We start from the raw sequence: 42,170 nt of genomic DNA, 5'->3' as shown, positions 1-42,170 counted from the left end.
CCCGCCGACGGAACGTTCCGTCGGCGGGCGCCGTCGATCCACCGATACCCTTGACAGGTGACCGACGCCCACGAAACCGCAGCAGACCGTCCACTGCGAACCACCGGAGGCGCCCCTCCGGACGACGCCGGATCTTCTGCGAGCCAGGCGCCGATCCCCTTGCTCGAACCACGCGAGGGCATTCCGCGGGTGATCGCCGACGCGGACGCCCTCGCCGAGGTGACCGCCGCCTTCGCGGCCGGCCGCGGCCCCGTCGCCGTCGACGCCGAACGCGCCTCCGGTTACCGGTACGGCCAGCGCGCGTACCTGGTGCAGCTGCGCCGCGAGGGCGCGGGCAGCGCCCTGATCGACCCGGTGGCCTGTCCCGACCTGTCCGGGCTGGGCGCGGCGATCTCGGACGTGGAATGGGTGCTGCACGCGGCCACCCAGGACCTGCCGTGCCTGCGCGAAATAGGGATGGTGCCCACCCGCATCTTCGACACCGAGCTGGCCGGGCGGCTCGCCGGGTTCCCGCGGGTCGGCCTCGGCGCGATGGTGGAGAACGTCCTGGGCTTCGTCCTGGAGAAGGGCCACTCGGCCGTCGACTGGTCGACGCGTCCGCTGCCCGAACCATGGCTGCGCTACGCCGCGCTCGACGTCGAGCTCCTCGTCGACCTGCGCGACGCGCTGGAGAAGGAGCTGGACCGGCAGGGCAAGCTGGAGTGGGCCCGGCAGGAGTTCGACGCGATCGCCTCCGCTCCGCCGCCCGAGCCCCGCAAGGACCCGTGGCGCCGCACGTCCGGCATGCACAAGGTGCGCCGGCGCCGTCAGCTCGCCGTCGTACGGGAGCTGTGGCAGACCCGGGACCGCATCGCGCAGCGCCGGGACGTCTCCCCCGGCAAGGTGCTCGGGGACGCTGCCATCGTCGAAGCGGCGCTCGCCCTGCCGGTCAACGCGCACGCGCTGGCCGCGCTGAACGGGTTCGGACGCGTGAACCGCCGGCAGGTGGAGCAGTGGCAGGTGGCGGTGGACCGGGCCAGGGGCCTGTCCGAGTCGCAGCTGCCCCAGCCCGGTCAGCCGGTGACCGGTCCCCCGCCGCCCCGGGCCTGGGCCGACAAGGACCCGGCCGCCGCGGCCCGGCTCACCGCCGCGCGGGCGGCGGTCACGGCGCTGGCCGAACGGCTGAACATGCCGCAGGAGAACCTGATCACCCCGGACACGGTGCGCAGGGTCTGCTGGGAGCCGCCGGCGCCGGTCGACGCGGAGTCCGTGGCCGCGGCCCTCGCCGGACACGGGGCCCGGCCCTGGCAGGTGGAGCAGGTGACGCCGGTACTGGTGACGGCGCTGACGCAGAGCGTGTCGTAGGAGGAGCGGCGGCGAGTTCCGGCCAAGATCCAGGGTGGGCGGCGATCCGACGGTGTGACGTTCGCCGCTTGGGCCGGGGGGACTGGGCAGCTACGTTACTCATAAGTAGCATGGGCCTGAGCGCGCGCTCAGCATCTGCGCGCCGCAGCAGTGCCATCCCGCACCCTGGAGGAGAGCCATCGTGCCTCGTACCGTCAGGGACGTCGTCTTCGTAGACGGCGTCCGCACCCCGTTCGGCAAGGCGGGCCCGAAGGGCATCTACCACGAGACCCGCGCCGACGACCTGGTCGTGAAGGCGATCCGGGAACTGCTGCGCCGCAATCCCGGTCTCGACCCCAAGAAGATCGACGAGGTCGCCGTCGCCGCGACCACGCAGATCGGGGACCAGGGCCTGACCATCGGCCGCACCGCCGGCATCCTGGCGGGGCTGCCCACCTCGGTCCCGGGCTACTCGATCGACCGCATGTGCGCGGGCGCCCTGACCGCCGTCACCTCGGTGGCCGGCTCCGTCGCCTTCGGCGCGTACGACGTCGCCGTCGCCGGCGGTGTCGAGCACATGGGCCGCCACCCGATGGGCGAGGGCGTGGACCCGAACCCGCGGTTCGTCAGCGAGAAGCTGGTCGACGAGTCCGCCCTGTTCATGGGCATGACCGCGGAGAACCTGCACGACCGCTACCCGAGCATCACCAAGCAGCGTGCCGACGAGTACGCGGTGCGCTCGCAGGAGAAGGCCGCCAAGGCGTACGCCGACGGCAAGATCCAGGCCGACCTGGTGCCGGTCTCGGTGCGCCGTACGAACGAGGAGGCCGGTGAGACCGGCTGGGGTCTGGTCACCGCCGACGAGCCGATGCGTCCGGGCACCACGCTGGAGAACCTGGCGGGTCTGAAGACGCCGTTCCGCGTGCACGGCCGGGTCACCGCGGGCAACGCGGCCGGTCTGAACGACGGCGCGACCGCCTCCCTGATCGCGAGCGAGGACTTCGCCCGCGAGAACGGCCTGCCGGTCAAGATGCGCCTCGTCTCGTACTCCTTCGCGGGTGTCGAGCCGGAGGTCATGGGCTACGGCCCGATCCCGGCGACGGAGAAGGCCCTGGCCCAGGCCGGCCTGTCCATCGACGACATCGGCCTGTTCGAGATCAACGAGGCCTTCGCCGTCCAGGTCCTCGCCTTCCTGGAGCACTACGGCATCGCCGACGACGACGCGCGCGTCAACCAGTACGGCGGCGCCATCGCCTTCGGCCACCCGCTGGCCTCGTCGGGCGTCCGCCTGATGACGCAGCTGGCCCGCCAGTTCGAGGAGCAGCCGCACGTCCGCTACGGCCTGACCACCATGTGCGTCGGCTTCGGCATGGGCGCGACGGTCGTCTGGGAGAACCCGCACTTCGAGGGGGACAAGTGAGCACCACCACCGCAGAGCTTCTGAAGGGTGCGGCCGAGCTGTTCCCGGGCGAGGTCGTCACGCAGGCGCACGTACGCCACTTCGACCTGCCGCTGGGCGCGGGGCGCTTCGCCCTGATCACCCTGGACAACGGCCTGGACCACACCAAGCCGACCACGCTGGGCCCGCAGTCGCTGGCGAACATCGACGCCGCCATCGACCGGGTCGAGAAGGAGGCCGCGGACGGCGACATCGTCGGCGTCGGCGTCACCGGCAAGCCGTTCATCTTCGCGGTCGGCGCCGACCTCAAGGGCGTCGAGCTGCTGAAGCGGCACGAGGACGCGCTCGCCATCGGCAAGGGCGGCCACGACGTCTTCAAGCGGCTGTCGAAGCTGGCCGTGCCGACCTTCGCGTACTACAACGGTGCCGCGATGGGCGGCGGCGTGGAAATCGGCCTGCACTGCGCGTACCGCACGGTGTCGGCCGCGCTCCCGGCGTTCTCGCTCCCCGAGGTCTTCCTCGGCCTCGTCCCCGGCTGGGGCGGCTGCACGCTGCTGCCGAACCTGATCGGCGCCGACAAGGCCGTCTCGGTGATCATCGAGAACAGCCTGAACCAGAACAGGCAGCTCAAGGGCAAGCAGGTCTACGAGCTCGGCATCGCGGACGCGATCTTCGAGGGCGCGGACTTCCTGGAGCAGTCGCTGATCTGGACGGCGTCCGTCCTCAAGGGCGAGATCGCCGTCGAGCGTCCGGCGATCGACCGCGGCGAGGCCTGGGACCAGGCCGTCGCCAAGGGCCGCTTCATCGCCGACTCCAAGGTGCACGGCGCCGCCCCCGCCGCCTACCGCGCCCTGGACATCATCGCCGCCGCCAAGAACGGCGACCTCCAGCAGGGCTACGACGCCGAGGACCAGGCCCTCGCCGACCTGATCATGGGCGGCGAGCTGCGCTCCGGCATCTACGCCTTCAACCTGGTGCAGAAGCGCGCCAAGCGCCCCGCCGGCGCCCCGGACAAGGCGCTGGCCCGCCCGGTCACCAAGGTGGGCGTCGTCGGCGCCGGCCTGATGGCGTCGCAGCTGGCCCTGCTCTTCCTGCGCCGCCTGGAGGTGCCGGTCGTCCTGACCGACATCGACCAGGAGCGCGTCGACAAGGGCGTGGGCTACGTCCACGCCGAGATCGACAAGCTGCTCGGCAAGGGCCGGATCAACCAGGACAAGGCGAACCGGCTGAAGGGCCTGGTCTCCGGTGTCCTGGACAAGGCCGAGGGCTTCGCGGACGCCGACTTCATCATCGAAGCGGTGTTCGAGGAGATGGGCGTCAAGCAGAAGGTGTTCGCGGAGGTCGAGGCGGTGGCGCCCGCGCACGCGATCCTCGCCACCAACACCTCCTCGCTCTCCGTCTCGGAGATGGCGTCGAAGCTGAAGCACCCCGAGCGGGTCGTCGGCTTCCACTTCTTCAACCCGGTCGCGATCCTCCCGCTGCTGGAGATCGTCCGCGGCGAGCAGACCGACGAGGCCTCGCTGGCCACGGCGTTCGGCGTCGCCAAGAAGCTGAAGAAGACCGCGGTCCTCGTGAAGGACGCCCCGGCGTTCGTCGTGAACCGCATCCTGACCCGCTTCATGGGCGAGATCCAGAACGTCATCGACGAGGGCACCCCGGTCGAGGTCGCGGAGAAGGCGGTGGAGCCGCTCGGCCTGCCGATGTCGCCGCTGGTCCTGCTGGAGCTGGTCGGCCCGGCCATCGGCCTGCACGTCTCGGAGACCCTCAACCGGGCCTTCCCCGAGCGCTTCACGGTCTCCCCGAACCTCAAGGCGGTCGTCGAGGCGGGCAAGCGCGGCTTCTACGTCTACGACAGCGGCAAGCCGGAGCTGGACCCGGAGGTCGCCGCGCTGCTGAAGCAGGGCGACTCCGTCCTGACCGAGGAGCAGGTCCGCGACCGCGTCCTGGACGCGGTGGCCCAGGAGATCGGCCTGATGCTCGACGAGGGCGTCGTCGCCGAGGCCCAGGACATCGACCTCTGCCTGATCACCGGCGCCGGCTGGCCCTTCCACCTGGGCGGCATCACGCCGTACCTGGACCGTGAGGGCGTCGCCGAGCGGGTGAACGGGAAGCGGTTCCTGGAGCCCGGGGTGGCGAGCGTTCCGGCGTAACCGGGTATCCCCGGCGAAGGGGGTGGGCCGCACGGTAACGATCCGTGCGGCCCACCCCCTTCCGCCGCACGCGCACCTATAGGATCTCCACACGATCTGACTACTTGTGTACGCGGCTCTCCCGCCTGGACACCACCCTCGGCTCCGAGAGCGTGCGGTCGGCCTGTTGAGGAGATCCCCGTGGCGTCCACCCGCCGCCGCCCGCCCCGACGCCGGGTGTGGCCCAAGATCCGGCTGCTGCTGTTCGCCGTCGTCCTCGCCGCGGGTGCCACGGCCCTCTATCCCGTCTGGAACAAGGCGGACCCGGAACCGCCCGAACTGCTCGTGCGCTACCGGACCGGCACGCCGGCCACCTCCGCGGTGGCCAAGCCGTCGCTGGAGGTCTTCAACAAGACCGAGAAACCACTGCCGTTGAGCGACGTCACCCTCCGGTACTACTTCACCGCCGACGACGGCGCCTCCTACGCGTTCAACTGCGTCAACGCCGCCTTCGGCTGCTCCCACCTCGCCGGGCGGATCGTCGAGCCGGCCGAGCCGACCGACACCGCCGACCGCTACCTGGAGGTCCGGTTCTCGCCCGGGGCCGGCGAACTGGAGCCGGGCGCCAACAGCAAGGGCATCGACCTCCAGCTCTTCCGCACCGACCACAAGGAGTTGGAGCAGTCCGACGACCGCTCCTTCGACGCGGAGACGACCAGCTACAAGGAGGCGAAGCGGGTCACCGCGTACAAGCGGGGCGTGCTCGCCTGGGGCGAGGAGCCGGACGGCACGAAGCCGGACGACGACGGGAAGAAGGCGGGGACGGCCGCCGCCGATCCGTTGCCGGCCGCCCCCGACGGCGTCCTGTTCGACACCTTCGACTACCTCGGCCCCAAGGACCCGGCGCTGTTCAAGCACGGCTGGCTGGTCCGCACCAGTGAGGGCGGCCCCGGCATCGAGGACACGTGGTCGGCCGAGAACGTCGCCTTCCCCGCCGACGAGGAGGCCCTCGAGAACGGGCAGGTGCTGCGACTGCGCGCCAGCACCGACGGCACCGAGGCGGGCACCAAGCAGTCCAGCCTGGGCACGGCCGCGAGCAAGTTCCGCGAGGGGACCTACGCGGCCCGTATCCGCTTCAGTGACGAGCCGACCACCGGCGACAGGGGCGACCACGTCAACCAGACCTTCTACACCATCGGCGGCGAGGGCTCGAAGTACAGCGAGCTGGACAACGAGTACATGCCCAACGGCGCTTGGGGACGGGCCGGCCCCAAACTCGACACCGTGACCTGGTACGACCACAAGAGCAACGACCGCGTCTACACCACCACGAACAAGAGCCTCGCCGCCTGGCACACCGTGATGATCAGGGTGAAGGACGGCGTCGTCGCCTACTGGCTCGACGGCGAGAAGCTCTTCGTCAGCGACGGCAAGTACGCCCCGCGCGCGGACATGTCGGTCAACTTCAACCACTGGTTCGTCGACCTGCCGTTCAAGGGCGACCGCGCCTGGGACATGAAGGTGGACTGGCTCTACTACAACGCGAACGAAACCCTGACGGCGAAGGAGGTCCAAGCCCAGGTCGAGGGCTTCACCGACGACGGCAGGAACTACTTCGACACGGTCCGGGGGTGAGCCGGCGCGCCGCGCCGCTCATACGTTCATTCCGCCGTGCCGACTACCAGCCGCCGTTGCCGTAGCCCTGACCATGCCCCTGCCCGTAGCCGTGCCCCTGGCCCTGCTGCCAGGAGGGGTCGGGGCAGCCGCCCTGGCCCTGACCGGGCTGCGGCTGCTGCCGGTACGGCTCCTGGTACCCGCCCTGCCACTGGTGCTGACCGGCCGGAGCGGGCGCGGGCGTCCCCCAGCTGACCTGCTGTTGCGGGACCGCCTGGTGCTGCTGCTCGTCGTAGCCGGGCAGCGGCTGCGGCTGGGTGGGGACGCGGGGGGCCCTGGGCGCCGTGCGGGCCAGGGCCGCGCCCTCCAGACGCATCAGCTGAAGCGTCTCGGTGACCTTCTTGTCGGAGTACGGATCCTCTTCCTCGAAGATCTCCGTCACGTCGGCCTCGTGGTCGCCGGCCACGGACACCTCGACACCGCCCTGCCGGGTGCCCCAGCTGCCCTTGTGCAGGGTGACGAGGGCGTAGAACCGCAGCGGGGTCAGCAGGAACAGCTGGATCAGGCCGTACAGCGGGGCGAGCAGGAACATGCCGAACCGTTTGACGAAGCCCATGCCCCGGCGCGGGAAGTCGAGGTACCGGACGTTGCGCAGGTACCCCATGAGGACCATGAAGAGCGCGTAGTCCCCGATGTGGTCGAGGAACCGGGGCGGATCGATGATCGGCAGGATGACCATCGAGTAGAACATCGCCGTACCGAAGACCAGCCACAGGCCGAGTTCCATGCAGGTCAGCCAGAAGGCCGGGCGGTACTTCCGCTGGTGCCGGAAGGCCCAGAGGGACTCGCGGAAGAACGACTTGTTCCAGCGGACCTGCTGGCGCAGGAAGTGCGGCAGCTTCTCGGGGACGGCCGTGTAGCCGACGGCGGTCTCCTGGAAGACGACCTGCCCCTCCGTGAGGCAGTAGTTGGTCATCCGGCGGTCGTCGCCGAAGACGGCGGGCTTGCCCAGGAACTGCTGGTTGAGGAAGTCCGGCAGGTACTTGCGCACCAGGGAACCGCGATAGGCGGACAGGGCGCCGCAACAGCACAGGACGGACTTCAGCCGCGAGTAGGCGGCCCGCTCGAACAGGAAGGAGTTGCCGTAGCGCAGGTCCTGGAGGCGGGTGAAGACGTTGCTGTCGTGGTTGAGCGCCAGCACCATGCCGGTGGAGGCCATGATCTTCTCGTCGGCCATCGGCAGCAGCAGCTCGCGGACGGTGTCGCGGGAGAGCACGGTGTCGGAGTCGACGCACAGGAAGATGTCCGAGTACGGCGCCGCCTGGAAACCGAGCGCGAGCGCCTCGCGCTTGCCCTTGTTCTCGGGCTGCACGCTGACCGTGTACTTCACGCCGAGCGCCTCGAACTCGCGGCGCATCCGCCTGGCCATCCGGATGCCGGAGTCGTCGGCACTGGCGTCGTCGACGATGTGGATCTCGTTGGGCAGACGGCTCTGCGCGAGCAGGCTGCGCATGCCCTGCTCGAACATCACGGGGTCCTCGTTGTAGATCGGGATGACCGCGGTGACCCATGACCGTTCCAGGTACTCCAGCTCCTCCCGGCCCCCCTTGGCGGGCCGGTAGAACAGTGCGCCGAACATCTTCAGCGACAGGAGCCCCATGGCGCCGATCGAGTACAGGTGCAGCGAGTCGGAGTCCAGACGGGTGGCGATCACCGCGGCGATCACCAGGAAGAAGAAGTAGGAGACCTTCAGCTGCCGTCGTTTGCGGTGGGCCCGGCGCCCGCCGGAGTCGACCGCTCCGGGTATGTAGGTGTCCCCAGACGTCACAGCTTGACCACCCGGGGGTGATCGACGGACTTGCCCCGGGTGTCGAAGAGCGTCCGCGCGCGGTCGGCGAGCAGGCCGAGGTCGATCTCCCGGTGGGACTGGAGCAGAATGGTGAGGTCGGCGCTCTCGGCGGCGGCCAGGTAGTCGTGCGCGCGCTCGACCGGCGTACCACCGACGGTCCAGTCCGCGATCCGCGGGTCGAAGTACACCAGTTCGGCGCCACGGGCGCGCAGGTTCTCGGCCACGGCCAGGGCCGGGCTCTCCCGCTGGTCGGAGATGTCCGCCTTGTAGGTGACGCCGAGCAGCAGGACGCGGGAGCCGCGCACGGCCTTGCCCACGTCGTTGAGCAGCTCGCCCGCGCGGTTGACCACGTGCACGGGCATGCGCTGGTTGATCTCCTGGGCCAGCTCCACGAACCGGAACGGGATGCCCAGTGACCGCACCTTGTACGACAGGTAGTTGGGGTCGATCGGGATGCAGTGCCCGCCGACTCCGGGACCAGGGTAGAAGGGCGCGAAGCCGAACGGCTTGGTGGAGGCGCAGCGAATGGCGTCCCACAGATCGACGCCGATCTCCCGGCAGAACATCGACATCTCGTTGACGAGCGCGATGTTGACGTGCCGGTAGGTGTTCTCCAGCAGCTTGGCCATCTCGGCCTCGCGCGTGCCCTTCGCCTCCACGACACGGGTGACGAAGCGCTCGTAGAGGGCACGGGCGGCCTTGGTGCAGTCGGCGGTGACGCCGCCGACGACCTTGGGCGTGTTCTCCAGGCCGAAGGAGGCGTTGCCCGGGTCGATGCGCTCGGGTGAGAAGGCCAGGTGGAAGTCCTTGCCGACCTCCAGGCCGCCGGCCTCCAGGCGTGGCCGCACCACCTCGTCGGTGGTTCCGGGGTACGTGGTCGACTCCAGGACGACGAGCGTGCCGGGCACCAGGTGGGCGGAGATGTCGTCCACCGCGGCGTGCACCGCGCCGAGGTCCGGGGAGCCGTACTCGGTGAGCGGGGTGGGCACACAGACGACGACCGCGGCGGCGTCCGCGATCACCCGTGCCCTGTCGACCGCTTCGAACCCCTGATCGAGCATCGCGCGGACCTCGGCGTCCGAGATGTCGTCCACGTGCGAACGGCCGGAGTTCAGAGCGTCGACCACGCTCCGGCTGCGGTCGAGTCCGACGACCTTCAGGCCCGCCGCCGCGGCCGAGCGGGCCAAGGGAAGTCCTACGTAGCCGAGCCCGACAACCACAAGATCCACCGTGGAGGATCCGCTCACGATTCAGCCCCCAACCCCGTCGTTCCCGACCGGTGAGGCCGGTTCCGGGGCAGCACGCGGCCGCCCCGGTTCGAACAGGGGAGGAGATTAACAGGGCCTTCACGCTTTAACCACGCTTGTTTCAGGTGCCCCTTGTCACGCGTATGGACGCACAACCCTCCGACGGTCCCGGGTGTCCCCCGTCAGATCTCCTGCCACGCCGTGAGTGCGAGCCCCGGCTCGTCCTTGCGACGGGTCAGCAGCAGCCGGCCCGTGGAGGGCGACAGAACCGCCGCGACCACCCGGCCGTCGGCGTCCAGGGCCAGGGAGACCTCGGCGTCCGGGGCCAGCCGCGGCCCGGACTCGGTCCACCAGGCGCCCGCCGACTCCTGCTCGCCGGGGTAGGCGGCGAAGGCGACCCGGCCGGAGGACGAGCACTGGGCCAGCAGCGTGCAGTCGTGACCGTCGAGTTCGCAGCGGACGGCCGCGACCGGGCCGGGTCCCGCCGCCGGGAGCAGGGCGACGGGCTCGGTGCCCGGGCGCCAGGCGGACAGGTGGCCGGAGACGTCGGTGAAGAACAGGGTGGTGTTGTCGTCGGAGGTGGCCAGGGCGCGCAGGGTGCCCGGACGGGCTTCGGCCGCCACCTCGTCCACCAGCCGGAACTCGGTGCCGGGCGCCTCCTGACGCCAGTGCAGGATCGCACCGGAGCCGATCGCGTACGCCTCGATGCGTCCGGCCCTGCCCGCCACCGCGACGGGCGCGTCCTTCAGCCCGGCGCCCTTGAGGTCCCGCCACGGGCCCCAGCCGCCCTTCTGCGCCTGGGCACGCATGTGGAGTCCGCCGCCGCTGCCGCGTACGAAGATGTGCGCCCGGCCCTGGTCGTCCACCGCGACGACGGGCCTGCCGGTGCGGTCGCCCTTGGCGTTCGGATGGCCGACGGTGTCCCAGTCGAGGGCGGCCAGCAGGGGCCGGAAGTGGGTGGAGTGCACCAGGTCCGACTCCCCCGGCTCCGTGGGCCGCCAGGCGACCAGGTGCGTGTAGGAGTCGGCACCCTGGCCGATCGCCGGGGCGGGGTGCAGCAGCTGGTCTCCGCCGATCCTGCGCGGTGCGTCCCAGGGGCCGCCCGGCACCTGCTCCGCACGGCACAGGACAGCGTCCTGGGTCATCAGGTAGACGCTGAGTCGGCCGTCCCGGCCGCGTATGAGCCACTCGCCGTTCACCTGATCATTTTACGCCTCCGCCCACGGGACCACTCCGACCGGGTGGGGGCGCGTGCGACCCTGGCCCCATGGACGACAGCACACCCCTTCTCGTGATCGTCGACGCCGCGAACGTCGTCGGGTCCGTGCCCGACGGATGGTGGCACGACCGGCGCGGGGCCGCGGAACGGTTGCGGGACCGGCTGGCGGCGGACGGGGTGCCGGGGCGCACCGGCCCGGTGGAGGTCGTCCTGGTGGTCGAGGGCGCGGCCCGTGGCGTGGACCCGGTCCCCGGCGTACGGGTGGAGTCGGCGCCCGGCAGTGGGGACGATCACATCGTCGAGCTGGCCGCGCGGGCCGGCGGTCGCCCCGTTCTGGTGGTGACGGCGGACCGTGAGCTGCGCCGCCGGGTGGCGGAGCTGGGGGCGGAGGTGGCGGGGCCGCGAACGGTCCGGCCCGCCTGACGGCGCCGGTGGCGGCGTCGTCGGCGGGCCGGTGGCGGTTGGCAGCGCAGTGGCAGCGGCAGTGACTACGGGGCGCCCGGGCCGGACGGCTTCGAGGGACTGCCGGCCGCCGCGTCCTCTCCGTGGGCCAGGCGGCTGTGGTTGCGGCCGTAGAGGAAGTACACGACGACGCCGATCGCCATCCAGACGCCGAACCGCACCCATGTCTCGGCGGGCAGGTTCAGCATCAGCCACAGCGAGGCGGCCACCGACACGATCGGCAGCAGCGGCACCAGCGGGGTGCGGAAGGCACGCGGCAGGTCGGGGCGGGTCCGGCGCAGGATGATCACGCTGAGCGCGACGATGACGAACGCGAACAGCGTGCCGATGTTCACCAGCTCGGCGAGTTCGCTCAGGCTGGTGAAGCCTGCGACGATCGCGATGATCACGCCGAGCAGGATGGTCGGCCGGTACGGCGTCCGGAACTTCGGGTGGACGTGGGAGAAGAAGCGCGGCAGCAGCCCGTCGCGGCTCATCGCGAAGAACACCCGGGTCTGGCCGAGCAGCAGGATCATGCACACCGTGGTCAGACCGACGGCGGCGCCGAAGCTGATCACACCGGCGAAGAAGGGATGCCCGGTGGACTTGAAGGCGTCGGCGAGCGGGGCGTCGATCGACAGCTCGCTGTAGTGCTGCATGCCGGTGACGACGATCGACACGGCGACGTACAGCGCGGTGCAGATGAACAGGGAGCCGAGGATGCCGCGCGGCATGTCGCGCTGCGGGTTCTTGGTCTCCTCGGCGGCCGTGGCGACGATGTCGAAGCCGATGAAGGCGAAGAAGACGACCGAGGCCGCGGTGAAGACGCCCATCACACCGAAGTTGGCCGGTGCCCAGCCGAACATCAGCTGGATCAGCGGTGAGTGCAGGCCCCCTCCCGCCTCCACCGGCTGCGCCTTAGGGATGAAGGGGTCGTAGTTGGAGCCCTTGACGAAGAAGGCACCCGCGATGATCACGATGAGGACGACGGTCACCTTGATGGCGACGACGACCGAGGTGACCCGTGCCGACAGCTTCATGCCGAGGACGAGGATGCCGGTGAGCACCAGCACCAGGACGGCGGCGAGGATGTCGAAGCCGAACCCCTCGGCGCCGTCCCGGCCGCCGAGCGCCGCGGGCATCTGCCAGCCCGCGTTGTCCAGCAGCGAACGGATGTAGCCGGACCAGCCGACGGCCACCACCGCCGTGCCCAGCGCGAACTCCAGGACCAGGTCCCAGCCGATGATCCAGGCGGGCAGTTCGCCGAGCGAGGCGTAGGAGAAGGTGTACGCGGAGCCGGCCACCGGGACCGTGGAGGCGAACTCCGCGTAGCAGAGCGCGGCGAGCGCGCAGACGACTCCGGCGACGACGAAGGCCAGGGCCACGGACGGCCCGGCGTTGTTCTTGGCGACCGTCCCGGTCAGTACGAAGATGCCGGTGCCGATGATGACACCGACACCGAAGACGGTCAGGTCCAGTGCGGACAAGGACTTCTTGAGCGCGTGCTCCGGTTCCTCGGTGTCCCGGATGGACTGCTCGATCTTTTTGGTCCTGAAGATACTGCTGCTCACGGGTACCTCCGAGCTTGTCGTCCCCGACATGATCGAGAGGGGGGCGTACTGCGTATGCCCCGGCGTGAGCGGATTCACGCGGATGGGTCGGTTTCGCCACCGCAACGAATGGAGATACCGACCCATCCGGCCGTACGTCAGTCGCGCGCGGCCTCCACCGAGTCCGCCTCGGACCGCTCGTAGCGTCCGTCGAGCTTGGCGACCAGGCCGGTGACCTGGCGGGCGATGTCCGGCGCGGTGAGCCCGATCTCGGCCAGGACCTCGGCGCGGGTGGCGTGGTCGAGGAAGCGCGGCGGGATGCCGAAGTCGCGCAGCGGTACGTCGACGCCCGCGTCGCGCAGGGCCTGGGCGACGGCGGAGCCGACGCCGCCGACGCGCGAGTTGTCCTCGACGGTGACGACCACGCGGTGCCGCTCGGCGAGCGGGGCCATGGCCTCGTCGACGGGCTTGACCCAGCGCGGGTCGACCACGGTGGTGGAGATGCCCTGCTTGTTCAGCAGGTCCGCCACCTCCAGGCACATCGGCGCGAGGGCGCCGACGGAGACCAGCAGGACGTCCGGCGTGTCGGTGCCCGGGGCGCGCAGGACGTCCATGCCGCCGACGCGGCCGACGGCCGGTACGGCGGGGCCGACGGCGCCCTTGGAGAAGCGGACCACGGTCGGCGCGTCGTCCACCTCGACGGCCTCGCGCAGCTGGGCGCGGACCTGGTCGGCGTCTCGCGGGGCGGCGAGCCTGAGGCCGGGGACGACCTGGAGGATCGACATGTCCCACATGCCGTTGTGGGAGGCGCCGTCGGTGCCGGTGACACCGGCGCGGTCCAGCACGAACGTCACGCCGCACTTGTGCAGGGCCACGTCCATCAGCACCTGGTCGAAGGCGCGGTTGAGGAAGGTGGCGTACACGGCGAAGACCGGGTGGACCCCGCCGTGGGCGAGACCGGCCGCGGAGACCGCGCCGTGCTGCTCGGCGATACCGACGTCGTAGACGCGGTCGGGGAAGGCCTTGGCGAACTTGTCGAGGCCGACCGGCTGGAGCATGGCGGCGGTGATGGCGACGACGTCCTCGCGCTCCTTGCCGAGCTCGAGCATCTCGTCGCCGAAGACGGACGTCCAGTCGGCGCCGGAGGTGGAGATGGGCAGGCCGGTGTCGGGGTGGATCTTGCCGACGGCGTGGAAGCGGTCGGCCTCGTCCTGAAGGGCGGGCTGGTAGCCGCGGCCCTTCTCGGTGAGGCAGTGCACGATGACCGGGCCGCCGAAGCGCTTGGCGCGGATGAGCGCGGACTCCAGTGCCTCGAGGTCGTGGCCGTCGATCGGGCCGACGTACTTCAGGCCGAGGTCCTCGAACATGCCCTGCGGCGCGATGAAGTCCTTCAGGCCCTTCTTGGCGCCGTGCAGGGTGTCGTAGAGCGGGCGGCCGACGACCGGGGTGCGCTCCAGGAGGTCCTTGGTGCGGGCCAGGAAGCGTTCGTAGCCGTCGGTGGTGCGCAGGGTCGCCAGGTGGTTGGCGAGGCCGCCGATGGTGGGGGCGTAGGAGCGCTCGTTGTCGTTGACGACGATGACGAGCGGGCGGTCCTTGGCGGCGGCGATGTTGTTCAGCGCCTCCCAGGCCATGCCACCGGTGAGCGCGCCGTCGCCGATGACGGCGACGACGTGGTCGTCGCGGTCGAGGACCTGGTTGGCCTTGGCGATGCCGTCGGCCCAGCCGAGGACCGTGGAGGCGTGGCTGTTCTCGATGACGTCGTGCTCGGACTCCGCCTGCGAGGGGTAGCCGGACAGGCCGCCCTTCATCTTCAGCTTCGAGAAGTCCTGACGGCCGGTGAGCAGCTTGTGCACGTAGGACTGGTGGCCGGTGTCCCAGAGCACCTTGTCCTTCGGCGAGTCGAAGACGCGGTGCAGGGCGAGGGTGAGTTCCACCACCCCGAGGTTGGGGCCGAGGTGGCCGCCGGTCTTGGACACGGCGTCGACGAGGAAGGTGCGGATCTCCTTCGCCAGCCGGCCCAGCTCTTCCAGGCTGAGCCGGTCCAGATCGCGCGGTCCCGTGATGCGGGTCAGCAGCGGCACCCGTGCCTCCTTGCAGTAGAGCTGTTGCCGGGCTTGACGAGTCTAATGTTCCGCCGTGGCGGAACGTGTCGGGGCGGTGCGTCGTACGTCACGCGTTCGGCCTTACCCATCGGCGGTCCCTTCTACGGCTTCCCCGCCCGTCGGCGAGAACCGGTCCCGCCGGCCGTCGTCCCCGGCATCCTGACGTACGTCGTCGTCCCGTACGCGAGGAGCCCCCGTGTACACACGTCGTCCACGTCCTCCACCGCGCGTGCGCCGAGCTGGCCGGCGTCCTCGCGGCAGCGCCGGGCCCGGGTGCGGGCGGACAGCACAGCGCCCGCCCGAGGGCTCAGCTCGGGCGGGCGCTGTGCGGCGGCGACGTGCGTGGCGTGCGCCTACGCGCGGCCGGCCGTCTTCTGCGTCTTGCGGGTGATCGCGTCGATGACGACGGTCGCCAGCAGGACGCCACCGGTGATCATGTACTGGACCGGCGAGGCGATGCCCTGCAGGGCGAGGCCGTACTGGATCGAGACGATGACCATCACACCGAGCAGCGCGTCCCACGTGCGGCCGCGGCCACCGAAGAGGGACGTGCCGCCGATCACGGCCGCGGCGATGACGTTCATCAGGAACTCACCGGTGCCCGCGCCCTGGTTGGCGGCGGCGATCTTCGAGGCGACGAAAAGGCCGCCCATCGCGGCGAAGGTGCCGGCGATCGCGAAGACCGAGATCCGGACCAGCTCGACGTTGATACCGGCACGGCGGGACGCCTCGACGCTGCCGCCGAGGGCGAAGACCTTGCGGCCGTAGGACGTGCGGCGCAGCACGAAGTCCGTGAGCAGCAGGAACGCCAGGAAGATCACCACGGCCAGCGGCAGGCCCTTGTACTGGTTGAAGACGATCGCCGCGGCGAAGGCCAGGGCGGCCAGCAGCACCGTGCGCACGATGATCTCGCTCAGCGGCCGGGACGGCACGCCCGCGGCCTCGCGGCGGCGGTTGTCGAAGAAGGCGGAGAGGAAGTACCCCGCGGTCACGACGATCGCCAGGCCGTAGGCGGCGGCCACGTCGCTGAAGTAGTAGCTGGTCAGCTTGACGACGATGCCGTCGGGGTTCAGGTTGACGGTGCCGTTGCTGCCGAGTATCTGCAGCATGAAGCCCTGCCAGAACAGCAGTCCGGCCAGCGTCACGGCGAAGGCCGGCACGCCGATACGGGCGAAGAAGAAGCCGTGGATGGCGCCGGCGACCGTGCCGGTGAGGATGGCCAGCACCAGGGCCAGCACCTCGTTCATCCCGTGCGTGATGTTCAGCACCGCGAAGGTGGCGCCCGCGACACCGCTGACCGAGCCGACCGACAGGTCGATCTCGCCGAGCAGCAGGACGAAGACGATACCGACGGCGATCATGCCCGTGCCGACCATGGCGACGGACATGTCGGAGAAGTTGCCCGCGGTGAGGAAGTTGGAGTTCAGGCTGGTGAAGATGGCCCAGATGACCAGCAGACCGACGACGACCGGGATGGACCCGAGGTCGCCCGCCTTCATCTTCCGCTTGAACTCGCCGATGTAGCCGGCGAAGCCCTGCTCGCGCACCAGCAGCCGGGGGTCGACCACGGTGGCCGCGGCGGGAGCGGCGTCGGGGTTCTCCACGGCCTGGTCGTCGGCGGTGGTGGAGGTCTTGTCGATGCTCACTTCTTGATCTCCCCATTGGTGCGCGCCGCACGACGGGTCACGGCGTTCTCCGTGGCGCCCGTGATGGCGGAGATGATCTCTTCCTGCGAGGTCGACTTGACCTCGAAGACGCCGTTGTTGCGCCCGAGGCGCAGGACGGCGACCTTGTCGGCGACCGCCTTGACATCGGCCATGTTGTGGCTGATGAGGATGACGGCGTGGCCGCGCTCGCGCAGCCGCTCGACGAGGTCGAGGACCTGCGCGGTCTGCTCGACGCCGAGGGCGGCGGTGGGCTCGTCGAGGATGACCAGCTTGGGCTCGCCGAGCATGGACCGGGCGATCGCCACGACCTGTCGCTGACCGCCGGAGAGCGAGGCGATCGGGATGCGGACGCTGGGGATGCGGATGGACAGGGTGTCCAGCAGCTCGCGTGAGCGGCGCTCCATCTCGACCTCGTCCAGGACACCGCGCTTGATGATCTCGCGGCCCAGGTAGAGGTTGCCTACGACGTCGATGTTGTCGCACAGCGCGAGGTCCTGGTAGACGGTCGCGATGCCCAGGTTCTGGGCGTCGTGCGGCTTGTTGATCGAGACGGCCTTGCCGTCCCACTCGATGGCGCCCTCATCGATGGGGTGCACGCCGGCGATCGTCTTGACCAGCGTGGACTTTCCGGCGCCGTTGTCGCCCACCAGGGCGACCACTTCACCGGCGTGGACCTCAAGCTCTACATCGGTGAGCGCCTGGACGGCACCGAATCGCTTGGAGACCCCGCGCAACGCCAGCACGGGCGTAGCGGACACGTGAACCATCTCCTTCGCCGCCTGACCCGGCGGGAGGTTGTGCAGAAGTTTGGGGGGTGTTCCGTCCGGCGCCCCGCTTAGCTTGCGGGGCTGTTGAGTGCGGGGCGCCGGAGGAAGCTGCGTGCAGCCGGTCCCGTACGCGCTCAGGCGGTACGGGAGGCGGGGCTGCTTACTTGAGACCGATCTTGTCGCAGGCGGCCTTGTAGTTGCCGCTGCAGATCTCGTCGAGGGTGTAGTAGCCCTCCTTGACGACGGTCTCCTTGATGTTGTCCTTGGTCAGCGAGACGACCGGGATGAGGACCGTGGGGATGCCCTTGGTCGTGGCGCTGTCGGACTTCTCCTTGGCGATGGAGTCGAGCGACTCGCCCTTGGCGAGGGCGACGGCCATCTCGCCCGCGACCGAGGCCTCCTGCGGGTAGGACTTGTAGACGCTCATGTACTGCTCACCGGTGATGATGCGCTGCACACCCGCGAGTTCGGCGTCCTGGCCGGTGACCGGGATGTTCGCGATGCCGGCGCGCTTCAGTGCCGTGATGACACCGCTCGCCATGCCGTCGTTGGCGGAGTAGACACCGATGATCTTGTCCTTGCCGAGGGCGGAGATGGCCGCCTGCATGTTGGAGTTGGCGTTCTCCGGCTTCCACTCCTTGGTGTCGTACTCGCGGCCGATGTTCACCTTGCCGTCGAGGACGGCGTGGGCGCCCTCCTTGAACTGGGCGGCGTTCGGGTCGGTGGAGGACCCGTTCATCATGACGATCTGGCCGTCCTTGGCCTTGTCGCCCAGCGCCTTCAGCAGGGCCTCGCCCTGCGTCTTGCCGACGGTGACGTTGTCGAACGAGGTGTAGGCGTCGATCGGGCCCTCGGCCAGGCGGTCGTAGGCGACGACCGGGATGCCCTGGTCCTTGGCCTTCTTGACCGAGCCGGCGATGGCCTTGGAGTCCACGGCGTCCACGATGAGCACGTCGACCTTGTTGGTGATCATCGTGTCGACCTGCTGGGACTGCAGCGTGGGGTCCTGCTTGGCGTTGGCGTAGACGACCTCGCCCTTGTTGTTCGTGAGCTCCTTGACCTTCTTCTCGATCAAGGGCTTGTCGAACTTCTCGTACCGCGCGTTCTGGTTCTCCGGCAGGAGCAGACCGACCTTGATGTCGTCGCCCTTCTTGGCGGACGAGTCGGACGAGTCCTTGTTCTCGTCCGACTCGGCGGCGCTGCCGCAGGCGGCGAGCGAGAGCGCCATCGCGGTGGCGGCAACGGCAACGGCGGCACGACGCATACGCGTGTTCACTTCAGAAACCTCCCTGACGAGGCCGCGTCGTTGCGGCCGAGGTGGCTGGAAGTCAACTCGGCCGCACGTGCGACGTCAAGAAGTAAATCCTTAACGAGATGACAACGGTGCCATCCGTGCTCTAAGTGAAGGCAGGAGTGGCCGCCGGCAGAGTGCCGGTCGCGCTTCCGTCCAAAAGCGTCGAATCGCCCATCTCGCTGAGGGCGAGGGCGAGCGCTCCGAGCACCTCCGCACGCCCCCCGAGTGCCCCGGGGAGAACGGAGAGTTGACGCGCCGCACTGGGGATCGCGTAGCGGCCGACGGACTCCCGGATCGGACCGAGCACCAGCTCCCCGGCCTCGGCGAGATCGCCGCCCAGGACGACGCGGCTCGGGTTGAGCAGGTTGCAGAGGTTGGCGACACCACTGCCGATGTGGCGGCCGACGTCGGCGATCACCCGACGGCAGCCCGGGTCGCCGTCCCTCGCCAGCCGCACGACGCCCTCCATCGTCAGCTCGGTGCCGTGGCTCGGCTGGAGGAGCGGGAGCACGTAGCGTGCGGACGCGAAGGTCTCCAGGCAGCCCCGGTTGCCGCAGCGGCAGACGGGACCGGCCTCGTCGAGCGTGATGTGCCCGATCTCACCGGCCGTGCCGCCGGGTCCGCGGTAGATCTTGCCGTTGATCACCAGGCCCGCGCCGACGCCGCTGGCGACCTTGATGTACGCCAGGTCCCGCACCCCCCGGCCGCTGCCCCAGACCAGCTCGCCGAGGGCGCCGAGGTTGGCGTCGTTGTCCACGTGCACCGGCACGCCGAGCCGCCCCCGCAGCTCCTCGGCGGGCCGGGTGCCGCCCCAGCCGGGCAGGATCGCGGTCGAGCCCAGGGTCCCGGACTCCACGTCGATCGGTCCTGGCACGCCGAGGCCCACGCCGGCGATCTTGGAACGGTCGACGCCGGTCGCCTCGATCAGCCGGTTGACCAGCTGCTCCGCCCGGTCGAGGCCCTGCGCGGCGGACGCGTCGACGTCCAGCGGCTCGGACTCCTCGGCGAGCACCTGGTGGGCGAGGTTCCCCACCGCGACACGCAGGTGCGTGTGCCCGAAGTCCACGCCGATGACGATGCCGGCGTCCCCGCTCAGGGAGACGCTGCGGGCCCGTCTGCCCCCCGCCGAGGTGGGCGTGACCTCGACCGTGCCGCCGTCCTTCAGCTCCCGAACGATATTGGAGACCGTCGCCGCGGACAGGCCCGTCGTCCTCGCGATCTCGGCCTGGGTCAGCGAACCCGCAAGACGTACCGCTCGGACGACCCGCTCCAGGTTGGCTCGGTGCAGCGACGACTGCGACCCCGGAGTCTCCATTGACTCTCACCCTCATCCCTGGCCCGCGTCACCCTGTGGCGACCGGGCCTTGTACAAGTTATGAACTCCAAACTCCGCTGAATCGCCCAGTGACGTCAAGACCTTGAGAGGAATCGGTTCCAGGCCGTGTCCACGGCCGACTACCGGCGGTATACCACAGGGGTCCGGCCCCGGAGAGCTGTCTCTCCGGGGCCGGGCCCCTGCGTACGACGGGTGGAGCGGCGGTGGCCGTCAGCGGAAGGTGCCCTGCGACACCGAACCGGCGATCCGCCGCTGGAAGACGCAGTACACGATCAGTACGGGCACCACCGTGATCACGATCGCCGCGAACAGCGCGCCGTAGTCGATGTCGTAGACCTGCGAGGACGCGTAGGCGGCCATGCCCTGGGTGAGGACCCACATGTCCTGGTCGGTGTTGAGCGCCACCGGCAGCAGGAACTGGTTCCACAGGCCCAGGAAGTTGAAGATCGCCACCGCCGCCATGCCCGGACTGGCCATCGGCAGCATCACCTGGAAGAACGCCCGCCAGTCCCCGGCACCGTCGATCAGCGCGGCCTCGTACACGTCGTGCGGCAGCGACCGGAAGAACGAATAGAGGAAGAACATCGTGAACGGCAGCGCGAACGCGACATAGGTGAGGATCAGCCCGAGACGCGTGTTCAGCAGCCCGAAGTTCTGCAACTGGAAGAAGAGCGGAACGATCGCCAGGAAGACCGGGAAAGTCAGGCCGGCGAGCATCACGTAGTAGATCAGCCGGCGGCCGGGGAACTCGAACCGGGCGAGAACGTAGGCGCACATCGCACCGAGCAGCATCACCAGGATCAGTGCCGAGACCACGACGATCACGGAATTCAGGAAGTACCTTCCGATGTTCGCGTCGGTCCACGCGTTCGCGTAGTTCTCGATCCGCCACTGATCCGGCAGCGAGAACGGCGACGAAAGGATCTCGCCGGTCGATTTGAACGACGACACCAGCACCCACAGCATGGGCACGATCACGATCACGGACCACAGGATCAGCATGGCGTGCGAGATCGCCGCGAATCTGCGGTCGCCGCTCGCGGCGACGCGCGTCAGATTCCGGTCTCTCGCCGGTTTCCGGTCACCGGCCGGCTTCCGGTCGGCGGCGATGACGCTCACCGGGCACCTCCCTTGGCTGCGGCACGCCGAGCTCTGGACCCAGGTGCTTTCCTCTTGCTCTCGCCCTCGCCGCCGCCCGTGAGGCGGTTGACGAGGAACACCAGCGCCGCGAACACCAGGGTGACGACGGCGAGGACGATGCCCATCGCGGTGGCGTAGCCGAACTGCTGCTTGGCGAAAGCGACGTTGAACAGACGCTGGCTGATCGTCAGGGTCGAGTTGTCCGGGCCGCCGTTCGGCACCATCGCCTGGACGTAGACGAACGCGTCGAGGGCGGCGATGCCCAGGTAGATGTACGCCGTCTGCACGCTGTCCCGGATCGCCGGCAAGGTGATCGAGATCGTGGTGCGCAGCCGGCCGGCCCCGTCGATCCTCGCCGCCTCGTACAGCTCGGCGGGAACGCCCTTGATCGCGGCGATGAAGAGCACCGCGTAGAACCCGACGAGCCCCCAGATGATGACGAACATCACGGACGGCATCGCGGTCGCCTTCTCGCCCAGCCACGCGAACGTGTCGAACCGGTCGAGACCGAGGCCGGTGAGGACGCCGTTGAGCAGGCCGGCGTTCGGGTCGTACATCTGCGCCCAGATCAGACCGACGATGATCGCCGGCACGACGTAGGGGAAGAACGAGATGATCCGGTAGAACGACGCTCCCCGGATCCCGCGGACGGGGCCCCTGCTGGGCCCGCCCAGGGTGATGGCCACGGCGACCCCGAGGGCGAGCGTCAGCGTCACCAGCGGCACGAAGGCCGCGAGGAGTGCGACGTTGCGCAACGCCTTCAAGAAGATGTCGTCCTGGAACATCTTCGTGAAGTTGTCGAAGCCGACGAAGTTGTAGTCCGGGCTGAAGCCGCGCCAGTCGGTCATCCCCCAGAAGATCGCCTGGCCGAACGGGATCAGGACGAAGAGCACGAAGATGGCCAGCGGGACACCGAGGAACGCGAGGAAGAACGTCACCCGGTCGAAGGTGAGCTTGCGGCGCCGTGGCCGCCCGCCGCGAGCGGCCGGCTCGGACCGGCGGCTCGCGGCGTCGGAGGTGGTGATGTCGTCTTTCATCGCCGTACTAGCTGATCTTGATCTTGTCGATGGAGTCGTCTTCCTGGACCTTGTCGGAGATCTTCTGCAGGGCCGAGGTGAGGCCCTTGCGGTCGAGGTCGCCGGAGAGGAACGAGTTCCACGGCACCAACTGGTCGGTGTTCATGCCGTAGGCTTCGACGAACCTCCTCATGTCGTAGATGTTGTCGCCCGCGGCCTCGAGCATCGTCGTCTGGGAGACGAGGGCGGCCGATCCGAAGCCGTCGGCGGGCACGGTGCCCTTGACCACCGTCGGGGCCAGCTTCGTCTTGGAGAAGTTGGCGGCCGCCTTCTCCGACAGCATCGCCCGCAGCACTTCCTTGCCGCCGGCCGGGTTCTTGCCCTGCTTGGGCACGATGAAGGGCTCGCCGGCTGCGGCGTGGAGCGACTCGTAGGGAAGCTTCGGCTTGTCCGTGAGCGTCATCTCCGGGAACCCGGTCATCTGGAAGTCCTTCTTGGTGGCCTTCGCCATCTCGTTCTCGATCCAGCCACCGGACGGGTAGAGCAGCGCCTTCTGGTCGTTGCTCCAGATCGCCTGTGCCTTCTGGAACTGGGTGCCGGAGCCGCCGGGGACGAACATCTTCTCCTTGATCATGGTCTCCATGACCTTGAGGACGCCCTGGACGGCCGGATGCGACCAGGCGTTCTTCTCGAGATTGCCGAGCGCGAGCCGGACCTCGTCACCGCCCTCCTTGATCGCTGAGGCGAACAGCATCGTCTGGTAGTAGGTCGCGGCTTCCTTGCCGTGGACGAAGAGGTACTTGCCCTTCTTCTTCGCCTTCTGGCCGAGGTCGAGCGCCTCGTCCCAGGTCTTCGGCGGGGTCCAGTTGTTCTCCTCGAAGAGCGTCTTCGAGTACCAGACGCCGTACACCGTCATCACGTACCGGAGCGCGACGAACTTGCCGTTGTACGTTCCGGGGTCCTTGACGCCGGGGTAGACGATGTCGGCGATCTTCTTGCCTTCGTAGGTGTTGGCCTCGAAGAGGTCGTCGAGCTCCTCCAACTGGTCGAGGATGCCGAGGAAGCCGATCTGATCCTCGCCGGAGTTGTCGATGAGGTCCGGCGGGTTGCCGCCGACGAAGCGGGGCTGGAGCTGGGGGGCGATGTCGACGACCGGCTTGACCTGGACCTTGAGGCCCTTGACCTGGCTGCCGAGCACCTGGTTGGTGTAGTCGACGTAGTCGGTGCCGTAGCCGCCGTCGAAGATGGCCGCTTCGACCGTGGATTCGGCGGCGACACCGAACGGGTTCGTGGCGCTCTTCTCGCCCTTCGGGCCGCCGTCGCCGTCGCCGTCCTCGCTGGAGGGAGAGCTGCACGCGACCGCGAACGAGCCCATCGCCGCGGTGGCGATGGCCCCCCGCAGAAGCGTCCGCCTGTCAAGAGAGCCGGCACGAATGGTCATCTCTGCATCCTCACTGATCGATTGGATCTGTACGGAAGTGCCGCGTGTGCGCCCGCCGCGGCCGGACCGGTCCTGCGCCGGCCGCACGTGGGGCGCTGTCGCCGTCGTCTCGGAGCCGCGGTGCGGCGCCGATGATCAGCTGAGTGATGCCGGCACAACAGTCGCCGGGGCCGGAGCGGCGGTCGCGCTCCGCCTGATCAGATCGCGATGGCCTACGCCGGTGGTGGATCCCATGCTCAAGTCCTCGCCTTCTCCAGGACTCAGGCGGTGAACCGGATCCTCCCCGGCACCGCGATCGGGTCACGCTGGGTCGTGCAGGAAGTGCGGGTACTGCTGTCGAACACCGCTGTTCGGGCGCTCTGGAGGTTGCTTTCGGCGTTCCCCCCGGATCCCCCTGATGGCCGACAGGTATAGTCCACTTACCGTCGGCGGAGCAAGATCGAATGCAAGGTTGGCGGTACGTCTTTTCCGAGTTGAGACCTCCCGGAAATATGAATGGCCTGTGTGCCACTTGCCGGAAGAATCCCCGGCATAAGCCTCGAACGCCACATCCAACACCCTTGACATCACATGTCACTTGACCCCTACTGGTCCTTGCGCAATTGAGTTGACAACGTTGTCCCCAGCGCAGGGAGGGTGGCCAGGGCATGCAGTACAGAGTTCGGCACAGATGGGGTCCGGCGGTCGTGATGACGACCGCCTTCGCTTTGGCGGTGGGTTCACAGGGGGCGGCGGTCGCGCTGCCCGCCGCACCCGCCGAGACCGACCGGGAGTTCGCGTCCTCGTTCGAGGCGGATGACCCGGTTCCGGACTGGATCAGCACCGTGGACACCGATCCGGACGGCGGCAAACGGTCCGCGGGGGTGGACGGCGGGTACAGCACCGGGATACCGGGCAACGTCACCGACCGCGTCACCGGCGTCCGGGCGAGCGCGGAGAACACGGGCGGCGGGGAGGTGAAGGAGAACCTCTTCGACAACGAGCCCACCACCAAGTGGCTGACCTTCGCGCCGACCGGCTGGGTCGAGTTCGACCTGGACGAACCGGCGAAGATCACCAAGTACGCGCTCACCTCGGCCAACGACCACTCCGAGCGCGATCCCAAGGACTGGACGCTGAAGGGTTCGGCCGACGGGGAGAACTGGCGGACGCTGGACACCCGGTCCGGAGAGTCCTTCGACGAGCCGTTCCACACCAAGACGTACGAGCTCGCGGAAGCGGCCGAGTTCCAGCACTTCCGGCTGGAGGTCACCAGGAACAACGGGGCCGGCGACGCGCTCCAGCTCGCCGACGTCCAGCTGGCCACCGCCGCCACCGACACGCCCGTCCCCGAGGACATGCTGTCCCTCGTCGACGACGGGCCGAGCGGCTCGCCGACCGCCAAGGCGAACGCCGGCTTCACCGGCAGGCACGCCCTCCAGTACGCCGGCCGGCACACCGCGGACGGCCGGGCGTACTCGTACAACAAGGTCTTCGACGTCAACGTGAAGGTCGACCGCCGCACGGAGCTCTCCTACAAGGTCTTCCCGTCGATGAGGGACCGCGACCTCGACTACGACGCCACGAACGTCGCGGTCGACCTCGCCTTCACCGACGGCACCTACCTGAGCGACCTCAAGGCGACCGACCAGCACGGTTTCCCGCTGACGCCGCGCGGTCAGGGCGACGCCAAGGTGCTGTACGTCAACCAGTGGAACAGCGTGAAATCGGGGATCGGGTCGGTCGCGGCCGGCAAGACCGTCGACCGGATCCTGGTGGCGTACGACTCCCCCAAGGGGCCGGCGAAGTTCCGCGGCTGGCTGGACGACGTGGCGATCGAGCGCGTCAGGCCCGAGCGGCCGAAGGCGCATCTGTCCGACTACGCGCTGACCACCCGCGGCACCAACTCCAGCGGCAGCTTCTCCCGCGGCAACAACTTCCCGGCGACCGCCGTGCCGCACGGCTTCAACTTCTGGACGCCGGTGACCAACGCCGGTTCGCTGAACTGGATCTACGACTACGCGCGCGGCAACAACGCGGACAACCTGCCCACGCTCCAGGCGTTCGGCGCGAGCCACGAGCCGAGCCCGTGGATGGGCGAGCGGCAGACCTTCCAGGTGATGCCGTCCGCCGCCTCCGGCACCCCGGACACCGGCCGGGACGCCCGTGAGCTGCCCTTCAGGCACGAGAACGAGACCGCCCGGCCGTACTACTACGGGGTGCGGTTCGAGAACGGCCTGAAGGCCGAGATGGCGCCGACCGACCACGCGGCGATGATGCGCTTCACCTACCCCGGTGACGACGCGAGCGTGATCTTCGACAACGTCAACGACCAGGCCGGCCTGACCCTGGACAAGGAGACCGGCACCTTCAGCGGCTACTCGGACGTCAAGTCCGGTGGCTCCGCGGGCGCCACCCGCCTCTTCGTCTACGGCGAGTTCGACTCCAAGGTCACCGGCGGCGACTCGAGCGGCGTCACCGGCCACCTGCGCTTCGACGCGGGCCGGGACCGCACCGTGACGATGCGCATCGCGACCTCGCTGATCGGCGTCGACCAGGCCGAGGACAACCTGCGCCAGGAGATCCCGAAGCGCGCCTCCTTCGACAAGGTCAAGCGCGACGCCCAGAAGCAGTGGGACCGCATCCTCGGCAAGGTGAAGGTCGAGGGCGCCACGCAGGACCAGCTGACCACGCTGTACTCCAGCCTCTACCGCCTGTACCTGTACCCGAACGCGGGCCACGAGAAGGTCGACGGGAAGTACAAGTACGCCTCCCCCTTCTCGAAGGCGGCCAAGGAGGACACCCCGACTCAGACCGGCGCCAAGATCGTGGACGGCAAGGTGTACGTCAACAACGGCTTCTGGGACACCTACCGGACCACCTGGCCCGCGTACTCCTTCCTGACCCCGTCCAAGGCCGGTGAGCTGGTCGACGGCTTCGTGCAGCACTACAAGGACGGCGGCTGGACCTCGCGCTGGTCCTCCCCGGGCTACGCGGACCTGATGACCGGCACCTCCTCGGACGTGGCCTTCGCCGACGCGTACGTCAAGGGCGTCGACGACTTCGACGTGAAGGCGGCGTACGACGCGGCCGTCAAGAACGCCACCACCGTGCCCCCGTCCTCCGGCGTGGGCCGCAAGGGCATGGAGACCTCGCCGTTCCTCGGCTACACGAGCACGGCGACGCACGAGGGCATGTCGTGGGCGCTGGAGGGCTACCTCAACGACTACGGCATCGCGAAGATGGGCGAGAAGCTCTACAAGGAGACCGGCGAGAAGCGGTACAAGGAGGAGTCGGCGTACTTCCTGAACCGCGCCCAGGACTACGTCAACATGTTCGACTCCAAGGCCGGCTTCTTCCAGGGCAAGGACCTCGCGGGCGACTGGCGCGTGGCCTCCGAGAAGTACGACCCGCGCGTGTGGGGCTACGACTACACGGAGACCAACGGCTGGGGCTACGCCTTCACCGCCCCGCAGGACAGCCGGGGCCTGGCCAACCTCTACGGCGGCCGGGACGGCCTCGGCGACAAGCTCGACGAGTACCTGTCCACCCCCGAGACGGCCTCACCGGAGTTCAAGGGCTCCTACGGCGGTGTCATCCACGAGATGACCGAGGCGCGGGACGTCCGCATGGGCATGTACGGGCACTCCAACCAGGTCGCCCACCACGCCCTGTACATGTACGACGCGGCCGGGCAGCCCCACAAGACGCAGAAGAACGTCCGCGAGGTGCTCTCCCGCCTGTACACCGGCAGCGACATCGGGCAGGGGTACCACGGTGACGAGGACAACGGCGAGCAGTCGGCCTGGTTCCTCTTCTCCTCGCTCGGCTTCTACCCGCTGGTGATGGGCAGCGGCGAGTACGCCATCGGCTCCCCGCTGTTCACCAAGGCGACCGTCGAGCTGGAGAACGGCCGCAAGCTGGTCGTCAAGGCGCCGAAGAACAGCACGGAGAACGTCTACGTGCAGGGGCTGAAGGTCAACGGCAAGCGCTGGAACTCGACTTCGCTCCCCCACTCGCTGATCGCGAAGGGCGGCGTCCTGGAGTTCGACATGGGTCCGCGGCCGTCGAAGTGGGGCACCGGCGACAACGCCGCCCCGGTGTCGATCACCAAGGACGACGAGGTGCCGACCCCGCGCGCCGACGCGATCGAGGCCGAGGGCGCCCTGTTCGACGACACGTCGGCGACCGACGCGAGCGTGACGTCGGTGGAGCTGCCGGTGTCCGACAAGGGCGCCGAGGCGGTCCAGTACACCCTGACGTCGTCGGCGGACCGGACGAAGGCACCGACCGGCTGGAAGCTCCAGGGCTCGGCCGACGGCACGACCTGGCGGACGCTGGACCAGCGCTCGGGCGAGTCCTTCGCCTGGGACCGGCAGACCCGGGCGTTCTCGGTGAAGTCGCCGGGGACGTACCAGAAGTACCGCCTCGTCCTCGACGGGGAGCACACGCTGGCGGAGGTGGAACTGCTGGCGTGAGCGGATGAGACACGGTGGCGGGTCCGGGCGTGTGGCCCGAACCCGCCACTCCCGTGTGCCGACCCATTCCCCGTGCGTGACGGATGCACCACAATGAGCGGGCGCCACCGGCGGACGCCGGAGGCGCCTCACGCGCATTCCGAGGGGGAAACACGTGCGGACGAGTATCGGCACACGGTTCACGGGTCTGGTCACGGGCGCGCTGCTGGCGGCGGGGGCCCTGTTCGCGACGGCGACGCCGGCCCAGGCGTACGACCCCGATCCCAGCGTCTCCTCGTACTACCGCGCCACCAGTGACTGCCCGTGCAGCGGCGGCAGTCTCACCGACCCGTTCGACGGCACCTACTTCGCGCACGACGCGGGCGGCACCGCCGTCAAGATGGAGCTGAACGACGCGGGCTGGTTCGTCGGCAAGGTGGAGTTCCACCCGAGCGGCGAGAAGCTCTGGATCTACGACACCAAGAACGACGGCGACACGTTCTACGTGGCCGTCGGCTACTCGTCGGGCGGCTCCTACCACGACCTGGGCACCTTCTCGGCGCCGGGCACCTCGGAGACCGTCGACCTCACGGTGAAGAACCTCAGCATCCCGGACGGCGCGTACGTCGACATCACCGTGTACGACGGGGCCGGCCGCGCCGACTACATCGCGGCGGCACGCGGCACCGGCGGAGCGGTCGCCTGACGGCATGGACATCGACCCCGCCTGGCTGCCGCCCGCCGCCTTCCGCGCGGTCGGCGGCCGGCGCGTGCTCGTCCGCGGGGCGGGTCCGCTCGCGGAGACGGTGCGCGGTGAGGTGACGGCGGCCCGCGCGCGGTTCGGGGGCCGTGAGGCGGGTGAGGGCGCCCCGGCCGACCTGGTCCTGGAGCTGACCGGCGACACCGACGACGAGGGCTTCGCGTACGGCCGCGAGAACGGGACGACCACCGTCACGGCGTCCGGCGGGCGCGGGCTGCTGTACGGCCTGTTCCACGTCGTACGGCTCGGCGAGGAGGCGTTCCGGGGTGAGCGGGCGCGGCAGGAGCACCGTCCGGCGGTGGCGCTGCGGATGCTGGACCACTGGGACAACGTGGCCGTGCACCCGGTGATGGGCCAGGTCGAGCGCGGCTACGCGGGCGGGTCGCTGTTCTGGTCCGACGGCCGGGCCCGCGGCGACCTGGACCGCGTGCGGGCGTACGGCAGGCTGCTCGCGGCCTGCGGGATCAACGCGGTCGCCGTCAACAACGTCAACGTGCACGAGACCGAGGCGCGTCTGCTCACCGACCGGATCGGCGAGGTCGCCGCCCTCGCGGACGCGCTCAGGCCGTACGGCGTGCGCACGCACCTGTCCGTCACCTTCGCGGCGCCCGTCGTCCTCGGCGGCCTGCCCACCGCCGACCCGCTGGACGAACGGGTGCGCGCCTGGTGGGCCGGGGCGACGGCGCGGGTGTACGAGGCGATACCCGACTTCGGCGGGTACGTGGTGAAGGCGGACTCGGAGGGTCAGCCGGGCCCGTTCGCCTACGGCCGCACGCACGCGGACGGCGCCAACCTGCTGGCCGCGGCGCTCGCGCCGCACGGCGGCACCGTGCACTGGCGGGCCTTCGTGTACGACCACCGTCAGGACTGGCGGGACCGGACGACGGACCGGGCCCGCGCCGCGTACGATCACTTCGTGCCGCTGGACGGCGACTTCGCGGCCAACGCGGTCCTCCAGGTCAAGCACGGGCCGATGGACTTCCAGGTGCGCGAGCCGCTCTCGCCGCTGATCGGGGCGATGCCGCGCACCCGGCTCGCGGTGGAGGTGCAGGCCACCCAGGAGTACACCGGGCAGCAGCGGCACGTGTGCTGGCTGGGTCCGATGTGGAGCGAGGTGCTGCGCTCGCGCCCCGACGGCGGGGCGGGCACCGGGCGGATCGCGGACGGGCTCGTGGCCGTGTCCAACGCCGGCGACGACCCGTTCTGGACCGGCCACCCGCTCGCCCAGGCCAACCTCTACACCTTCGGGCGCCTTGCCTGGGACCCGGCGGCCGACCCGCGGACGGTCCTCGGCGAGTGGATCGCGCTGACCCATCCGGAGGCGGAACGACGGCTGGTCGACGGCCTGCACGCGGTGCTCGACGGCTCCTGGTCGACGTACGAGAAGTACACGGCACCGCTCGGCGTCGGCTTCATGGTGCAGCCGGGGCACCACTACGGGCCGAGCGTGGACGGCTACGAGTACAGCCCCTGGGGCACCTACCACTTCGCCGACCGCGACGGCGTCGGTGTGGACCGCAGCGCGGCGACCGGCACCGGCTACGCGGCGCAGTACGCCAAGCCCTGGTCCGAGCTGTACGAGTCGCCGGACACCTGCCCCGACGAGCTGCTGCTGTTCTTCCACCACGTGCCCTACGGTCATGTGCTGCACAGCGGGAAGACCGTGATCCAGCACATCTACGACACGCACTTCGAGGGCGTGGCGGAGGCGGAGGAGGCCCGCCGGGTGTGGGCGGGCCTCGCGGGCCTGGTCGACCCGGCCCGGCACGCGCGCGTGGCGGAGCGGTACGAGGAGCAGGTGCGCTGCGCCCGCGAGTGGCGCGACCAGGTCAACAGCTACTTCCTGCGCAAGTCCGGGGTGCCGGACGAGCGGGGGCGGACCCTTCACTGAAGGCGCAGCACCATGACGCCGAGCGGATCGAGGGTGGGGGCGGTGGTCCTCGTCCCAGACCTTCTCGGGCCACTGCTCCGGGTTGCAGTCGCCGCCGTACGGGATCTTGGGGGTGCGGGGCGTGCTCAGGCGGTGAAGTCCTCCTGGGTCTCGGTGATCACCGGTCGGCTGCTGTGCAGCAGGGAGAGCAGCAGCGGGGCGGCCAGCAGGGCGGGCAGGGCCTCGGTCAGCAGGGCGGTCAGGGCCGCGGCCAGGATCAGCAGGGAGGCGGCCCCGAGGGTCGCGCGGCCGTGCCGGAGCAGGAAGTAGGCGGCGAGGCGGGCGGTGTCGCGGGCGCGGAAGGTGAAGAGGGAGGTGAGGACGAGGGCGTGCGCGCCCCAGAGGAGGGAGCCCGCGCCGACGGCCGCGAGCAGCACCGCCCACCAGCCGGGCAGGCCGGTGGCGGTGAAGTGGGTGAGGGTGAAGGCGATGACGGTGAGCCAGGCCAGCAGGGGCGCCCACAGCCGCAGCGCCGGGAGGGCGTTGAGGCGCCAGCCGCGCCAGTAGGCGCGGGCCGGGTGGAGTTCGGTGAGGTCGCCGCTGCGGTGGTGCAGGGCGTGGACGGCGCCGGACAGGGCCGGTCCGAGGGGCAGCAGGCAGAGGGCGGCGAGGGGGAGGTTGGCGGGGTCGGGGGCGAGCAGGAACAGGCCGGCCAGGCCCGGTGCGGTGGCCAGGAGCAGCAGGGCCTCGACGGTGAGCAGGGTGTGGATCAGGGCGGCGGTGCGGGAGAGGACGCCGGTGCCGAAGCCGGCGGGGCCCGTGGTGCGTGCGTCGCTCATCCCGGCTCCCGGCCGAGCAGGCGGCGCTCGTCCCACCAGGGCGGGGTCTCGTCGTCGACGGGGCTCAGCTCGACGAAGGCGACCTCGTGGCGGGTGAGGGTGAGGGGCAGGTCCACGCGGCCGTCCTCGACCGGCAGGCGCCGGTGGGTGCGGGCGGGTTCGGCGGCCTCGTGGAGGACGTCCAGCTGGTGGGGGCGCGGTGAGCGGGGGCTGCCCATGCGGCGCCAGGCGGTGCAGGCGTTGCCGTGCTCCTCGTCCACGGTCAGGCGCCGGACGAACGCCTCGCCGCGCCCGCCGGTGCCGACGGGCAGGGAGAGCCGCAGCGCGTGCCCGTCCGGGCCGGGTGTCGTGCCCGACGGGTCCACGGGGGTCCACGCCAGGACGGTGACCCGGCCGTCCGGGTGCCGGGTGACGAGGTGGTCGTCGCCCCGGGTCAGCAGGTCGGGGCCCATCCGGGCGAGGAAGGCGTAGAGGTGGTACGTCGGTTTCCGCACCTGCCGGTGGGTGAGCAGCCCGAAGCCGCCGTGGAAGAGGGCGGTGGGGACGCCGGTCTCCTCGAAGACGTCGCTGAACGTCCAGTACGAGAAGGAGTCGGCGAGGTCGCCGCCCGCCGCGAGGACCGGGGCGAGGTAGGCGGCGTGGAAGGCGGTGTCGTGGACCGGGTTGTCGGGCCGGTAGGAGGAGTTGAACTCGGTGATGTGCACGGGCAGGTCCGCGAGCCGCGTGCCCTTCAGCGTCCGGCGCGGCTCGGCGAACTGGTCGAGCAGCGTCCCGGCCGGGGCGAGCGTCTGGTGCACGCCGAACGGCACGTGCTGGGCGGGCCCGGAGCTGTAGGCGTGCCGGGAGACGAAGTCGACGGGCACGTCCCGGCTGTCGGCGAACTCGGCGAACCGTTCCAGCCGGCCCGGCCCCGCGCCGGGTGACACGGCCGGGCCGCCCACCTGGAGTGAGGCGTCCACGTCCTTCACGGCGTGCGCGGTCGCCTCGTAGAGCCGGTGGTACGCGCTTTCGTCGGCGTCCTGCCAGAAGTCGGGCAGGTCGGGTTCGTTCCAGACCTCGACGGGCCAGGTGCGGACCTCGTCGAGGCCGTACCGGTCGACGAGGTGGGTCAGGGTGGCCCGGACCAGCGCGGTCCACTCGGCGGTGTCGCGGGGCGGGGTGATGTTGCCGCGCCACCAGAACACCGTCCGGTCGCCGCTCGCGAGGTCGTGCGGCATGAAGCCGAGTTCGAGGAAGGGGCGGATGCCGGCGGCCAGGTAGCCGTCGACGACCTGGTCGACGTGGGTGAAGGAGTGGTGGACGTGCCGGGCGCCCCGGTGGGTGTAGGGGCGGTGGACGGCCATGCCCTCGCTGAACAGGCCGTGGCCGCGGATGTGCCGGAAGCCGATCTCGCGTTGGAGCAGGGCGAGGGAGTCCTGGTAGTCGCGGCGCAGGGCGAGGTCGAGGCGGCCGGTGCCGACGCAGTACCGCCAGGCGTCGGGGAAGGGGCCGGCCGGCTCGGCGGGGACACGGATCATCCCCGCTCCTCGCCGAACCGCTCGTAGGCCTTGTTGTGCACGTCGACCAGCCGGTCCATGTTCTTGGCCTTCAGCTCACTCACGTAGGCGTCCCACTCGGACATCGGGCGTTTGCCGAGGACGAACTGGAGCGTGTTCTGCCGGACGTGGTCCTTCAGCGGGGTCTCCCAGAGGGTGGCCTGTTCCTGTTCCACGGACTGGAGGGGGTGGGCCGGGTCGACGGGGAGCTGCTCGCGCCCGGACATGGCGTCCTGGAACCTCTTCTCGTCCGGGCTGAAGGCGGAGGAGACCAGTTCCCAGCTGCCGCCGTAGGAGAAGACGCCGTTGTAGAAGCCGTAGTCCTTCTGGAGGTCCTTGGGCGCGCCCGGGTCGGAACCCATGAGGCTGATGCCGTCCGCGGCCTGGTACCGGCCGCCGGAGGCGGTGTAGGTGACGCCCTCGACGCCCCACTTGGTGAACTCCTGGCCTTCGTCGGAGTACCAGAGCCAGTCCACGAACTGCATGAGCGCCACGAAGTCGTCCCGCTTCAGGGCGTCCCCGGCGATCATCATGCCGTTCTCCAGGCGGGAGCCGCCGAGCACCACGGGCCCCGCCGGTCCGAGCGGGACCGGGATCATCTCGATCCTCGAGCCCTTGACCTGCCGCTCGAGGTTGTAGCGGTAGTTCTGGACCAGCTCCTGCGGGTTGGCGCTGATCGCGAAGGACCTCTCGGAGAGCAGCTTCTTGACCGCCTCGTCGTCGCTCTGGGTGAAGCCCTCCGGGTCCACCAGCTTCTCGTCGACCAGTTTCCGCAGGTACTCGATCATCGAGCGGTATCCGTCCGTGGCGCCGGTGAAGACGAACTTCTCGTCCCGCGCGTCCCAGCTGGTGTTCAGGTAGGACCAGCCGGCCCGGACTCCGTGGGCCTGGCCGATGTACCCGAGCAGGGCGCCGCCGGGCTCGGGCTGGTTCCAGCGGTCGGAGAAGGGATAGCGGTCGGGGTACTCCGACCTGATCGCCCGGAAGACGTCGGCCGTCTCGTCCAGGGTTGACGGCAGGCTCAGGCCCAGCCGGTCGAGGACGTCGGTGCGCAGCGCGAGGGAGTAGCTGGACTTGACCTTCTCGTGCAGGCCGGGCAGGAGGTAGTACTTGCCGTCGGACTGGCGCAGCGAGTCGACCTCGGGCTCCAGCTTCCATCTGCTGACCTTGTCGCGGAAGTTGGGCATCAGTTTCACGTAGTCGCTGACCGCGAGGACGGAGCCCGACGCCACGAACGGGGTCTCCTGGCCGGGGTAGGTCTTGGGCAGGAGCAGGGGGGCGTCGCCCGCGCCGATGAGCAGGCTGCGCTTCTTCTCGTAGTCGCTGAGGGGGACGTCGGTGGTCTCGAGGGTGACGCCGGTGCGCTTGGTGAGCTCCTTCCAGAGCAGCCAGTCGTCCTTGGGCGGGTAGTTGGGGTTGCTCAGGTGCAGAAGTGAGAAGGAGAGCGGCTCGGACGACTTGAACCGCTGGCCGGCCCGGTACTCCTTCATCGCGCCGTTCCGCTTCTTCGACAGGTCCTTGGAGTCGCCGCCGTCGTCGCCGCTGCCGCAGCCGGTGAGCGCGGCGAGGCCGGCGAAGCCGGCGGCCGCCAGGACCTGACGTCGCGAAAGCTGTCCTGCGTTCTTCACGGTTACTCCCTCGGTGTGGCTGGAACTCAGCCCTTGACCGCGCCGAGCATCACGCCCGACACGAAGTAGCGCTGGACGAACGGGTACACGCAGAGGATGGGCAGCGCGGTGAGCACGATGGTGACGGCCTGGATGTTGGCCGCGACCTGGGTGAGCTGCTCGGTGCCCGCGCCGGCGCCGGTGCCGCCGGTGGCGCCCGCGATGAGGTTGCGCAGGTAGACCGTGACCGGCATCAGCTCGATCCGGTCCATGTAGAGGAACGCGCCGAACCAGGAGTTCCAGAAGGACACCGAGTAGAACAGCACCATGGTCGCGACGACCGCCTTCGACAGCGGCAGCACGATCCGCAGCAGGGTGCCGTAGGTGTTCAGGCCGTCGATCTGCGCGGCCTCCTCCAGTTCGTCCGGCATACTCTCGAAGAAGGCCTTCATCACCAGCAGGTTGAAGACGCTGATCGCGTTGGGCAGGGCCAGCGCCCACACCGTGTTCTTCATGTCGAGGCTGGTGATCAGCACGTAGGTGGGGATCAGGCCGCCCGAGAAGAACATGGTGAACACGGCGATGCCGACGAGGAGTCCGCGTCCCTTGAGGTGCTTCTTGGACAGGACGTAGGCGTAGCAGGTCGTCAGGAGCATCGCGACGGCGGTGGAGACGACCGTGTAGAACACGGTGTTGCCGTAGTTGCGCCAGAAGGTGCCGTCCTGGAAGACGATCTCGTACGTGGTGAGGTTGAAGCCCTTGGGCCACAGCGTCACCTCGCCCGCGCGGATCTGGCGTTCCCCGCTGAAGGAGCGGGCGACGATGTTGAGGAAGGGGTAGAGCGTCACCACGACGACGCCGGTGAGGATCAGGCCGTTGACGCCCTGGAAGACGCGGTAGCCGCGGGTGGGCCGGTCGACGGTCACCACAGGCTCGTCCCCACCGTGCGGCGCGAGAGCAGGTTGGCCGAGGTGATCAGGACCAGGCCGATGACCGCCTCGAAGAGGCCGATGGCGGCGGCGTAGCTGAAGCTGTTGGACTCGACACCGGTGCGGTAGAGGTACGTGGAGATCACGTCACCGGTCCGGTAGGTCAGCGGGTTGTAGAGCAGCAGGATCTTCTCGAAGCCGACCGCCAGGAAGGTGCCGATGTTGAGGATCAGCAGCGTGATCATGGTGGGGCGGATGCCGGGCAGGGTGACGTGCCAGATCTGCCGCCAGCGGTTGGCGCCGTCGATGCGAGCCGCCTCGTACAGGTCGTCGTCGATCGTGGTGAGCGCGGTGAGGTAGAGGATGGTGCCCCAGCCCGCGGTCTGCCAGATCTCCGAGCCCACGTAGATGGTGCGGAACCACTCGGGTTGCTGGATGAACGGGACCGGGTCCTGGCCGAACCAGCCGAGGACGTGGTTGACCGGTCCGTCGGTCGCGAGCATCTGCAGGGTGATACCGGCGACGATCACGATCGACAGGAAGTGCGGCAGGTACGACACCGACTGCACGAACCGTTTCAGGGCCCGCGTGCGCACCTCGTTGAGGAGGAGCGCGAGCACGATGGGGATGGGGAAGCAGAAGACGAGGGTGAGGCCGCCGATCCAGAGGGTGTTGCGGAACACCTGCCAGAAGGTGGGGTCGGTGAGGAACATCTCGACGTAGCGGAGGCCGACCCACTGCTCCCCCAGGATCGAACCGCCGGGTTCGAAGCGGCGGAAGGCGATCACGTTGCCGATCATCGGCAGATAGCGGAAGACCAGGAAGAACAGCAGCGGCAGCACGGCCAGCGAGTACAGCTGCCAGTCGCGGCGCAGCGCCCGCCGCCACCCGGTGGGCGCGGTGCGCCGTGCGGCGCTGCGGGGCGCGGCCCGGGCCGGGGGCGGATCCTGGGCGCCGGGTGGTGGGGCCGGCGTGGTGGAGGTGCTCATGCTCGGGTCTCCCGGTGGCGTGGGACGCAGGACACGGTGCCGAAACTTTCGAGCTCTTACCGGTAACTTCGCGGCAACCTAGAGGCAGGGGAAAGCACTGTCAATGGCCGGTGCGGAGCGGGATGTTGAGGCACGCACGCCGTCGGAAATGATTGACCTGCACCTTGGGAAGAGGGTGGCGAGCTGTTACGGTCGGTCGCACCTTTCTGGGATTCGACCGCAACAATCGGTCGCCCGGTCTCCCCGAACCTGCTGCGAGGTGCCGCCGTGCCCGCGTTCGACCTGCCGCAGACGCAGTTGCGGCACCACCGTCCGGCCCCGGACGAGCCCGACGACTTCGACGACTTCTGGCGCCGCACCCTCGCGGAGCCGGCGGCCGGCGACCCGCTGGTGTCGGCGCACCCGGCGGAGACCGGACTGCGGCTGACCGAGACCTGGGACGTGACCTTCCGGGGCTTCGGCGGCGACCCGGTGCGCGCCTGGTTCAGCAGGCCCGCCGGGGCGGACCGGCCGCTGCCCGCGGTCGTCGAGTACGCGGGGTACGGGCGCGGACGCGGCCTCCCCCACGAGCGGCTGACCTGGCCCGCCGCCGGGTACGCGCATCTCCTGATGGACAACCGGGGCCAGGGCGACCAGTACGGCTGCGGCGGCGACACCCCGGACCCGCGCGCCGGCGCGCCGGGCGGTCCCGGCCCGGCGGTACGGGGGCTGCTCGACCCGTACGCCTACCACTACCGCCGGCTGATCACGGACGCGGTCCGGGCGGTCGCGGCGGTGCGGGCGCTGCCCGGCGTGGACGCGGGGCGTGTCGCCGCCGTCGGCAACAGCCAGGGCGGGGGGCTGGCGCTGGCCGTGGCGGGCCTGGTGCCGGACCTGGCGGCGGTGCTGGTCTCCGCCCCGCTGCTGTGCGGTGTCCGGCGCGCGCTGGACCTCACCGACGCGGGGCCCTACGGAGAGATCGCGGCGTACCTGTCGGTGCACCGGGGCGCCGAGGCCGCCGCGTACCGCACGCTGTCGTACGTGGAGGGCGTGAGCTTCGCCCGCCGCGCGCACGCCCCGGCCCACTTCGGTGTGGGTCTGCGCGACACGGTGTGCCCGCCGAGCGGGGCGTACGCCGCCTTCAACCGGTACGCGGAACTGAGCGGAGCCGAGCCCCGCAAGGAGATCCGCGCCTACCCGTTCAACGGGCACGAGGGGGGCGACGCGGTGCATGTGCGCGGCCAGCTGGACTGGCTGGCCGGCGTGCTGCCCGCCACGTGACACGGCGACACGGCGACACGGCGATACGGCGACACGGCGTCACGGCGACACGGCGTCACGGCGACACGGCGACACGGCGACACGGCGACACGGCGACACGGCGTCACGGCGACACGGCGACACGGCGACACGGCGACACGGCGACACGGCGACACGGCGACACGGCGTCACGGCGACACGGCGTCACGGCGACACGGCGTCACGGCGACACGGCGAGGGCCGCACCCCCGCCGACGGGGATGCGGCCCTCAACCGTTGTGCGCCGCCGCCTACTTGCGGATCAGGCTGCGCAGCACGTACTGCAGGATGCCGCCGTTGCGGTAGTAGTCCGCCTCACCGGGGGTGTCGATGCGGACGACCGCGTCGAACTCGACACCGGTGTCGGTGGTGACCTTCACCGTGCGCGGGGTGGTGCCCTCGTTGAGCTCGGTGACACCGGAGACGGAGAAGGCCTCCTCGCCGGTCAGGCCGAGGGACTCGGCGGTACGGCCCTCCGGGAACTGGAGCGGCAGGACGCCCATGCCGATGAGGTTCGAGCGGTGGATGCGCTCGTACGACTCGGCGATGACGGCCTTGACGCCGAGGAGCGCGGTGCCCTTGGCGGCCCAGTCGCGGGACGAGCCGGAACCGTACTCCTTGCCGGCCAGGACGACGAGCGGGGTGCCCTGCTCGATGTAGTTGCGGGAGGCGTCGTAGATGAACGACACCGGACCGCCGTCCTGGGTGAAGTCGCGGGTGTAGCCGCCCTCGGTGCCCGGCGCGATCTGGTTGCGCAGGCGGATGTTGGCGAACGTACCGCGGATCATGATCTCGTGGTTGCCGCGGCGCGAGCCGTAGCTGTTGAAGTCGCGGCGCTCGACGCCGTGCTCCGTCAGGTACTTGCCGGCCGGGGTGTCGGCCTTGATGGCGCCGGCGGGCGAGATGTGGTCCGTCGTCACCGAGTCGCCCAGCTTGGCCAGCACCCGGGCGCCGGAGATGTCCTCGACCGGAGCCGGCTCCATGCCCATGCCCTCGAAGTACGGGGGCTTGCGCACGTAGGTGGACTCGGTGTCCCACTCGAAGGTGTCACCGGTCGGGATCGACAGCGCCTGCCACTGGGCGTCGCCCGCGAAGACGTCGCTGTAGGACTTGGAGAACATGTCCTCGCCGATGGCACTGGCGACGACCTCGTTGACCTCGGCCTCGCTCGGCCAGATGTCCTTCAGGAAGACCGGGTTGCCGTCCTGGTCGGCGCCCAGGGCCTCCTTGGTGATGTCCACCTTCATGGAGCCCGCGAGCGCGTACGCGACGACCAGCGGCGGGGACGCCAGGTAGTTCATCTTGACGTCGGGGTTGATCCGGCCCTCGAAGTTGCGGTTGCCGGAGAGCACCGAGGTGACGGCCAGGTCGTGGTCGTTGACGGCCTTGGAGACCTCGTCCGGCAGCGGGCCGGAGTTGCCGATGCAGGTGGTGCAGCCGTAGCCGACGAGGTTGAAGCCGACCTTGTCGAGGTACGGGGTCAGGCCCGCCTTCTCGAAGTAGTCGGTGACGACCTTGGAACCCGGGGCGAGGGTGGTCTTGACCCACGGCTTGCGGGTCAGGCCCTTCTCCACCGCCTTCTTGGCCACCAGGGCGGCGGCGACCATGACGTACGGGTTGGAGGTGTTGGTGCAGGAGGTGATGGCCGCGACCGTCACCGCGCCGTGGTCCAGCTCGTAGGTCGTGCCGTCGGGGGCGGTGACCTGGACCGGGTTGGACGGAGCGCCGTTGGGGGTGACGGCCGGGGAGTCGGAGGCCGGGAAGGACTCCTTGCCCGCCTCGTCCACGACGTCCACGTAGTTGAGGACGTCCGACTTGAACTGCTGGGCGGCGTTCGCGAGGACGATGCGGTCCTGCGGGCGCTTCGGGCCGGCGATGGAGGGCACGACCGTGGAGAGGTCGAGCTCCAGCTTCTCGGAGAAGTCCGGCTCCGCCTTCGGGTCCAGCCAGAGGCCCTGCTGCTTGGCGTACGCCTCGACGAGCGCGACCTGCTGGTCGCTGCGGCCGGTCAGGCGCATGTAGTTCAGCGTCTCGTCGTCGATCGGGAAGATCGCGGCGGTGGAGCCGAACTCCGGCGACATGTTGCCGATGGTGGCGCGGTTGGCGAGGCTCGTGGCCGCCACACCCTCGCCGTAGAACTCGACGAACTTGCCGACGACGCCGTGCTTGCGCAGCATCTCGGTGATCGTGAGGACGAGGTCGGTGGCGGTGGTGCCGGGCGTCAGCTCACCGGTCAGCTTGAAGCCGACGACGCGCGGGATGAGCATGGAGACCGGCTGGCCGAGCATCGCGGCCTCGGCCTCGATGCCGCCGACGCCCCAGCCGAGGACGCCGAGGCCGTTGACCATGGTGGTGTGCGAGTCGGTGCCGACCAGGGTGTCGGGGTAGGCCTTGCCGTCACGGGTCATGACGACGCGGGCCAGGTGCTCGATGTTCACCTGGTGGACGATGCCGGTGCCGGGCGGGACGACCTTGAAGTCGTCGAAGGCGGTCTGGCCCCAGCGCAGGAACTGGTAGCGCTCCTTGTTGCGGCCGTACTCCAGGTCGACGTTCTGCTTGAAGGCGTCGTTGGTGCCGAACTTGTCGGCGATCACGGAGTGGTCGATGACCATCTCGGCCGGGGAGAGCGGGTTGATCTTGTTCGCGTCACCGCCGAGCTCCTTGACGGCCTCGCGCATGGTCGCGAGGTCGACGACACAGGGCACGCCGGTGAAGTCCTGCATGATCACTCGGGCCGGCGTGAACTGGATCTCCTGCGACGGCTGGGCCTGCGAGTCCCAGCCGCCCAGGGCGCGGATGTGGTCGGCGGTGATGTTCGCGCCGTCCTCGGTGCGGAGCAGGTTCTCCAGCAGCACCTTCAGGCTGTAGGGAAGGCGCGCGGAGCCCTCGACCTTGTCCAGCCGGAAGATCTCGTACGACTCGTCGCCCACCTGCAGTGTGCTGCGGGCGTCGAAGCTGTTCGCCGACACGACAGTCTCCTTCATTTATGTGCGCGTACCACCGCATCCTGCCGCCACGCCGCCCTGGCCGATCCGCTAAGGTAGGGCTAAGTTAGGTAAGCCTTACCACCAGACCCGATAGCGGCGTTCGGCTGCGGTGCGCCTCGGCAGATATCTCGATGTCGAGATAACTCTAGTACATAGGGGCGAGCTGGTCATGCCCGGGCGCGGTGTGGCGTGCACCCCATCCCGCGGCCGCCCCGGCTTCACCCGGGGACCGCCCCGAGCCCTCCCCGAGTGACCCGTGCGGCCATCAGTACGCCGAACGGGGGTATCCGATGCGAGCCGGGAACACCCGGCACGACTCGGAAGGAGGCACGATGCCCCTCACGTTCCGCAAGAGCTTCCGGATCCTCCCCGGAGTACGCCTGAACATCAACAAACGTTCCTGGTCCATCACGACCGGCGGCAGGAACGGCCCCCGCCACACCCGCAGCAGCACTGGGCGTCGTACGACATCGATGGATTTGCCCGGACCTTTCGGATGGCGGCGTACCCGCTCGACCAGGCATCATTGAGGCGACGTTGACGTCCCATCACCCGGACGGACCCCCCGAGAGGCGCCATCTCATATCTGAGATAGCCTCAACCTCATGGCAGACGACTACCTCGTACGCATCGGCAAGCTCATCCGTGACGCCCGGCAGCACCGCGGCTGGACACAGTCACAGCTCGCCGAGGCGCTCGGCACCAGTCAGAGCGCCGTCAACCGCATCGAGCGCGGCAACCAGAACATCAGCCTTGAGATGATCGCCCGCATCGGCGAAGCGCTGGACAGCGAAATCGTCTCTCTCGGCTACTCGGGTCCGATGCACCTGCGTGTGGTCGGCGGCCGGCGTCTCTCCGGCGCCATCGACGTCAAGACCAGCAAGAACGCCTGCGTGGCCCTGCTGTGCGCCTCGCTGCTCAACAAGGGGCGCACGGTGCTGCGCCGGGTCGCCCGCATCGAGGAGGTCTACCGCCTCCTGGAGGTGCTGAACTCCATCGGCGTACGCACCCGCTGGATCAACGACGGCACCGACCTGGAGATCGTGCCGCCGGCCCAGCTGGACATGGAGGCCATCGACGCCGAGGCCGCCGTCCGCACCCGCTCCATCATCATGTTCCTCGGCCCGCTGCTGCACCGCATGGACCGCTTCCGGCTGCCCTACGCCGGCGGCTGCGACCTCGGCACCCGGACCATCGAGCCGCACATGATCGCGCTGCGCCGCTTCGGCCTGGACGTCGCCGCGACCGAGGGCCATTACCACGCGGTGGTCGACCGTCAGGTGCGCCCGGACCGCCCGATCGTGCTGACCGAGCGGGGCGACACGGTCACCGAGAACGCGCTCCTCGCGGCGGCCCGGCACGACGGCGTCACCGTCATCCGCAACGCCTCCTCGAACTACATGGTC

Annotated in this window: 29 protein-coding genes (1 of these 29 only partly in view); 11 read left to right on the top strand and 18 right to left on the bottom strand. The window is 69.7% G+C overall.

The genetic code is table 11. The annotated features are described in order from the left end of the window. Positions 1-57: 57 nt before the first annotated feature. From QC283_RS30155 to QC283_RS30140, 4 genes are all read left to right on the top strand, one after another. Entirely contained in the window at positions 58-1,344 is a 1,287-nt protein-coding gene (locus QC283_RS30155) for a ribonuclease D (RefSeq protein WP_279564895.1), read from the top strand. 181 nt (positions 1,345-1,525) lie between these two features. Further along, positions 1,526-2,743 carry a thiolase family protein gene (locus QC283_RS30150; RefSeq protein ID WP_279564894.1) on the top strand — a complete coding sequence of 406 codons (1,218 nt, stop codon included), beginning with the start codon at positions 1,526-1,528 and terminating at the stop codon, positions 2,741-2,743. After that, on the top strand, positions 2,740-4,872 hold the full coding sequence (locus QC283_RS30145; RefSeq protein ID WP_279564893.1) for a 3-hydroxyacyl-CoA dehydrogenase NAD-binding domain-containing protein: 2,133 nt from the start codon (positions 2,740-2,742) through the stop codon (positions 4,870-4,872). The genes QC283_RS30150 and QC283_RS30145 overlap by 4 nt, the downstream gene beginning before the upstream one ends. Positions 4,873-5,052: 180 nt before the next feature. Next, positions 5,053-6,486, top strand: a complete 1,434-nt coding sequence (locus tag QC283_RS30140; RefSeq protein ID WP_279564892.1) for a cellulose binding domain-containing protein — start codon at positions 5,053-5,055, stop codon at positions 6,484-6,486. A gap of 43 nt (positions 6,487-6,529) precedes the next feature. Here the strand turns inward: QC283_RS30140 and QC283_RS30135 are convergent, their stop codons facing one another. The 3 genes from QC283_RS30135 to QC283_RS30125 all read right to left on the bottom strand — a co-directional run bounded on the left by QC283_RS30135 (position 6,530) and on the right by QC283_RS30125 (position 10,760). Further along, positions 6,530-8,293: a glycosyltransferase gene (locus tag QC283_RS30135; RefSeq protein ID WP_279564891.1), complete on the bottom strand. Its 1,764-nt coding sequence runs from the start codon at positions 8,291-8,293 to the stop codon at positions 6,530-6,532. Beyond that, positions 8,290-9,561, bottom strand: coding sequence for a nucleotide sugar dehydrogenase (locus tag QC283_RS30130; RefSeq protein ID WP_279564890.1), 1,272 nt, complete (start codon positions 9,559-9,561; stop codon positions 8,290-8,292). Before QC283_RS30130 ends, QC283_RS30135 begins: the two co-directional genes overlap by 4 nt. A 182-nt stretch (positions 9,562-9,743) precedes the next feature. Continuing rightward, entirely contained in the window at positions 9,744-10,760 is a 1,017-nt protein-coding gene (locus tag QC283_RS30125) for a hypothetical protein (RefSeq protein WP_279564889.1), read from the bottom strand. A 68-nt stretch (positions 10,761-10,828) separates the two neighbouring features. Here QC283_RS30125 and QC283_RS30120 point away from each other — a divergent pair, with 68 nt between their 5' ends. Further along, entirely contained in the window at positions 10,829-11,203 is a 375-nt protein-coding gene (locus QC283_RS30120) for an NTP pyrophosphohydrolase (protein WP_279564888.1), read from the top strand. 65 nt (positions 11,204-11,268) lie between these two features. On the opposite strand, the gene QC283_RS30115 is transcribed toward QC283_RS30120, so the two are convergent. The 9 genes from QC283_RS30115 to ngcE form a co-directional block, all read right to left on the bottom strand. After that, a complete protein-coding gene (locus tag QC283_RS30115; protein ID WP_279564887.1) occupies positions 11,269-12,792 on the bottom strand; it encodes an amino acid permease in 1,524 nt (507 codons plus the stop codon). A 137-nt stretch (positions 12,793-12,929) separates the two neighbouring features. Beyond that, a complete protein-coding gene (gene dxs, locus QC283_RS30110) occupies positions 12,930-14,852 on the bottom strand; it encodes a 1-deoxy-D-xylulose-5-phosphate synthase (RefSeq protein ID WP_279564886.1) in 1,923 nt (640 codons plus the stop codon). A 374-nt stretch (positions 14,853-15,226) separates the two neighbouring features. Further along, positions 15,227-16,519 carry a sugar ABC transporter permease gene (locus tag QC283_RS30105; protein WP_279564885.1) on the bottom strand — a complete coding sequence of 431 codons (1,293 nt, stop codon included), beginning with the start codon at positions 16,517-16,519 and terminating at the stop codon, positions 15,227-15,229. After that, positions 16,516-17,307 (bottom strand): ATP-binding cassette domain-containing protein, encoded by a 792-nt coding sequence (locus tag QC283_RS30100; protein ID WP_279564884.1) that lies wholly within the window; start codon positions 17,305-17,307, stop codon positions 16,516-16,518. The genes QC283_RS30105 and QC283_RS30100 overlap by 4 nt, the downstream gene beginning before the upstream one ends. A 160-nt stretch (positions 17,308-17,467) precedes the next feature. Next, on the bottom strand, positions 17,468-18,571 hold the full coding sequence (locus QC283_RS30095; RefSeq protein WP_279564898.1) for an ABC transporter substrate-binding protein: 1,104 nt from the start codon (positions 18,569-18,571) through the stop codon (positions 17,468-17,470). Between the two features lie 133 nt (positions 18,572-18,704). Beyond that, positions 18,705-19,916: an ROK family transcriptional regulator gene (locus tag QC283_RS30090; protein ID WP_279564883.1), complete on the bottom strand. Its 1,212-nt coding sequence runs from the start codon at positions 19,914-19,916 to the stop codon at positions 18,705-18,707. A 231-nt stretch (positions 19,917-20,147) separates the two neighbouring features. Next, positions 20,148-21,056 (bottom strand): carbohydrate ABC transporter permease, encoded by a 909-nt coding sequence (locus QC283_RS30085; protein WP_279564882.1) that lies wholly within the window; start codon positions 21,054-21,056, stop codon positions 20,148-20,150. Further along, positions 21,053-22,114, bottom strand: coding sequence for a carbohydrate ABC transporter permease (locus QC283_RS30080; RefSeq protein WP_279564881.1), 1,062 nt, complete (start codon positions 22,112-22,114; stop codon positions 21,053-21,055). Before QC283_RS30080 ends, QC283_RS30085 begins: the two co-directional genes overlap by 4 nt. A 7-nt stretch (positions 22,115-22,121) precedes the next feature. Continuing rightward, positions 22,122-23,534 carry an N-acetylglucosamine/diacetylchitobiose ABC transporter substrate-binding protein gene (gene ngcE, locus QC283_RS30075; protein ID WP_279564880.1) on the bottom strand — a complete coding sequence of 471 codons (1,413 nt, stop codon included), beginning with the start codon at positions 23,532-23,534 and terminating at the stop codon, positions 22,122-22,124. A gap of 647 nt (positions 23,535-24,181) precedes the next feature. Here ngcE and QC283_RS30070 point away from each other — a divergent pair. The 3 genes from QC283_RS30070 to QC283_RS30060 all read left to right on the top strand — a co-directional run bounded on the left by QC283_RS30070 (position 24,182) and on the right by QC283_RS30060 (position 30,621). Further along, entirely contained in the window at positions 24,182-27,991 is a 3,810-nt protein-coding gene (locus QC283_RS30070; RefSeq protein WP_279564879.1) for a GH92 family glycosyl hydrolase, read from the top strand. 154 nt (positions 27,992-28,145) lie between these two features. Continuing rightward, on the top strand, positions 28,146-28,676 hold the full coding sequence (locus tag QC283_RS30065) for a hypothetical protein (RefSeq protein ID WP_279564878.1): 531 nt from the start codon (positions 28,146-28,148) through the stop codon (positions 28,674-28,676). 4 nt (positions 28,677-28,680) lie between these two features. After that, positions 28,681-30,621, top strand: coding sequence for an alpha-glucuronidase (locus tag QC283_RS30060; protein ID WP_279564877.1), 1,941 nt, complete (start codon positions 28,681-28,683; stop codon positions 30,619-30,621). Positions 30,622-30,746: 125 nt separating this feature from the next. Here QC283_RS30060 and QC283_RS30055 read toward each other — a convergent pair whose 3' ends face one another. Genes QC283_RS30055 through QC283_RS30035 form a run of 5 tightly spaced genes read right to left on the bottom strand, consistent with a single transcriptional unit; the run spans position 30,747 to position 36,499 of the window. After that, entirely contained in the window at positions 30,747-31,439 is a 693-nt protein-coding gene (locus QC283_RS30055; RefSeq protein WP_279564876.1) for a hypothetical protein, read from the bottom strand. After that, complete coding sequence (locus tag QC283_RS30050; RefSeq protein WP_279564875.1) at positions 31,436-32,956, bottom strand: GH39 family glycosyl hydrolase; 1,521 nt, start codon at positions 32,954-32,956, stop codon at positions 31,436-31,438. Before QC283_RS30050 ends, QC283_RS30055 begins: the two co-directional genes overlap by 4 nt. Next, on the bottom strand, positions 32,953-34,602 hold the full coding sequence (locus tag QC283_RS30045) for an ABC transporter substrate-binding protein (RefSeq protein WP_279564874.1): 1,650 nt from the start codon (positions 34,600-34,602) through the stop codon (positions 32,953-32,955). The genes QC283_RS30050 and QC283_RS30045 overlap by 4 nt, the downstream gene beginning before the upstream one ends. 26 nt (positions 34,603-34,628) lie before the next feature. Beyond that, the gene (locus QC283_RS30040) at positions 34,629-35,510 is read right to left on the bottom strand and encodes a carbohydrate ABC transporter permease (protein WP_279564873.1); all 882 of its coding nucleotides are present in this window, start codon (positions 35,508-35,510) and stop codon (positions 34,629-34,631) included. Continuing rightward, positions 35,504-36,499, bottom strand: a complete 996-nt coding sequence (locus tag QC283_RS30035; protein WP_279564872.1) for an ABC transporter permease — start codon at positions 36,497-36,499, stop codon at positions 35,504-35,506. Before QC283_RS30035 ends, QC283_RS30040 begins: the two co-directional genes overlap by 7 nt. Positions 36,500-36,766: 267 nt before the next feature. Between QC283_RS30035 and QC283_RS30030 the strand changes: the two genes are divergently transcribed. Beyond that, on the top strand, positions 36,767-37,759 hold the full coding sequence (locus tag QC283_RS30030; protein WP_279564871.1) for an acetylxylan esterase: 993 nt from the start codon (positions 36,767-36,769) through the stop codon (positions 37,757-37,759). Between the two features lie 269 nt (positions 37,760-38,028). Here QC283_RS30030 and acnA read toward each other — a convergent pair whose 3' ends face one another. Next, complete coding sequence (acnA, locus tag QC283_RS30025; RefSeq protein WP_279564870.1) at positions 38,029-40,746, bottom strand: aconitate hydratase AcnA; 2,718 nt, start codon at positions 40,744-40,746, stop codon at positions 38,029-38,031. A 350-nt stretch (positions 40,747-41,096) separates the two neighbouring features. Here acnA and QC283_RS30020 point away from each other — a divergent pair, with 350 nt between their 5' ends. Together QC283_RS30020 and QC283_RS30015 are read left to right on the top strand one after the other, a co-directional pair. Continuing rightward, positions 41,097-41,294 (top strand): DUF4236 domain-containing protein, encoded by a 198-nt coding sequence (locus QC283_RS30020; RefSeq protein ID WP_079160105.1) that lies wholly within the window; start codon positions 41,097-41,099, stop codon positions 41,292-41,294. A gap of 75 nt (positions 41,295-41,369) precedes the next feature. Then, positions 41,370-42,170 carry the 5' portion of a helix-turn-helix domain-containing protein gene (locus QC283_RS30015; protein WP_279564869.1) on the top strand. The gene runs 729 nt beyond the window's last position, so 801 of the gene's 1,530 nt are visible here — the first part of the coding sequence; its start codon is at positions 41,370-41,372; the stop codon falls past the right edge of the window.

The sequence above is a fragment of the Streptomyces sp. DH41 genome (genome assembly GCF_029813785.1).
Taxonomy (GTDB): domain Bacteria; phylum Actinomycetota; class Actinomycetes; order Streptomycetales; family Streptomycetaceae; genus Streptomyces.
This window is presented reverse-complemented; position numbering and strand designations above follow the sequence as displayed.

What these genes read in the sequence shown, in the direction of transcription:
- QC283_RS30120 (WP_279564888.1), top strand. Translation starts at nt 10,829, where the DNA reads ATGGACGACAGCACACCCCTTCTCGTGATCGTCGACGCCGCGAACGTC.
- QC283_RS30100 (WP_279564884.1), bottom strand. Translation starts at nt 17,307, where the DNA reads ATGGTTCACGTGTCCGCTACGCCCGTGCTGGCGTTGCGCGGGGTCTCC.
- QC283_RS30095 (WP_279564898.1), bottom strand. Translation starts at nt 18,571, where the DNA reads ATGCGTCGTGCCGCCGTTGCCGTTGCCGCCACCGCGATGGCGCTCTCG.
- QC283_RS30090 (WP_279564883.1), bottom strand. Translation starts at nt 19,916, where the DNA reads ATGGAGACTCCGGGGTCGCAGTCGTCGCTGCACCGAGCCAACCTGGAG.
- QC283_RS30080 (WP_279564881.1), bottom strand. Translation starts at nt 22,114, where the DNA reads ATGAAAGACGACATCACCACCTCCGACGCCGCGAGCCGCCGGTCCGAG.
- ngcE (WP_279564880.1), bottom strand. Translation starts at nt 23,534, where the DNA reads ATGACCATTCGTGCCGGCTCTCTTGACAGGCGGACGCTTCTGCGGGGG.
- QC283_RS30070 (WP_279564879.1), top strand. Translation starts at nt 24,182, where the DNA reads ATGCAGTACAGAGTTCGGCACAGATGGGGTCCGGCGGTCGTGATGACG.
- QC283_RS30060 (WP_279564877.1), top strand. Translation starts at nt 28,681, where the DNA reads ATGGACATCGACCCCGCCTGGCTGCCGCCCGCCGCCTTCCGCGCGGTC.
- QC283_RS30055 (WP_279564876.1), bottom strand. Translation starts at nt 31,439, where the DNA reads ATGAGCGACGCACGCACCACGGGCCCCGCCGGCTTCGGCACCGGCGTC.
- QC283_RS30050 (WP_279564875.1), bottom strand. Translation starts at nt 32,956, where the DNA reads ATGATCCGTGTCCCCGCCGAGCCGGCCGGCCCCTTCCCCGACGCCTGG.
- QC283_RS30035 (WP_279564872.1), bottom strand. Translation starts at nt 36,499, where the DNA reads ATGAGCACCTCCACCACGCCGGCCCCACCACCCGGCGCCCAGGATCCG.
- QC283_RS30020 (WP_079160105.1), top strand. Translation starts at nt 41,097, where the DNA reads ATGCCCCTCACGTTCCGCAAGAGCTTCCGGATCCTCCCCGGAGTACGC.